The sequence below is a fragment of the Uliginosibacterium sp. TH139 genome (genome assembly GCF_002855595.1).
GTDB classification, from domain to species: Bacteria; Pseudomonadota; Gammaproteobacteria; order Burkholderiales; family Rhodocyclaceae; genus Uliginosibacterium; species Uliginosibacterium aquaticum.
This window is the reverse complement of the sequence record NZ_PKRR01000005.1, coordinates 224,722-282,392: the sequence shown is the minus strand read 5'-3', so window position 1 is coordinate 282,392 and position 57,671 is coordinate 224,722. Positions and strand designations below refer to the sequence as shown.

General features: G+C 59.2%; 50 protein-coding genes and 1 tRNA gene (2 of these 51 only partly in view). 44 read left to right on the top strand and 7 right to left on the bottom strand.

Features of this window, described 5'->3' with window-relative positions; all coding sequences use genetic code 11:
* Positions 1–197, bottom strand: partial view of an SDR family oxidoreductase gene (locus C0V76_RS13875; protein WP_101943154.1) — the 5' end (the start) only. The gene continues 673 nt to the left of window position 1, outside the view; 197 of the gene's 870 nt are visible here — the first part of the coding sequence; its start codon is at positions 195–197; the stop codon falls past the left edge of the window.
* A 92-nt stretch (positions 198–289) separates the two neighbouring features.
* On the opposite strand from C0V76_RS13875, the gene C0V76_RS13870 reads away from it, so the two are divergent.
* Entirely contained in the window at positions 290–715 is a 426-nt protein-coding gene (locus tag C0V76_RS13870; RefSeq protein WP_101943152.1) for a helix-turn-helix domain-containing protein, read from the top strand.
* A gap of 237 nt (positions 716–952) precedes the next feature.
* On the opposite strand, the gene C0V76_RS13865 is transcribed toward C0V76_RS13870, so the two are convergent.
* Positions 953–1,117, bottom strand: coding sequence for a DUF4113 domain-containing protein (locus tag C0V76_RS13865; protein WP_101943151.1), 165 nt, complete (start codon positions 1,115–1,117; stop codon positions 953–955).
* A gap of 101 nt (positions 1,118–1,218) precedes the next feature.
* Here C0V76_RS13865 and C0V76_RS20465 point away from each other — a divergent pair, with 101 nt between their 5' ends.
* Positions 1,219–1,593, top strand: coding sequence for a helix-turn-helix transcriptional regulator (locus C0V76_RS20465; RefSeq protein WP_371460217.1), 375 nt, complete (start codon positions 1,219–1,221; stop codon positions 1,591–1,593).
* Here the strand turns inward: C0V76_RS20465 and C0V76_RS13855 are convergent.
* On the bottom strand, positions 1,590–1,769 hold the full coding sequence (locus tag C0V76_RS13855) for a hypothetical protein (RefSeq protein ID WP_101943148.1): 180 nt from the start codon (positions 1,767–1,769) through the stop codon (positions 1,590–1,592). The genes C0V76_RS20465 and C0V76_RS13855 overlap by 4 nt on opposite strands.
* A 2-nt stretch (positions 1,770–1,771) precedes the next feature.
* Positions 1,772–2,281, bottom strand: a complete 510-nt coding sequence (locus C0V76_RS13850) for a thermonuclease family protein (RefSeq protein WP_101943146.1) — start codon at positions 2,279–2,281, stop codon at positions 1,772–1,774.
* A 309-nt stretch (positions 2,282–2,590) separates the two neighbouring features.
* On the opposite strand from C0V76_RS13850, the gene C0V76_RS13845 reads away from it, so the two are divergent.
* The 6 genes from C0V76_RS13845 to C0V76_RS13820 all read left to right on the top strand — a co-directional run bounded on the left by C0V76_RS13845 (position 2,591) and on the right by C0V76_RS13820 (position 9,994).
* On the top strand, positions 2,591–4,261 hold the full coding sequence (locus C0V76_RS13845) for a DNA internalization-related competence protein ComEC/Rec2 (RefSeq protein ID WP_158239246.1): 1,671 nt from the start codon (positions 2,591–2,593) through the stop codon (positions 4,259–4,261).
* Positions 4,262–4,317: 56 nt separating this feature from the next.
* Positions 4,318–5,169: an alpha/beta fold hydrolase gene (locus tag C0V76_RS13840; protein WP_254048247.1), complete on the top strand. Its 852-nt coding sequence runs from the start codon at positions 4,318–4,320 to the stop codon at positions 5,167–5,169.
* A gap of 87 nt (positions 5,170–5,256) precedes the next feature.
* Entirely contained in the window at positions 5,257–6,096 is an 840-nt protein-coding gene (locus C0V76_RS13835; protein ID WP_101943144.1) for a helix-turn-helix domain-containing protein, read from the top strand.
* A 75-nt stretch (positions 6,097–6,171) separates the two neighbouring features.
* Positions 6,172–8,082, top strand: coding sequence for an ABC transporter substrate-binding protein (locus C0V76_RS13830; RefSeq protein WP_158239245.1), 1,911 nt, complete (start codon positions 6,172–6,174; stop codon positions 8,080–8,082).
* Positions 8,083–8,199: 117 nt separating this feature from the next.
* Entirely contained in the window at positions 8,200–8,913 is a 714-nt protein-coding gene (locus C0V76_RS13825; RefSeq protein ID WP_101943141.1) for a DUF599 domain-containing protein, read from the top strand.
* A gap of 232 nt (positions 8,914–9,145) precedes the next feature.
* Complete coding sequence (locus tag C0V76_RS13820; RefSeq protein ID WP_143707427.1) at positions 9,146–9,994, top strand: 5'-nucleotidase, lipoprotein e(P4) family; 849 nt, start codon at positions 9,146–9,148, stop codon at positions 9,992–9,994.
* A gap of 66 nt (positions 9,995–10,060) precedes the next feature.
* On the opposite strand, the gene msrB is transcribed toward C0V76_RS13820, so the two are convergent.
* Positions 10,061–10,456: a peptide-methionine (R)-S-oxide reductase MsrB gene (gene msrB, locus C0V76_RS13815; RefSeq protein ID WP_101943137.1), complete on the bottom strand. Its 396-nt coding sequence runs from the start codon at positions 10,454–10,456 to the stop codon at positions 10,061–10,063.
* Positions 10,457–10,594: 138 nt separating this feature from the next.
* Between msrB and purL the strand changes: the two genes are divergently transcribed.
* From purL to C0V76_RS13800, 3 genes are all read left to right on the top strand, one after another.
* Entirely contained in the window at positions 10,595–14,521 is a 3,927-nt protein-coding gene (purL, locus tag C0V76_RS13810; RefSeq protein ID WP_101943135.1) for a phosphoribosylformylglycinamidine synthase, read from the top strand.
* The gene (locus C0V76_RS13805) at positions 14,479–15,639 is read left to right on the top strand and encodes a BamA/TamA family outer membrane protein (protein ID WP_216821739.1); all 1,161 of its coding nucleotides are present in this window, start codon (positions 14,479–14,481) and stop codon (positions 15,637–15,639) included. The genes purL and C0V76_RS13805 overlap by 43 nt, the downstream gene beginning before the upstream one ends.
* Before the next feature lie 649 nt (positions 15,640–16,288).
* Positions 16,289–17,395 (top strand): pectate lyase, encoded by a 1,107-nt coding sequence (locus C0V76_RS13800; protein ID WP_101943133.1) that lies wholly within the window; start codon positions 16,289–16,291, stop codon positions 17,393–17,395.
* Positions 17,396–17,540: 145 nt separating this feature from the next.
* On the opposite strand, the gene C0V76_RS13795 is transcribed toward C0V76_RS13800, so the two are convergent.
* A complete protein-coding gene (locus C0V76_RS13795; RefSeq protein ID WP_101943131.1) occupies positions 17,541–19,619 on the bottom strand; it encodes a YCF48-related protein in 2,079 nt (692 codons plus the stop codon).
* 268 nt (positions 19,620–19,887) lie between these two features.
* Between C0V76_RS13795 and C0V76_RS13790 the strand changes: the two genes are divergently transcribed.
* The 7 genes from C0V76_RS13790 (at position 19,888) to C0V76_RS13760 (ending at position 31,749) form a co-directional block, all read left to right on the top strand.
* Positions 19,888–22,002 (top strand): YCF48-related protein, encoded by a 2,115-nt coding sequence (locus C0V76_RS13790; protein WP_101943130.1) that lies wholly within the window; start codon positions 19,888–19,890, stop codon positions 22,000–22,002.
* Positions 22,003–22,287: 285 nt separating this feature from the next.
* The gene (gene astC / locus C0V76_RS13785; protein ID WP_101943128.1) at positions 22,288–23,502 is read left to right on the top strand and encodes an acetylornithine/succinylornithine family transaminase; all 1,215 of its coding nucleotides are present in this window, start codon (positions 22,288–22,290) and stop codon (positions 23,500–23,502) included.
* 99 nt (positions 23,503–23,601) lie between these two features.
* Positions 23,602–26,193 carry a PAS domain-containing hybrid sensor histidine kinase/response regulator gene (locus tag C0V76_RS13780; protein WP_101943127.1) on the top strand — a complete coding sequence of 864 codons (2,592 nt, stop codon included), beginning with the start codon at positions 23,602–23,604 and terminating at the stop codon, positions 26,191–26,193.
* A gap of 194 nt (positions 26,194–26,387) precedes the next feature.
* Positions 26,388–27,533, top strand: a complete 1,146-nt coding sequence (gene carA / locus C0V76_RS13775) for a glutamine-hydrolyzing carbamoyl-phosphate synthase small subunit (RefSeq protein WP_101943125.1) — start codon at positions 26,388–26,390, stop codon at positions 27,531–27,533.
* Between the two features lie 66 nt (positions 27,534–27,599).
* Positions 27,600–30,809 carry a carbamoyl-phosphate synthase large subunit gene (carB, locus tag C0V76_RS13770; RefSeq protein ID WP_101943123.1) on the top strand — a complete coding sequence of 1,070 codons (3,210 nt, stop codon included), beginning with the start codon at positions 27,600–27,602 and terminating at the stop codon, positions 30,807–30,809.
* A 5-nt stretch (positions 30,810–30,814) separates the two neighbouring features.
* Positions 30,815–31,291 (top strand): transcription elongation factor GreA, encoded by a 477-nt coding sequence (gene greA / locus C0V76_RS13765; RefSeq protein WP_101943121.1) that lies wholly within the window; start codon positions 30,815–30,817, stop codon positions 31,289–31,291.
* A 5-nt stretch (positions 31,292–31,296) separates the two neighbouring features.
* Positions 31,297–31,749: a DUF4149 domain-containing protein gene (locus C0V76_RS13760; protein ID WP_101943120.1), complete on the top strand. Its 453-nt coding sequence runs from the start codon at positions 31,297–31,299 to the stop codon at positions 31,747–31,749.
* Between the two features lie 48 nt (positions 31,750–31,797).
* Here the strand turns inward: C0V76_RS13760 and C0V76_RS13755 are convergent, their stop codons facing one another.
* Complete coding sequence (locus tag C0V76_RS13755) at positions 31,798–32,268, bottom strand: YhbY family RNA-binding protein (RefSeq protein ID WP_101943118.1); 471 nt, start codon at positions 32,266–32,268, stop codon at positions 31,798–31,800.
* A gap of 39 nt (positions 32,269–32,307) precedes the next feature.
* Between C0V76_RS13755 and C0V76_RS13750 the strand changes: the two genes are divergently transcribed.
* The 26 genes from C0V76_RS13750 to fusA all read left to right on the top strand — a co-directional run.
* Positions 32,308–32,928, top strand: coding sequence for an RlmE family RNA methyltransferase (locus tag C0V76_RS13750; RefSeq protein WP_170021100.1), 621 nt, complete (start codon positions 32,308–32,310; stop codon positions 32,926–32,928).
* A gap of 100 nt (positions 32,929–33,028) precedes the next feature.
* Complete coding sequence (ftsH, locus tag C0V76_RS13745; protein ID WP_101943117.1) at positions 33,029–34,921, top strand: ATP-dependent zinc metalloprotease FtsH; 1,893 nt, start codon at positions 33,029–33,031, stop codon at positions 34,919–34,921.
* Positions 34,922–34,986: 65 nt separating this feature from the next.
* Positions 34,987–35,841 carry a dihydropteroate synthase gene (gene folP / locus C0V76_RS13740; protein WP_101943115.1) on the top strand — a complete coding sequence of 285 codons (855 nt, stop codon included), beginning with the start codon at positions 34,987–34,989 and terminating at the stop codon, positions 35,839–35,841.
* Between the two features lie 51 nt (positions 35,842–35,892).
* Positions 35,893–37,245 (top strand): phosphoglucosamine mutase, encoded by a 1,353-nt coding sequence (gene glmM / locus C0V76_RS13735; protein WP_101943114.1) that lies wholly within the window; start codon positions 35,893–35,895, stop codon positions 37,243–37,245.
* 85 nt (positions 37,246–37,330) lie between these two features.
* Positions 37,331–38,335 carry a PstS family phosphate ABC transporter substrate-binding protein gene (locus tag C0V76_RS13730; RefSeq protein ID WP_101943112.1) on the top strand — a complete coding sequence of 335 codons (1,005 nt, stop codon included), beginning with the start codon at positions 37,331–37,333 and terminating at the stop codon, positions 38,333–38,335.
* Between the two features lie 89 nt (positions 38,336–38,424).
* Positions 38,425–39,372, top strand: a complete 948-nt coding sequence (pstC, locus tag C0V76_RS13725) for a phosphate ABC transporter permease subunit PstC (protein WP_101943111.1) — start codon at positions 38,425–38,427, stop codon at positions 39,370–39,372.
* Position 39,373: 1 nt separating this feature from the next.
* Positions 39,374–40,297, top strand: coding sequence for a phosphate ABC transporter permease PstA (pstA, locus tag C0V76_RS13720; RefSeq protein WP_101943109.1), 924 nt, complete (start codon positions 39,374–39,376; stop codon positions 40,295–40,297).
* Positions 40,298–40,334: 37 nt separating this feature from the next.
* Positions 40,335–41,123, top strand: coding sequence for a phosphate ABC transporter ATP-binding protein PstB (gene pstB, locus C0V76_RS13715; protein ID WP_170021106.1), 789 nt, complete (start codon positions 40,335–40,337; stop codon positions 41,121–41,123).
* Between the two features lie 82 nt (positions 41,124–41,205).
* Positions 41,206–41,538, top strand: a complete 333-nt coding sequence (gene secG / locus C0V76_RS13710; protein ID WP_101943108.1) for a preprotein translocase subunit SecG — start codon at positions 41,206–41,208, stop codon at positions 41,536–41,538.
* A 71-nt stretch (positions 41,539–41,609) separates the two neighbouring features.
* Positions 41,610–41,694 (top strand) — tRNA-Leu (locus tag C0V76_RS13705).
* 71 nt (positions 41,695–41,765) lie between these two features.
* Complete coding sequence (locus C0V76_RS13700) at positions 41,766–42,140, top strand: NADH-quinone oxidoreductase subunit A (RefSeq protein ID WP_101943106.1); 375 nt, start codon at positions 41,766–41,768, stop codon at positions 42,138–42,140.
* Positions 42,141–42,188: 48 nt separating this feature from the next.
* Positions 42,189–42,680 carry an NADH-quinone oxidoreductase subunit B family protein gene (locus C0V76_RS13695; RefSeq protein ID WP_101943104.1) on the top strand — a complete coding sequence of 164 codons (492 nt, stop codon included), beginning with the start codon at positions 42,189–42,191 and terminating at the stop codon, positions 42,678–42,680.
* Entirely contained in the window at positions 42,680–43,279 is a 600-nt protein-coding gene (locus C0V76_RS13690) for an NADH-quinone oxidoreductase subunit C (RefSeq protein WP_173894002.1), read from the top strand. Before C0V76_RS13695 ends, C0V76_RS13690 begins: the two co-directional genes overlap by 1 nt.
* Complete coding sequence (locus C0V76_RS13685) at positions 43,272–44,525, top strand: NADH-quinone oxidoreductase subunit D (protein ID WP_101943100.1); 1,254 nt, start codon at positions 43,272–43,274, stop codon at positions 44,523–44,525. Before C0V76_RS13690 ends, C0V76_RS13685 begins: the two co-directional genes overlap by 8 nt.
* A 9-nt stretch (positions 44,526–44,534) precedes the next feature.
* Complete coding sequence (nuoE, locus tag C0V76_RS13680; RefSeq protein ID WP_101943216.1) at positions 44,535–45,011, top strand: NADH-quinone oxidoreductase subunit NuoE; 477 nt, start codon at positions 44,535–44,537, stop codon at positions 45,009–45,011.
* Complete coding sequence (nuoF, locus tag C0V76_RS13675) at positions 45,008–46,324, top strand: NADH-quinone oxidoreductase subunit NuoF (protein ID WP_173894001.1); 1,317 nt, start codon at positions 45,008–45,010, stop codon at positions 46,322–46,324. The genes nuoE and nuoF overlap by 4 nt, the downstream gene beginning before the upstream one ends.
* Positions 46,325–46,326: 2 nt before the next feature.
* Positions 46,327–48,660, top strand: a complete 2,334-nt coding sequence (nuoG, locus tag C0V76_RS13670) for an NADH-quinone oxidoreductase subunit NuoG (protein ID WP_101943099.1) — start codon at positions 46,327–46,329, stop codon at positions 48,658–48,660.
* On the top strand, positions 48,660–49,709 hold the full coding sequence (nuoH, locus tag C0V76_RS13665) for an NADH-quinone oxidoreductase subunit NuoH (protein WP_101943097.1): 1,050 nt from the start codon (positions 48,660–48,662) through the stop codon (positions 49,707–49,709). The genes nuoG and nuoH overlap by 1 nt, the downstream gene beginning before the upstream one ends.
* 3 nt (positions 49,710–49,712) lie before the next feature.
* Entirely contained in the window at positions 49,713–50,201 is a 489-nt protein-coding gene (nuoI, locus tag C0V76_RS13660) for an NADH-quinone oxidoreductase subunit NuoI (RefSeq protein WP_101943095.1), read from the top strand.
* A 33-nt stretch (positions 50,202–50,234) separates the two neighbouring features.
* A complete protein-coding gene (locus tag C0V76_RS13655) occupies positions 50,235–50,876 on the top strand; it encodes an NADH-quinone oxidoreductase subunit J (RefSeq protein WP_101943094.1) in 642 nt (213 codons plus the stop codon).
* Positions 50,876–51,181, top strand: a complete 306-nt coding sequence (gene nuoK / locus C0V76_RS13650) for an NADH-quinone oxidoreductase subunit NuoK (RefSeq protein WP_101943213.1) — start codon at positions 50,876–50,878, stop codon at positions 51,179–51,181. The genes C0V76_RS13655 and nuoK overlap by 1 nt, the downstream gene beginning before the upstream one ends.
* A 7-nt stretch (positions 51,182–51,188) precedes the next feature.
* Positions 51,189–53,213: an NADH-quinone oxidoreductase subunit L gene (nuoL, locus tag C0V76_RS13645; RefSeq protein ID WP_101943092.1), complete on the top strand. Its 2,025-nt coding sequence runs from the start codon at positions 51,189–51,191 to the stop codon at positions 53,211–53,213.
* 33 nt (positions 53,214–53,246) lie between these two features.
* Positions 53,247–54,728, top strand: a complete 1,482-nt coding sequence (locus C0V76_RS13640; RefSeq protein ID WP_101943091.1) for an NADH-quinone oxidoreductase subunit M — start codon at positions 53,247–53,249, stop codon at positions 54,726–54,728.
* 35 nt (positions 54,729–54,763) lie between these two features.
* Positions 54,764–56,221, top strand: coding sequence for an NADH-quinone oxidoreductase subunit NuoN (gene nuoN / locus C0V76_RS13635; protein ID WP_101943212.1), 1,458 nt, complete (start codon positions 54,764–54,766; stop codon positions 56,219–56,221).
* A gap of 72 nt (positions 56,222–56,293) precedes the next feature.
* Positions 56,294–56,824 (top strand): NUDIX domain-containing protein, encoded by a 531-nt coding sequence (locus C0V76_RS13630; RefSeq protein WP_101943089.1) that lies wholly within the window; start codon positions 56,294–56,296, stop codon positions 56,822–56,824.
* Between the two features lie 101 nt (positions 56,825–56,925).
* Positions 56,926–57,671, top strand: the beginning of a protein-coding gene (fusA, locus tag C0V76_RS13625; protein ID WP_101943088.1) for an elongation factor G. It continues 1,303 nt past the right edge of the window; the window shows 746 of its 2,049 coding nt (coding positions 1–746); the start codon lies at positions 56,926–56,928; its stop codon lies off the right edge, out of view.

Sequence of the window (57,671 nt, the reverse complement as noted above, 5' to 3'; positions counted from 1 at the left end):
TGAATGAAGACACCCTCGGCGTCCTTGTAGGCAGCGGTGAGCGAGTCCACCGAGGCATTGTCGACCGCAACAGCTGGTAGACCCTTGATGGCGGACGTGTTGCGGACAGCGGCGACAGCCTGCTTACCAGACTGAATCAACCGAGCCAGAACAGGGCCGCCTTGGGCACCGGTGGCGCCGTGAATCACATAAGTCATAAGAGATACCTTTGATAGTGCGTTACATGGAACCTTAATGGTTTAATATTTGCACCAGTTACGTCAAATGCACTAATGGAAGAATTTAAAGAATGCAGCGAAAAAAAGTGCCTTGCTGTGGCGTCGATCGATTCCTGACGCTTCTCGATGGCCCGTGGGCCACCCTGATCGTGCGCGAGCTGTTGCACGGGCCACAAAGGTTCACGCAGCTTAGGGATGCGTTGCCCGGGATCAGCGCGCACACCTTGACCCACCGGCTGAAGGGGTTCGAGCGACATGGACTCGTCACGCGCACGGCGTATGCCGAGACGCCGCCAAGGGTGGTTTACGAACTCACGCCACTAGGTAAGGGGCTACGTGATGTTCTGGAGGCGATGCGGAAGTGGGGAGACTCGGTGCCGGAAGGGGCTCTTGCGGAAGAAGCCCGCCCAGATACTGCGGACATTGCTGTGTCCGGGGCGGACCAACAATGTCCATTCAACCAAATCATGAAGGACGCATCACTAAGCTCAAAATGAGCTCCCGAGTCGACCGGACTGTTGTCCCCGACGACAGCTTCACAACACACAGCAGCCGTTGAGTTCATGCATTACCAATGTCGGCTAAGGCCGAGCAGGAGTAGCTCGCCTCGGGTCATGAATGACCGCTACGCTCAGTTTCCTGCCGCTGACAGCTCACGAGGCCGAACGCCCGGATTGGGTCGGAAGCGGCAGTCGGTTTTCAATACCGTGGCTCGCTGCACTGGTCAAAAAGCTTCATTTCGCTGAGACCAACGGCGGTTCATCCCCACGTGTGGTGTAAGCCGGCGAAAGGCGTTGCCGGCGCATCCTCCAGGCGGGGGTATTTTGCTTGTCGCCTTCCGCCAGCACGCGGAGCGTTCCAGCCCCCCAGCGAGCATTGATGGCATCGAGCGTCTGCATCAACTCACTTGAGAGGTCTTTCTGGCGACCAGCATCTTGCTGACCGCAGCGCTGTTACTACGTTACAACAGGCAAAAATTTGCCGATTAAGTGTATATTCTATGCATAAGCGGCAAAATGTTGCCCATTGTTGTGGGTGGCGTGCGGAAACGGAGGGTGAATTGGGAACGACAAACGATGTTCAAACACCAGCCGAGATGGAGATGGAACTCGGGGAACGACTGAAGACGCTACGTATCCACAAGAATCTCGAACAGGTTGCACTCGCTGAGCGCGCGGGCATCTCCGTGCGCACCTTACGCAATTTGGAGAACGGGAGCGGTTCGTCGCTGCGCACGCTCATCGAGGTTGTGCGTGCCTTGGGTCGAACGTCTTGGTTCGACACAATTGCACCTGTTCCTACGATAAATCCCCTCATGCTGACGCGAACTGCGGCACCTCGATTGCGGGCCAGCAAGCCGAGGGGCAAGAGCTAGCCACGACCGCCGATGTGTTTCTCGACGAACTCGTCCCATCCTGGTAACGCGGTCGCACCCTCCGCATGGTTTTTAAGATACTTGTTCTCCTTCAACGCGAATTCGAAGCGTGAGAACCAGTAAAAGAAGTCGAACGCCAGTGCGGTCAGTTCAGCGGGAACAGTATCTTTTTGCATGACTATGGGGTCGCTCGGCTTGTCTTTCGGAATTCCCACGGAGGCATTGGCATTTCGTCATCCCACAACCCGCGGCGGAGTCGTTTCGCTTCTATCTCGGTGTCGGCATACAACCGTCGCTCTGCCGGCGGTTGCTCGCGTTCGTAGGCTTTGTAGTGCCAGGCGAGGCCGCTTCGGACCTGCTCAAGATTGGCGTCTTGCCCCGCGACTAGAAGCTTTCCCACTTCTCTTCCGTAGCGGTCTGTTTTGCTGGTCTCGACCGTAACCACCTTGGCGAACACCAGATTTGAAAGATTTTCTTTAGAAGCGGTTCCGAATGATTGTCTCTTTTCGGGGGCATCGATTCCGCTCAACCTAACTTTGTGTTGCTTGTTTGTTGAGTCGAGGATTGTGACTGTGTCGCCGTCGCTGACCCCGACCACATTTCCGGTGTATTCGGCGCTCCATACTAAGTTGCTGGCGAGGCATACACAGAGGGCAAGCAGGCGTGAGTGGGGAAATCGATTGGTCATGTGTATTCAGGCTTCGCAGGGTAGGTTGACTCAACTTTCATTACGAATGCTAGGGGTCGCCTCAAGTTTATATCCAAAAAACGTAGCCTTTTGGGGTCTGAGCTCCGTTTCGCATCATTCTGCTTTTCTACCGCTTGATGCCGGTTTGACGACGCGGATTCTGTCCATGCTTTGGTATTAAAACTTGAGGTCTGATATGTGCCTGAAAGTACAGGGGGATTTTTCGATTGGTTGGGGCCGGGTAGGGTGTGCCGCATATGACCGTAAATGGCGTTGCTCAACTCTTATTGCGAACTCAGTTCTTATTTCGTGAGCTCAGATTTCAATTACTCCTTTCCTCCGTCTGCGCAGTGGGAGCTGTTCCGCGCCACCGGCCTGACTCATGCGGTAAGCATATCCGGATTGCACGTTACGCTGATGGGTGCGCTGGCCGGCTGGTTTGCGAGCTGGTTGTGGCGCCGCTCGACGCGGCTGATGCTATGTTTGCCGGCGCAGAAACTGGCCATTCTGGTGGCGGCGCTATCCGCTGGCGCCTACGTGTTGCTGGCCGGTTGTGGTGTGCCGGCTCAGCGTACCTTCTACATGCTGGCAGTAGCGGCATTGGCCCTGTGGAGCGGGCGTGCGGCGGGGGCCAGCCGGGTGATGGCAGCGGCCCTGCTGCTGGTGCTGCTGATTGATCCCTGGGCTGTGCTGTCGGCCGGTTTCTGGCTTTCTTTCGGAGCGGTGGCGGCCTTGTTGCTGGTAGCGCGTCAGCAGAGCGCGGCAGGGCGTGCAAGCTGGCGACGCCTCATCCCGGAGTGGCTGCGCGCGCAGTGGGCGGTGAGCGTGCTGAGCCTGCCGCTGCTGCTGGGCCTGTTCCAGCAGTTCTCGCTGATCTCGCCGCTGGCCAATGCACTCGGCATTCCCCTGATCAGCATGCTGATCACGCCGCTGGCACTGGGTTTTGCCGTGCTGCCCCTGCCATCGCTGGCGGAACTTGCGTACTGGTTGCTGGAGGGCTTGCTGGCTTTTCTGGCCTGGTGTGCGGCGAGCCCGCTGGCCTTGTGGCAACAGGCTGCGCCGCCGCTGTGGCTGGTGGCGGTTTGCGCATTAGCGGCTTTATGGGCCTTGCTGCCGCGCGGAGTGCCGGGGCGTGCGGTTGGTTTGTTGAGCTTTGCACCCTTGCTGCTATGGGCTCCTTTGCGTCCGGCGCTCGGTGAGCTGGATGTGAACGTGCTGGATGTGGGGCAGGGCCTGGCGGTGCATCTGCGCACCGCGCAGCATGACGTGCTTTTCGATGCCGGGCCGCAGTACGGGCCCGAGGTGGATGCCGGCGAGCGCATCGTGCTGCCCTGGCTACGCGCCGTGGGGACGCGAAAGCTGGATCTGCTGGTGGTGTCGCATGACGATGTGGATCACTCGGGGGGTGCCGATAGCGTGCTGGCCGCCGCGTCGCCCGCGGCTTGGCGCAGCAGCCTTTCGCCAGGCCATGCCTTGCTGGGCTTCGCCAGCCCGCATCAAGCCTGCCGGCAGGGCGAGGCCTGGGAGTGGGACGGCGTGCATTTCGAATTCCTGCACCCCGCCGAGGGCTTCAGCGGCAAGGACAATGAGCTCTCCTGCGTGCTGCGTGTGAGGTCCGCTCAGGGGAGTGTTTTACTCACCGGAGATATTCCGGCTGCTGTTGAAACCCGTCTGCTGCAGGAACAGGCAGAGGCACTCGCCAGCGACATCCTGATCGTGCCGCATCACGGTAGCCGCAGCTCCTCCACGCCGGATTTCATCCATGCGACAGCCGCTCGCCACGCCGTTTTCACAGCCGGCTATCGCAATCGCTACGGCCATCCTGCGCCAGACGTGCTGGCCCGTTATGTGCAGGCCGGAGCAAGCATCCATCGTTCAGACGCTGACGGAGCGCTGCTGTTTCGCTTGCGTGCCGGTGGCATCGAAGTCGACTCCTTCCGCCAGACGCATGCCCGTTATTGGCACGATCGAACTTACTGATTGTTCTTGTTATGCTATTTAACTATTTTAAGCGATTGTTTCGCTGCTTGGGTGTGATGCCCGATATGCGCCGCGGCAGCGTGCAGTGCCTCACTTCAGGCCAGTTGCACCGCATGGCCTACACCGAGTGGGGGCGGCCGGACAATCCGCGCGTGCTGATCTGTGTGCACGGCCTGTCTCGCAACGGACGGGATTTCGATGTTCTCGCCGCTGCACTCAGCTGCGACTATCGCGTGCTCTGCCCTGACATTGCCGGTCGTGGTGATAGCGACTGGCTGGTGGACAAGAGTGCCTATGCCGTGCCCAGCTATGTGCCACATCTGCTGAGTCTGATTGCGCGGCTGGATGTGGAGCGGGTCGACTGGCTGGGTACCTCAATGGGCGGCCTGATCGGCATGGCGCTCGCTGCCATGCCCGGCAACCCGATCCGTCGCCTGATTCTCAATGATGTCGGGCCGGTGCTTTCGGCTGTCGCCTTGACCCGCATCGGTGACTACGTCGGACGGGCACCGCACTTTTTGGCGCTGGAAGAGGCTGAGCGCTACCTGCGTGGCGTCTGCCCCGGTTTCGGCCCACTCAGCGACGCACAGTGGCGTCAGCTGACCCTGAACAGCCTGCGCCCGGAGGGCAATGGCTGGCGCATGCACTATGACCCAGCCATCGGTGATGCCATGCGTGCCCAGCCGCTCAAGACCGATATGCTGCTGTGGCCGATGTATGACGCCATCACGGCACCGACCCTGGTGTTGCGCGGGGTGGATTCGGACCTGCTGAGCCATGCCACCGCAGAGGCCATGACTCGGCGTGGGCCGTGCGCCCGACATGTCGAGATCGCCGCGAATGGTCATGCGCCAATGCTGATGGATCCGGCGCAGATCGGGATCGTGCGGGAATTTCTGGTGGACTGAAATGCGCTTTGCGATCAATGGGCAGGAGTGGAGCAGGCGTATGCTCGCGGCTCCGTCCCCCTCGTTCTGTCGGAGCCCGCTCAAGCCATGCGCATGACCGTTGAACTCTTCGCCCTGCAGAGCCGCCGCGTGCGCAGCGTGATCGAGTACGTCGCTACCCATCTCGATGAGGATATTCCACTGACGCATCTGGCCGATCTGGCCTGCCTTTCTCCCTCCCAGCTGGAGCGCCTGTATCGCAGCAAGGTGGGGGAGACGCCGCTGGTTACGCTGCGCCGCTTGCGCTTGTCGCGTGCCCTGGAGCAGATCCGCAGCGGTCAGGGCGCATTGCAGGATATCGGTCTTGCGGCAGGCTATGGTTCTGCGGCGGCCTTCTGCCATGCTTTTGTGCGCCGTTTCGGCTTCGCTCCCTCGCAGGTTGGTGCGTATTCGCCGCGCCGCCGGCCCCTGCCGCCCTTGAGCCTTGAATACCTGCCCGAGCGGCCCGTCTGGCAGATGAACTATCGCGGTCAGGCGCGCGAGCAACACACCGGCGCCGCCCCTCTGGTGGGCAATCTGGCCGTGGCCGGGGTGGCGCACTGGCGCAACTGGCTGGCGCTGGATCGCGATTGTCCGCTTGGCGGCGGGTCGGAGCGGAGGGTTGCAGTGCAGCACTTCGTGCCGGCCCTAGGGTTGAGCCAGCAGGTCGCGCAGGTGGATCGCGTCGTCCATCCCGCCGGGCTGTATGCGGTCTGGCACACCCTGACTTTCCCGCGTGCGGCCAGCTTGCCTGGGGTAGTCGAGGAAGTCCGTGCCAGGTTTGGCTGCATATGGCGGCAGGAGGCGCGCGTGTTGCTGCGCGAGATTACGGTCAGCGGTTACACCGCGCCGCAGGAGCGTCGCTTTGCGCTTTACCTGCCGGTTGTCGCACTCAAACGCCGATCCTGATCAAGGATGCGATGGCCTGCGCGGCATGCTGAGTCCGTCGGCAAACGGCCGGCATTTGCCCTGATGAGGACAAGCATGCAGCGATATCTATTTTTCCTGAGCCGGTTTTGGCGTAGCGGGCTGGCTGTCTGGGCTGCTCTGGCCTGTATGAGCAGTCAGGCTTTCAGCGAGGCACCCGAACTTTCAGCGCGGGTAGCGGCAGGTGAGTTGGCGCCGGTACAGCGTCGCCTGCCAGATTCACCCGAAGTGATTCACGCACTCCCCGGTGCGCGCTACGGGGGCAGCCTGCGCAGCGCCTTGCTGGCCAGTGGTGATGAAAACGGCGTGCTGCGCTTTGTGGCCCAAGGGCTCACGCGTTGGGATACGCGCTTCGAGCGCATCCAGCCCAACATCGCGGAGCGCTGGACGGTGAATCGCGATGCGACCGAGTACGTGTTTAGTTTGCGCCGCGGCCTGCGCTGGTCCGATGGTGTGCCTTTCACGGCTGATGACGTGGTGTTTGCCGTCAATGAAGTGATTGCCGACCGCAGTCTCTCCGGCCCGCCGGCCGATCGCTATCAGGCTGCCGGGGAGACCATGCGGGCGGAGAAAATCGATACCTGGCAGGTGCGCATTCGTTTTGCTGCGGGCAATCGCCTGTTGCCCGAGGAGCTGGCCGGTCCCTATGGCCATCACCCAGTGCTTTATCCCCGACACTACTGCACGCGCTTTCATGCGGCCTACAACCCGCAGGCTGATGCCGAGGCCAAACAGGCTGGTCTGAGTGGCTGGATGGCGCTCTTTAATCGTCAGTGCCCGGCCTTCGTGGGGCGCTGGTCTAACCCGGACAAACCCACCCTTGATCCCTGGGTGATCAGTGCAGGTTTGGGGCGCGGTCTGACGCCGGTCGTCCTGCAGCGCAATCCCTACTTCTGGCAGGTGGACCAGCACGGGCGCCAGCTGCCTTATCTCGATGCGATCCGTTTCGAGCTCTTTCGTGATCCCACGGCCATTCTTGCCGCGGCCATGGAGGGGCGGCTGGACCTGCAGATCCGTCATGTCAGTGGGGTAGCTGCGCGTGAGCGGCTGGCAGCGCTGGCGGCCAGCGGCAGCCATGTGCAGATGAGTTTGCCGGACGTGAATGCGTCGGCAGTCGGGCTTTATCTCAACCACACCACTGTGCGTGACGCGCTGCGCCGCCTGTATGCCGACGTGCGCTTCAAGGCGGCGCTGTCGCAGGCCTTTGATCGCGATGCCATCGCGCGCGGCGTGTTCCGCGGTGAGGTCACCCCCTGGCAGGTTGGGCCACCGCGTGGCCACCGTTTTTACAATGAGAAACTGGCCAGCCAGTTCATCCGCTTCGATATCGCCGCAGCCAATCACAGTCTCGATGCGTTGGGTCTCACGGCACGCGATGCCCAGGGTTTCCGCCTGCTGCCCGATGGCGCTCGCCTGAGCCTGCGCGCCATTGTCAACAGCAACGCTGAGCAGATGATCGCCACGCTCGAGATGGTGCGACAGGACTGGGCGCAGGCCGGTATCGAGCTGGTGATCGAGGCCCTGGATCGTGCGGTGGCAAGCAGCCGGGCGCGCGCCAATGATTACGACATCAGTGTGGATGTCGTCTCCGGTGGTATCGACCCGACCTACAACCCACGCGCCTATCTCGCCCAGCATCCGGCCGATTCGCGCCAGGGCCTGCCCTGGGTGCGCTGGTACGACAGTCACGGCGCCGAAGGCATGGAACCGCCGCCGGCGATGCGCCAGCGCCTGCAATGGTGGGATGAGTGGAAGGCCGCCGGCTCCGCTGCCGAGGCCGACCGGCTGTTCCAGCGGATTCTCGCCATCGCGGCAGAGGAACTGGAAGTGCTCGGCACCGTCAGCTCGCCGGCCCAGACCGGCATTCGCGCCCGCCGTCTGCAGGGCGTGCCCGATCAGATGCCCGGCGCCTGGATCTGGCCCACGCCCAACCCATCACTGCCGCAGCAGTATTTCTTCACTGATTAGCCGCGCCAGAGGCGCGCAGCGGACACTTCCATGCCCGCTGCGCCGACCTGGGGATGCGCTTGCGTGCGGGCAGGGCCTCGGGCATCCTTGCCCGCCTGTCATGCGGAGCTGCGCACCATGGATTTCCTGGCTTTCTTCAAGCAGTTCTTCTGGGCCGACTGGTTGGGGCTGGTCTGGTTCCTGATCTGCTGGTTCGGCTATGAGCGCCTTGTAGAGAAAGGCTGGAAGGGGCATTCGACCCTGCTTGTCGAAGGCCATCGCCTGCGCGTGCAATGGGCGCAGCAGATGCTTACGCGCGAGAACCGCATCGTCGATTGCGCGTTGGTCAGCAATCTTGTCAGTAGCGTGAATTTCTACGCCAACACCTCGATCTACATCATCGCCGGCCTCTTCGCGACCCTCGGGGCTCTGGACCGCTTCATCGATACCGCCGCCGAGCTGCAGTTCTCGCGCAGCATCTCGCGTGAGGCCATGGAGCTCAAGCTGATTCTGCTGATCACCATCTTCGTGGTGGCCTACTTCAAATTCACCTGGGCGTTGCGTCAGTTCAATGTGCTCTCGATCACTACCGGCGCGGTGCCGCCCAGGGAGTCCGCCCCGGAAGTGCTGGAGCGTTTCGCCCAGAAGCACGCCGCCGTGAATACCTGCGCGGGCGACGATTTCAACCGCGGCCTGCGCGCCTATTACTTCGGGCTTGCCGTGCTGGGCTGGATGCTCTCGCCCTGGCTTTTCATCATCGCGACCACTGTGGTGGTTTACGTTCAAGCCCGGCGCGAGTTTGATTCACCGGTGCTCCGGGCACTGCGTGAGGTGGATGAGAGAAACGCGTGATTGAGCGAACCCTTGTTGATCGGCCGATGAACTCCCGGATCAGCTTGAGCTGTATCCGAGGGGGATTTGTTGAAGGCATGTGTCCTGACCGCTAGGGGGCAGAATTCTCTGCATTCGTGTTCAGGCATGAGGGTCTTCCATACCCGCTGATGGGCGCAAACCGTTTGCGCTTCGATAATCGTTGAAAGTCCCGACAGGGGCATTCAACGCATCAATCGAACAGGGGGAAATCTTGAAGCAAATTTATCTGGTGGTCTTACTCATGTTCGGCTTGGCGTCCGGCACCTATGCACAGACGCTTCCTCCTACAGAGAAAGCCATTTCTCAGGTCAACGGTGTGCTGTGGACACAGCAATCGCTGGAGCATCATGCCGCGGCGGCGATGGCTTATCACACCGCGAGCGCAGCGCTGCCGCGTGTCATTCACGGCAAGCTCTGGGCTTCGTTGGAGCAAGGCAAGGCGAAGTTACAGCGGCCGGCGGTGATTCTTGATGTGGATGAGACCGTGCTCGACAACTCGGAATACGATGCTTGGGCAGTGCAGAACAATCAGGCATTTGCGCCGCAGAGTTGGTCCGCCTGGATCAGGCGTGAGGCAGCGCCTGCGGTGCCGGGTGCGGTGCGCTTCACTCAGCTGGCGGCGAAGCTGGGAGTGGATGTGTTTTATGTGAGCAACCGCGAATGCGTGGCGGATGAGGCCGATCCTTGTCCGGCGCTGACACATACTCAGTCAAACATGGCCAGGCTGGGGTTCGCTCGTGCCAATGACCGAGCTGCGTTTATGTTCAAGAAGCAGCGTCCGGAGTGGAGCGTTAGCGACAAAAGCGAGCGACGCGCAAAAATTGCCGAAACACACCGAGTCATCATGCTGATCGGCGATGACATGGGGGACTTTCTACCGGTTGCAAGCGTGGAACGTTTGCGCAGAGGGGAGGCTGACGCTGCCGCCAGCGAAATAATGAGCCACTTCGGTATGAATTTATTCATGATCCCGAACCCCAGTTATGGATCATGGGAAAAAGCGCTGCCGGCCAATCCGGCTGCACGCATCCCTTTGCTGAAAGGGCTGGAAGGGCTGTAGCAGCGCCCCTCGATGAAGGACTCGTCGTAGGCTCTAGCCTCCATGCACGCTGTTATCAACAGTGCTTCAACTCTTCTTCAGCTTGATCGAGGCCGAGTTGATGCAGTAGCGCAGGCCGGTCGGGGCAGGGCCGTCATCGAAAACATGGCCCAGGTGCGCGCCGCACTGCTGGCACAGCACTTCGGTGCGGTACATGCCGTGGGAAAAGTCCTCACGCTGCTCGACGTTTTCCGGGGCAGCAGCGCTGTGGAAGCTGGGCCAGCCGCAGCCGGCATCGAATTTCGTGTCCGACTGGAAGAGCTCGGCACCACAGCAGCGACAGCGGTAGTCGCCGTTTGACCATTCGTTCCAGTATTCCCCGCTAAAGGGACGCTCGGTGCCGGCCTGGCGGGTGACGCGGTATTCCTCGGGGCTCAATACTTCACGCCATTCTGCGTCGGTCTTCTCAATGGGGCGGGGCATGGTGGAGGCTCTCTGTGATTGTGAATTGGCTTGTCTTCAAGACCTTACGGCATTTTTGCCCAGTTTTGGAGGGGCGCTTCCGCTATAATCCGGCCTCCCTCAGACCGGCCCGGCCGGTTTCAATCCAGAGTGCCTCCCATGTCCGACATCCTCAGCCTTCGCGGCGCACCGGCCTTTTCGGCTTCGCGCCTCTCTCGCCTATCCGAATCCCTGAGCAGCGCTGGCGTGAAATTGCACGCTCTGGCTGCTGAATTCTGGTACTTCGTGGAGGTCAAGGAATCCCTGTCGGCGCAGGAGCTGGAGCGTCTGGTTGATCTGCTCGATGCCCGCCCAGCCAACGCTGCAGCGCCGGCCGGCACGAATCTGCTGGTGACGCCGCGTCTGGGCACGATCTCGCCCTGGTCCTCGAAGGCCACGGATATCGCCCACAACTGCGGCTTCGCCAAGATCGTGCGTATCGAGCGCGGCATCCAGTTCTCGCTGGATGGCAAGTTCGCCCGCGAATCCGTGCTGCCGCTCTTGCATGACCGCATGACTGAATCTGTGCTGGACTCGGTAGAAGCCGCTGCTGGCCTCTTCGCCCATTACGCACCGCAGCCGCTGACCAGCGTCGACATCCTCGCAGGTGGCCGCGCCGCACTGGAAGCTGCCAACGTCGAGCTGGGGCTGGCTCTGTCGGACGACGAAATCGACTACCTGGTCGAAAACTTCACGAAAGTTCAGCGCAACCCGACCGATGTCGAGCTGATGATGTTCGCGCAGGCGAACTCGGAGCACTGCCGCCACAAGATCTTCAACGCCGACTGGATCATCGATGGCCGCAAGGAAGAGAAATCCCTCTTCGGCATGATCAAGGACACCCACAAGGCGCACCCGGAAGGCACCATCGTGGCCTACGCGGATAACGCCTCGATCATCGAAGGTTTCGAGGTGGATCGTTTCTATCCGGATGGCGAAGGCGAGTGGAAGTACCGCAAGGAGCTGACCCATATCCTCGCCAAGGTGGAAACCCATAACCACCCGACCGCGATTTCACCCTTTCCGGGCGCTTCGACCGGTGCGGGTGGCGAGATCCGCGATGAAGGCGCGACCGGTCGTGGCTCGCGTCCGAAGGCTGGCTTGGCCGGCTTTACCGTGTCGAACCTGAATATCCCCGGCGCGACCCAGCCCTGGGAAAAGGCCTATGGCAAGCCGGAGCGCATTGCTTCCGCGCTGGACATCATGATCGAAGGCCCGCTCGGTGCTGCGGCCTTCAACAACGAATTCGGTCGCCCGAACCTGACCGGTTATTTCCGCACTTTCGAGCAGGAAGTCGAAGGCGAAGTGCGTGGCTATCACAAGCCGATCATGATCGCTGGCGGCCTGGGCAGCATTCAGGATCAGCAATCCTTCAAGACCAAGTTCGCCCCCGGCACCTTGCTGATTCAGCTCGGCGGCCCCGGCATGCTGATTGGTCTGGGCGGCGGCGCAGCCTCCTCGATGGCCACCGGCAGCAATGCGGCGGATCTGGACTTCGCCTCGGTGCAGCGTGGCAACCCGGAAATGGAGCGTCGCGCCCAAGAGGTGATCGACGCCTGCTGGCAATTGGGCGACAAGAACCCGATCCTCGCCATGCACGACGTGGGCGCGGGCGGCTTGTCCAACGCGATGCCCGAGCTGGCCGATTTCGCTGAACTCGGTGCGCATTTCGAGCTGCGCAACATCCAGATCGAAGAGCCGGGCATGAGCCCGCGCGAGATCTGGTCGAACGAATCGCAAGAGCGCTACGTGCTGGCGATCGCGCCCGAATCGCTTGGCCTGTTTGAATCCTTCTGTGCCCGCGAACGCTGCCCGTTTGCAGTGGTTGGCACGGCAACGGGCGACGGCCGCCTGCAAGTAACTGACAGCCACTTCGGCAATCACGCCGTCGACATGGACATGCAGGTGCTGCTCGGCAAACCGCCGAAGATGACCCGCGACGTGGCCACGCGCCCGATTTACCTGCCGCCTTTCGACGTGAGCGAAATCGATGTGAGCGAGGCAGCGCTGCGTGTGCTGCGCATGCCGGCGGTGGCGAACAAATCTTTCCTGATCACCATCGGCGACCGCTCGGTGGGCGGCCTCACCGCGCGCGATCAGATGGTCGGCCCCTGGCAGACACCGGTGGCCGATGTGGCCGTCACTGCGATGAGCTTCCACGGCTACACCGGCGACGCCTTTGCGATGGGCGAGCGTACGCCGCTGGCCTGTGTAAATCCGGCAGCCTCGGGTCGCATGGCCGTGGGCGAATCCATCACCAATCTGCTCGCGGCCGATGTGGTGAAGATCGGTGATATCAAGCTCTCCGCCAACTGGATGGCCGCCTGCGGCCAGCGCGGCGAGGATGCGCGCCTGTTCGATACGGTGAAGGCCGTGTCCGAATTCTGTATCGGTGCCGATCTGTCGATTCCGGTCGGCAAGGATTCGCTGTCGATGCGCACCACCTGGAAAGAGGGCGAAGAGGCCAAGTCGGTGACCTCACCGCTGTCGATGATCTCCACCGCCTTCGCACCGGTGCAGGACATCCGCAAGACCCTCACGCCGCAGTTGAAGATCGAAGAAGGCGTTGAAACCGAACTGGTGTTGATCGATCTGGGCAAGGGCAAGCACCGCTTGGGCGGCTCGATCCTCGCACAGGCTTACAACTCGGTCGGCGAGCACGCGCCGGATATCGATGCCGTCACCATGAAGGCCTTCTTCACCGGCATCACCGCGCTCAAGCAGGCTGATCTGCTGCTCGCCTATCACGACCGCTCCGATGGCGGCCTGTTCGCAACGCTGGCCGAAATGGCTTTTGCCGCGCGCACCGGCATCTCGATCGAGCTGGATTCGGTGTGCTACGACGACATGGTCAATGACATCGACGGTGCCGAAAAGCGCCCGGATATGCTCAAGGGCCGCTTCAATGATCGCGTATTCGGCGCGCTGTTTGCCGAAGAGCTCGGCGCGGTGGTGCAGATCCGCCGCAGCGACCGCGAGCGCGTGCAAGCCATGCTGCGCGAAGCAGGGCTGGGCGCTGAAACTCACTTCATCGGCTTCCCGAATGATCGCGGCGCCCTGCGGATTCGTCGCAATGCCAAGACCGTGTTCGAAGCCGATGTCCACGAGTTGCTGCAGGTGTGGTCTGAGGTCAGCCACGAGATCGCGCGCATCCGCGACGACGCGACGAGTGCCGATCAGGAGTTCGCCGCGCTGGCCGACAAGGCCGATCCGGGCCTGTCCGTCGCGTTGAGTTTCGATGCAGCCGAGGATGTGGCCGCGCCTTACATCGCCAAGGCCAGCGCACGTCCCAAGGTGGTGATCCTGCGCGAGCAGGGCGTGAATTCACAGAACGAGATGGCTTCGGCTTTCGAGGCCGCTGGCTTTGCGGCTTATGACGTGCATATGTCCGACCTGATGGCCGGCCGCGTCAATCTGGCAGACTTCCACGGCCTCGCAGTTTGTGGCGGTTTCTCGTATGGCGACGTACTGGGCGCGGGGCAGGGCTGGGCCAAGTCCATTCTGTTCAACGACAAGTTGCGCGAGCAGTTCTCGGCCTTCTTTGGCCGCAGCGACACCTTCGCACTGGGCGTGTGCAACGGTTGCCAGATGATGAGCAACCTCGCCGAAATCATTCCGGGTGCCGATGCCTGGCCGCGTTTCCAGCGCAACCGCAGCGAGCAGTTTGAAGCCCGTACGGCGATGGTCGAAGTACTGGAATCGCCGAGCATCCTGCTCGCCGGCATGGCTGGCAGCCGCATGCCCATCGTGGTCAGCCACGGCGAAGGCCGTGCCGACTTCAGCCAGCACGGCGCGCAAGACAAGGCATTGGTGTCGCTGCGCTTCATCGCCAACAACGGCGAGTTGGCGAGTGCTTACCCGGCCAACCCGAATGGCTCGCCCGCTGGCATTACCGGCTTGACCACGCCGGACGGACGCTTCACCATCATGATGCCGCACCCGGAACGCTGCCGTCGCAGCGTACAGATGAGCTGGGCACCGGACTCGCTGGGAGATGATTCGCCGTGGATGCGCATGTTCCGCAACGCAAGGGTCTGGCTGGGCTGATCAAGCCCGTTCTGCTGGCCGCCGGCTTGATGCTGGCGGCATTCGCGGTGCTGGCGGATGAAGGCGGGCGGTTCACCGATCCGGAAGACGGCCGCTTCGATGCCAGTGAACACCTGCTGAAATATCAGGGGGTGTTGCCGGTCCCGATCATCATTACCGAGCCGGCGGTGGGCTATGGCGCCGGGGTGGCCGCCGTGTATTTCGACGAATCGATTGCCGATGCGTCACAGCACAGCATGGCGGAAACTGGCCGGCGGGCGCCGCCGAACATCTCGGCCTTCGGCGGTTTCAAGACCGAGAACGGCACCTACGGCGGTTTTGCAGGGCATATGCACAGCTGGGATGGCGACCGCATCCGCTACCTTGGCGGTGTCGCCAAGCTTGCCATCAATCTTGATTACTACGGCCGGCAGGGTAACGCCCAGCGTTATACCGTGGATGGTCTTGGGCTGGTCCAGCAGGTGCTGATGCGCGCCGGCGATACGCCCTGGCTGTTCGGGCTGCGCTATGCCTATTTCGATTCCGAAATGCATTTCGATCGTGAACGTCCGCTGGACCTGCTGGATCAAACCTTCAAGCAGCGTCTGGGCGCAGTCGGAGCCTTGATCGATTACGACACGCGCGACAACTTTTTGTCGCCGAATGCCGGCAGCTATGTCGAAGGCGAGGGCAACTTCATGCGCCCGGAATTCGGCAGCACCAACAGCTTCGATCTGCTGGGTGCGCGCGCCTACCACTGGCAGCCGCTCAGCAAAAGCCTGGTGCTGGGCCTGCGGGGCGACTGGCAACTGGCCCAGGGCCAGGTGCCGTTCTGGGCACAGCCCTACGTCAAACTGCGCGGCATTCCTGCGGCGCGCTATCAGGATCGGCAGGCGGCGGCGGGCGAGCTGGAGCTGCGCTTCGCGCTGGATGAGCGCTGGTCGGTGATTGGCTTTGGTGGCATGGGCAAGGCCTACGGCGGGCGCAACGACTTTGCTGAGGCTGAACGCGTGACATCCTGGGGCGGTGGTTTTCGCTACCTGATCGCACGCAAGCTGGGTCTGCTTGCTGGGCTGGACATCGCACGTGGGCCAGATGACACGGCTTTCTATATCCAGGTCGGCAGCGCCTGGCGCTGAACTCACCAGGCGATTGCGCGTCGCACAGGCTTCGCCATCTATTGCCTCGATCCGCGAGTGCTGGCCTGAACTGTTTTGCAAGGTTTGTCTATAAGCCTATTGAAATTTTCTATTTATTCACGCAAAAAATTTTCCGTCCGGCGGGCCCCCGCGCTTTGGTGCACTGCCGGAGTTTGTCGCATGCCGCAGCGCTCTCAGACATGGCCTGGGGTGATCCGGACGGGTATTGCGCGCCACACCCAGACCGTGCTTTGTAGGCTCTCTGGTTTATGAAATTCACTGATAGGCATTGGTTTTCTGCTTCTCAGGGGACGTCAGCCTGAACCGATGGGTCAGCTTGCGAATTACTTTGCGGATCCGTCGGGCAACAGTGAGACGCAGCCTTGTCTTCGGCATGCACCGATGTTGCGCCGCAGCGTCATGAGTGCTGACGGAGGCACATGTATTTGTAGGTTGGTTTGATACAAGGGTAAACGCCTATTTTTGTCCATTGGTCGCGCTTATGCTGCGCTTGTCTCCATGGCTTGACCTGCGAATGGTCCTGCAAGATAGTGCGCACCACTGAACTTATTACTTCAGTCGTAGTAGCCCGGCATCGGCGGCCAAACCCTTGCAGGGCCTTACAAAAACATTGGCAGGAGACAAGACTATGCGTAGCAAGATCCTGATGGGCCTCGCGGCCCTCGCTTTCGCCGGCACTGCTTTTGCCGCGACTGATTATCCCGACGGTTACACCAAGTGCGTCCAGAACACTGGCGCCACCTGTAGCATGAGCGGTACCCGCAACGTTGCGCTGGGCAAATCCGGCAGCTTCGTTTATGCCGTCAAGACTGGCAGCTTCGCCTGTATCGGTTCGGCTTTCCCGACCAATTCCTACACCACTTCGGCTTGGTGTTCCTATGGCGCAACGACGAGCGCCAGCAGTTCCTCCGCAGCTACTTCGAGTGCAGCGGCTTCCAGCGTCGCTTCGTCCGCAGCAGCTTCGAGCAAGGCCGCTTCCTCGGCGGCTGCTTCGTCAGCAGCCGCCAGCAGCACCGCCGCCGGCAGCATCAACATGACGATCCCGGCCGCTACGGCGACTGTGACCAATCCTGGTACGACCACCATCCCGGCTGGCAGCACCAAGAGCTACGGCAACCAGCGTATCGGCGTGAAGAACTCCGTGGGCAACTGCACCAGTGAAGGTCAGATCCCGGTCTTCATCCTTGAAGAAGGCGCAACCCTGAAGGATGTGATCATTGCCGGTGGCGTGAATGGCTCCGACGGTGTGCATTGCAAGGGCTCCTGCACGATCCAGAATGTGTATTGGGAAGACACCTGCGAAGACGCAGCCTCCAACCTTGGCGCGGGTTCGACCATGACCGTCAAGAACGTCATCATCGCCGGTGCGACCGACAAGGCCCTTCAGCACAACAGCAAGAACAGCCTGACCGTGCTGCAGGATTCCTATATTGCTGATACCGGCAAGGTGTGGCGCTCTTGCGGTAACTGCACCAACAATGGCGGCCCGCGCAAACTCACCCTAGACAATGTGAAGGTCGGCAAGGCTGGCTCCATCGCGGGAGCCAACGGCAACTACGGTGACGTGGTGAAGATCCGCAAACTGCAGATCAAGGGTTACAAGTCCGGCAGCCCGAGCGTTTGCGTCGAATACAAGGGTATTGAGAAGAACGGTAGCGCTGAATCGCCGAAGATTGGCGAGAAGTGGAACACCTCTGTTTGCGACGTCAGCACCTCTGACGTGACTGCCTACTGATCGGCGATTGCTAAGTTCTGCAAGACGAAACGGGCGCTGCGGCGCCCGTTTTGTTTTTCAGGGTAGCCGGCTTGGCAGCAAGTGCTGAGCTCAAGTGGATGCCCAGGCGCCAGCCCTGCGAAGGGGCCGGACAGAGGGATTCGTTTTACTGCCCCAGACGCAGGATTCGATCGCCCCAGAAGAACAGGCTGCCACTGGCCGGATTGAGCAGGCTGCCGGCGTAGCGTGTGGGCTCGGGCGGGCTGGCTTCGCGCCAGCTCAGGCCCAGATCGGTGGATTGCAGGATGGCACCGCCACGGCCCGCCACCAGCAGGCGCTGACCAGCGGGGTCGTGGGCGATTAGCCGCAGCAGATCGGAGCTGCCGGAGGGGATGTTCTGCCAGCTCTGACCCAGGTCGGTTGAGCGCAGGATGTAGCCCTTGCTGCCTGCGGCCAGGATGCCGCCGCGCAGGCCCGGGATTGGTGCAAAGTCCGACAGGCTGGTGAATTCCGGCAGCATGATTTTCTCGAAGCTGCGCCCGAGGTCGGCCGAGCGCAGGATGCTGCCCTCGTTGCCGGCGGCGAGAAAGACTCCGCCGATCTGGCGCAGGCGCGAGATTCCTTTGGCCAGCCCTGCTGGCAGGTTCTCCCAGTGCGCTCCGCCATCATCGCTGCGGGCAAGGCGATCTTCCCGGCCGGCGGCCACCAGCACGCCGCTGTGAGGCTCCTGATCCATGCTCAGCCAGATCGTGTCGCGGTCGGCGTCGCTGGCTTGCCAGCTCTGGCCCCCATCGTCAGACCACAGGATGCCCCTGGCGTTGCTCAGGGCGAGGATGCGCCCAGATGCCAGCAGGCGCAGTTGCGAGAGGGTGGCGTCGCCCGCGATCTGGTGTGTTTGCCAGCTCTGGCCGCCATCGCTGCTGCGCATCAGGGTTCCGTTGGAGCCGGCTGCCAGCAGGCTGTGGCTGGATGGGTGATACAAGGCCGTGAAGAAATAGACGTTATCGGGCGCGGTGACGCGCTGCCAGCTTTGGCCGTCGTCGCGCGACAAGGCCAGGCTACCATTGACGCCGGCCGCCAGTAGCAGACCCTCTGGGGGCGCACTGGCGATGGCATGAGTGTATGGGCTCAGGCCATGCCGCACGATCTGCCAATTGCGGCCATCGTCCTCGCTGCGCGCGATGAGGCCACCGCCTCCGGCAGCCAGCAGCGCGCCCTCAGGCAGTCGGCCGAGGGTTTCAAATTCCTCCATGCCAGCTTGCAGCACTGACTGCCAGAGTCTGCCGCCCTCGCTGCTGCGGAAGATGCTGCCTTGTGCGCCGGCGGCGATGAACTCGCCATCCTGGGTGGCGAGTACGGAGGAGAGAAAGTGGCGGGTGCCGGTCTGGGCAAGCGACCAGCTCAGGCCGTCGTCTAGCGAATGGAGTACACGCCCGTCCTGAGTCACGGCGGCGATCTGTCCTGTGCGGGCCTGGGCGATGGCATTGATAAGGGCGCCCGTAGCACCGCTTGGCAGGCGGGTGTTCTGCCAGCGCCGGCCGGCGTCGGTCGAGCGCAGGATTTCGCCTGTGCTGAAGGCCGCCAGCAGGCTCCCACTGGCGAGTTCGGCGAGGCGGCTGACGTCTCCGTTGGGCTGAACCGCGATGCGTTGCCAGCGTTTGCCTGTGTCGGTGGAGCGCATCAGCAGACCTTTTTCGCCGCCCGCCAGAAGGATTGAGCTAGATGTGTGGCGTAGCAGGTGGGCGATATAGGCACGTGTTGGCATGCTCACGGCTTGCCAGTGCTTACCGCCGTCGGCGGAGCGCAGTAGGCTGCCGCCTTCACCGGCAGCAAGCAGCAGGCCGGTCTTCTCGTCGGCGAGCAAAAGGCTGCGCAGCGCGAGCGGGGGAATACCTTCAAGCCGCTCCCATTGTTGGCCGCATTGGCTACTGCGCAGGATCGTGCCTTCGCTGCCGGCAGCAATGAACTGGCGACGCCCGGCATCGAAGAGCAGGGCTGAGAAGGTGGCACGCGCCGGGCTGGGGAGACTTTGCCAGTGGCGCCCGCCATCCTGGCTGCGCAGCAAGGCGGCATCGCTGCCGCTCAACAGGGTGGCCGGGCAGGCCGGGTCGCTGGCGGCGACAAAGAGATTGGCGTTACTGGTGCTGAAATAACGGCCATTCGAAGGCATCGCACCCTGCGCAAAGGCGGCGTGCAGGCACAACGCCAGGGCGGTGGGCATGGCCAGGTGGAATGTCTGCTTCATCTGTCTCGTCCTGTGGTCCGAGCCGCTCTGTGGGGCTCTGCGAGCACGGATTCTGCCATGCGGCCTTGTGCAGCAGTTCAGTGTCCCGGAGCAAGATCGCCGTCCTGTTGTTGTTCTCCTGCGTCAGAAGCAGCAGGGTCCCGCGGGCCGACCGCAGGATTTCCCGCATTTCCATGCCCTGCGCTAGGATCGCCCTTCCGCAGTTAGCGGAATACAAGCCAAACAAGGTGGCCCACCACCTGGCAATCCAAAGGAGACTGGATTCGTGATGAGCAAGCAGAAACTGTGTTGCGCCCTTGCCGCGCTGGGCTGTGCCCTGGTGTTGAGTGCCTGTCAGCGTGAGGCCGCTGGGGTGGGGGGGGCGACCCTGAGCAAGACTCCGCCGACCTATCGGGGCGTGGTGATCAATCCTGCGCTGTATGTCGTGGAGTCGACCGGCAGTGGCTTTCTTGCTGCAGGCTCCGATGGAGCCGTCTGGCGCAGTGAGGATGGTGGTCAGAGCTGGCTGCCGGGCGTGCCGGGGCGGATCGCATCGCTTGCACGTCTGGCCGAAGTGCCGGGCAGCACGCGGCTGCTGGCGCTGGGTGCCAATGGGGCGCTGCAGCGCAGTGAGGATGGCGGACGTAGCTGGCTGCCGATAGCCTCTGGGGTGAGTTCGGCGCTACAGGCCTTGTTTGTCGAGGCTGACGGACGTCTCGCGCTGGCTGCCGGTCTGGAGGGGGCCATGCTTCGCTCCGAAGATGGTGGCTTGAGCTGGGAACAGATAGCCCTGCCGGGGCCGGCAGCGATCGGCCGGATCGTGCAGGAGCCCAGGAAGGGGTATTTGCTTGCGGTGGGTGGGGCAGGGGCGATCCTGCGCTCATCTGATCGCGGACGTTCCTGGGCGGGCATCGATGCGGGCGTGCGCGAAGGGCTGACCGAGGCGCTGGTCGAACAGCGTAGTGGCGATGTGTTGATCGGGGCTGGCAACGGTCATGTACTGCGTTCAAGCGATGCGGGTACGCGCTGGAGCAGGCAGGCTACGGGCCTGAGTTACATCACCCAGATCCTCCAAGAGCCGGATAGTGGCGTGCTGATTGCACTCGGGGCCGACAGCCATATTGCCCGCTCGGAGGATGGCGGCAAGCGCTGGCAGGTGGTGGCGGTGCCGATGCAGGGCGCCTTGCTGCGCGGGGTGTTGGCCGGAAAACGCATCGTGGCAGTGGGCGATCATGGCAGCACATTGGCCTCCGACGATCTGGGCAAGAGCTGGACGGCCCAGGCGGCGGGCGAGGATCGTCCGCTCAATTCGGTCGCCTTCGATGCCAGGAATGGCAGCCTGGTGGCGGTGGGGGCCGGGGGATGGATCATCCGCTCGAGCGATGGCGGTCGGAGTTGGCAGACCCGTTCGCTGAGCATCGCCGAATATGTGCATGCAATTGCCCAGTGGCCGGAAAGCGGCGAACTGCTCGCCGCGGGCATCAATCGCACGGTGTCGCGCTCGAAGGATGGCGGGCGTACCTGGAGCAGCCAGATCATGGGGCAGCTGGTCGAGCCGGCCTATCTCTTCAAGGTGGCGTATGAGCCGGTCAGCAAAAGCATGCTGTTTGCCGGTGGCAAGCGCTCCTGGTTGCGCACGCCGGATGCGGGCGCCAACTGGCAGCACGAAAGCACGGAGGGGCCGGTATATCAGGGTTTCGTGAGTCATCCGAAGACCGGGACGGTAGTTTTCTTTGGCGACTCAGGCGTGCTGGCGCGCCTGCCGGCGGGGGCCGTCAAGAGCGAGCCGCTGCCGCAACTGGTGGATGCCGCCTGGTTTCGGGGAGAAGTGGATGCCCAGACCGGCAGCCTGTGGGTGTATGGCGCCCAGGGCGCGCTCGCGCGCTCGGACGACGATGGCCGCAGCTGGAGCCTGATCGCAACCGGCACGGATGCCACGCTATATGGCGGCATATTCGATAGCGCCCGTGGCCTCTTTCTGCTCTCTGGCAGCAAGGGCCTGATCTTGCGCTCCGAGGATGGTGGGCACAGCTGGCTGCCGGTGGAGAGTGGCTCAGTGGCCATGTTGGGGGCGATGCTGCGCGATCCGAAAAGCGCAGCCTTGTTGGTAGCCGGGGCTCAGGGCACTGTCCTGCGTTCGACCGATGACGGCAAGCACTGGCAGTCTGCGCGCACAGGTACGGAAGCGCTGGTCCGCGCTTTTGCCATCGAGCCCGGCAGCGAGGCTTTGCTGCTAGCCGGGCGTGATGGCGTGATTCTGCGCTCAACCGACGGCGGCGAGACCTGGCAAGGCATTGCGTCCAATACCGAGTCCCGCATCAAGGCCCTGTTGCCTGATCCGAAGAGCGGCAATCTGATCGCCTATGGTGATCGCATCGTATTGCTGGAGCGGGTGGGTCAGTGAGGCTGGCTGTCCGGATTGCGTGGCATTCTTAGAAGCTGCTTACGATCTGACTGCGAGGCCGCTCATTGATCACTGAGAGGGCTCATGCGCAGCTTGGAATCCTCATTTATCAACATGAACTCCGGTTCCTGAGCGGTTCCTCATCCTGCTGACGTCCTCTCGCTACAGATCGTCAACAGCTTCTTAGGCAGGAGCAGCAGCGCGGCGAGCTTTGCCCTTAAAATGATTCTCCTTGCCTGGCGTCCTGCCGGGTGAGTGTGCTTCTCTCGCAAAAAGGATATTTCAGTGACTGCCGCCGTCTCCCGCGCCGATTTCGATCGCTACATGGTTCCCGTGTTTTCCCCGCTCGACATGATCTTCGTGCGAGGTGAGGGTTCGCGCCTGTGGGACCAGCAGGGTCGCGATTACATCGATTTCGGGGCCGGCGTGGCCGTGACTTCACTTGGCCACGCCCATCCGGCCCAGCTCAAGGCGCTCACCGAGCAGGCTGCCAAGCTCTGGCATGTGTCGAACTACTACACCAATGAGCCGGCCCTGCGTCTCGCGAAGAAGCTTTGCGACCATACCTTTGCCGAGCGTGTGTTCTTCTGCAATTCTGGCGCCGAAGCCAATGAAGCTGCGCTGAAGCTCGCCAGAAAACGCGCCGTGGACAAATACGGTCCGGAAAAGATCGACATCATCGCCTTCAACGGCAGCTTCCATGGCCGCACTTTTTTCACCGTGTCGGTCGGCGGTCAGGCCAAATACTCCTCTGGCATGGGCCCGAATCCGGCCGGCATCGTGCATGTCGATCTGCATGATGTGGAGGCTTTGCGCCGCGTGGTGGGCAAGAACACCTGCGCCATCATCGTCGAGCCTGTCGTGGGCGAGAGTGGCGTGGTGCCGGTACAGCCTGAGTTCCTGAAGCTGCTGCGCGAGCTGGCGAGTGAGTTCGATGCCAGCCTGATTTTTGATGAAGTGCAGTCTGGCAACGGTCGCACCGGTGCGCTTTACGCCTATATGAATAGCGGCGTCGTGCCGGACATCCTGACCACGGCCAAGGGTATCGGCGGCGGCTTCCCGATCGGCATGATGCTCACTACGGCTGCGGTGGCGGACAAGCACTTCACGCCCGGTGTACATGGCAGCACCTTCGGCGGCAACCCGCTGGCCTGTGCGGTCGCCGAGGCGGTGTTCGACGTCATCAACACGCCGGAAGTACTGGCGGGGGTGAAGCGCAAAGCCGCACATGCTGCCGGGCGTTTGCGCGCAATGGGCGAGAAGTACGCCTGTTTTTCGGAGGTGCGCGAATCCGGCCTGTGGCTGGGCTGCGAGCTGACGCCGAAGTTCGCCGGTCAGGCCGGCGCCTTCATGGCGGCGGCGGCCAGCAATGGCGTGCTGCATATTGTGGCCGGGCCGAACGTGGTGCGTCTGGCTAGCTCGCTGATCATCTCGGACGCTGAGCTGGATGAGGGGCTGGATCGCCTCGATCTGACCTGCGCCCAGATGGCCGGGCGCTGACGCTTTGCCGGTGAGTTGATGCAGAGTGTGGCGGAATGCAAGTTCCGCCCGCTTTTTGCCGTTCACCCTTTGCACCTCTCCTGAACTTTTTCTGGATCCATGCCTTCTTCGCGCGATATCGCCAACAGTGTCAGCCCAGATCTGAGCAGCTTGCGTGATGCTTTGCGGGCATTGGCTGCGCGCGCCGGCGTCAGCGATGGCTTCGAGGATCCGGCTAATGATCCGGTGCGCCTGATCTGGCGCCTGGTGCGCCTGATGGATCAGCAACTGCGCGAGAAGGATCGCCTTTCGCTGGCCCTTGATAACCGTCACGATGGCCTGTGGGACTGGGACTTGCGCAGTGGCCAGTGTTTCCTGAGCGAACTCTGGAAGCATGGTCTGGGTTATGTTGAAGGTGAATTTGGTAATCGCCGTGAGGATTGGGAGGCGCTGATCCATCCCGAGGATGTGCCACAGGTGCGTGAGCGTATCGATCTGCATCTGGTGGGCGGCAGCGAAGATTTCGAGGCCGAATATCGCTTGCGAGCCCGCGACGGTGACTGGCGCTGGATTTCCACCCACGGTAGGGTCGTGTCGCGCAGTGCGGATGGTCAGGCGGTACGTGTGGTGGGTATTCACCGCAACGTGACCGAGCGCAAGGGCTGGGAACTCGAGATGCTGCGCGCCAAGGAGGCCGCCGAGTCCGCCAGCCGCGCCAAGGGCGACTTTCTTGCCAACATGAGCCACGAAATCCGCACCCCGATGAACGGCATCATCGGCATGACGGATCTGGCGCTCGATACCCAGCTCGACGCGGAGCAACGTGGCTATCTGCAGACGGTGAAAAACTCCGCCGATTCGCTGTTGGCCATCATCAACGACATCCTGGACTTCTCCAAGATCGAAGCCGGCAAACTGGAGCTTGAGGACATCGAGTTCTCACTGCCGGCCGTGATCTCGGATACCTTCAAGGCGCTGGCCCTGCGCGGTCATCAGAAAGGTCTTGAACTGGTGTTTGGTATCCAGCCGGACACCCCGCATGTGCTGCGTGGCGATCCGAACCGCCTGCGCCAGATCCTGATGAATCTGCTTGGCAATGCGATCAAATTTACTGAGCAGGGCGAAGTCGAGGTTTCGGTGCGCTGCGTGCTGCGCGAGGGAGCGCATGTGCGCCTGCAGTTCGATGTGCGTGATACCGGCATCGGCATTGCCCAGGCCAAGCAAGGCGAGGTGTTCGGAGCCTTCTCGCAGGCTGATACCTCCACCACGCGCCGCTACGGTGGCACCGGCCTGGGTCTGGCGATCTGCAAGCGCCTGGTCGAATTGATGCGTGGTCGTATCTGGTTGCAGAGTGAGCCAGCGCGGGGCAGTACCTTCTCCTTTACCATCGAGGTGGGGGCGGTGCGAGAAGCCGTGCAGGCTGAGCGGGTGGATCCGCGTTATGCACGCATGAACGCGCTGGTGGTGGAAGACAATCCGTCGGCCGCCCGCGAGATGACGGCCAACCTGCAGCGCTGGGGCTTCAGCGTGGATCTTGCCAGGAGTGGTGAGGAAGCCGAGGCCTTGCTCCAGCAAGCGGCCAAGAGTGGCTTCCCCTTCGATGTGATGTTGGTCGACGCCAATATGCCGGATCCGGCCGGCTTTGCTTTGCCTGCTTATTTTCACGGTGAGGGGGCGAGCTGCGAGCGTATCGTCATGCTGCTCACCTCCGATAGCCAGCGCAATGATTCGGCGCGCTGCCGCCAGTTCGGCATCAAGGCTAATATCGTCAAGCCTGTGTCCTCCTTCGATCTGTTGGACGCCCTGCGCCTCGTGCTGACCCAGGAGCAGCCTGAGTCCGCTCTGGAGCTGGCTGAGTTCCAGATTGACGACAGCCTCCTCAAGGCCAGCCCGCAGGCACCCAGGAGCAAAGCAGTGCTGCTGGTGGAAGATAACCCTGTCAATCAGACGGTTGCCACCAAAATTCTGCAGCGCGCCGGCTACGAAGTCGTGCCGGCGGGCGACGGGCAGGAGGCGCTGGACTGGTTCGAAAAGCGTCGCTTTGATCTGATCCTGATGGATGTGCAGATGCCGGTGCTGGGGGGGATCGAGGCGACCAAGGCAATCCGGGCGCGCGAGGCGCGGCGCAGCTGGGCGATGTCCGGGCGTTGGGAAGTAACGCCGATCATCGCCATGACGGCACACGTGATGCAAGGCGATCGTGAGCGCTGTCTCGAAGCCGGCATGGACGATTATGTGTCCAAGCCTATTCAGCCCTCCGAGCTGTTTGCTGCCATCGAGCGGGTGACCCGGCGTTTCGAGTCCACCGATTTTGAAGGCAATCTGAATGCGCTCGATGAACCCGGCAGCCCTATCGATCCGGAGGGCGGCGTTGCTGATCTGGGTCAGACCCGGGCACTGCTCGATGGCGACGAGGCTTCGGTGCACAGCCTAATCGAGATTTTTCTGGGCGATTACTCGCGCAACTGCAGCAAGCTAGAGGAAGCGGCAGCACGCAGCGATGCCAAAACGCTGTATACCGTGGCGCATTCTTTGAAGTCCTCGGTCGGCGTTTTTGGTGCAGTGATCGCGGCAGACGCGGCGCAAAGGGTGGAGCAGGCGGGGCGTCGCGGTGACCTGGAAAAAGCGCTGCAGGCCTTGCCGGAACTCTTGACGGAGCTCTCTCGTGTGGCGGCCTATCTGCGTAGCCAACTGCCGGATCCGGGCGCCTGAAAACGCCGCCGCAGCTACTTTTGCGTTGCGGAAAGGCCTGATTTCAGGCTACAATTGCCAAAATTTGCAAGCGGGACTCGTCTGGAAAGACGGGTCCCGTTTTTCACGTCGGACCCATCGACCAGGCCCCTCACCCCGCGGTGAACAGGCGGCCGGACCGAGGGTCCGATTTCACAGGAACCCAGGAGTAATCGATGACGGAAACCCTTTACGCCCTTCTTGCCCTTGCCGACGGCACCGTGTTCCAGGGGCAGGGCATTGGCGCCGTGGGCAAAAGCGTCGGCGAGGTGGTGTTCAACACCGCCATCACCGGCTATCAGGAAATCCTCACCGACCCCTCCTACACCCGCCAGATTGTCACGCTGACCCATCCTCACATCGGCAACGTGGGTGTAAACAAGGAAGACTGTGAAGCAGGCAAGGTGTACGCCGCGGGTCTGGTGATCCGCGATCTGCCTTTGCTGGTATCGAACTTCCGTTCCGAGCAGACCCTGGATGCCTACATGAAGGCTGAAAATGTGGTCGGCATTGCCGGGATCGATACCCGCAAGCTGACGCGCATCCTGCGTGAGAAGGGCGCCCAGGCGGGTTGCCTGATTACCGCGGCGAGCCAGAAAGAACTCAACGCCGAAGCGGCCATTGCTGCTGCGCGTGCCTTCCCCGGGTTGGCTGGCATGGACCTGGCCAAGGTCGTGACGACCGAGCAGTCTTATTCCTGGACTTCCGGTGAGTGGAAGCTGGGTCAGGGTTTCGTTGAGCAAAGTGAAGCGAAGTACCATGTGGTGGCCTACGATTTCGGCGTCAAGCGCAACATCCTGCACATGCTGGCTGAGCGCGGCTGTAAGCTCACCGTGGTGCCGGCGCAGACCTCTGCGGCCGAAGTGCTCAAGCTGAATCCGGACGGCGTCTTCTTCTCGAATGGCCCGGGCGATCCTGAACCCTGTGACTATGCTATTGCTGCTGCCCGCGAGTTCCTTGAGCGCAAGCTGCCGACCTTCGGCATCTGTCTGGGTCACCAGATCATGGGCCTTGCTGCCGGTGCGAAGACCCTGAAGATGAAGTTCGGCCACCATGGCGCCAACCATCCGGTCAAGGATCTCGACTCCGGCCGCGTCCTGATCACCAGTCAGAACCATGGCTTTGCTGTCGATGAGAAGACCCTGCCGGCCAATGTGCGCGTCTCTCATGTGTCGCTGTTCGACGGCAGCCTGCAGGGCATGGCCTGGACCGACCGCCCGGCACTGTGCTTCCAGGGGCACCCGGAAGCCAGCCCCGGCCCGCACGATGTGGCCTATCTCTTTGATCGCTTTACCGATCTGATGGCGGCTGCCGGCAAGTAAAACGGAATCCATGTCGGGTGCAGCCAGCAGGCCGCACTCCAAACGTAACGAAATTCAGGTGTTGATATGCCCAAGCGGACAGACATTCAATCCATCCTCATCATCGGTGCCGGCCCGATCATTATCGGTCAGGCCTGCGAGTTCGATTATTCCGGCGCCCAGGCCTGCAAGGCCCTGCGTGACGAAGGTTACAAGGTCATCCTGGTTAACTCGAATCCGGCCACGATCATGACCGATCCGAACATGGCCGACGTGACCTACATCGAGCCGATCACCTGGCAGGTGCTTGAGCGCATCATCGAGAAGGAGCGTCCGGATGCCGTGCTGCCGACCATGGGTGGCCAGACTGCGCTGAACGCGGCGCTGGATCTGTGGCGCAATGGCGTGCTCGACAAATACAAGGTCGAGCTGATCGGCGCTACGCCGGAAGCCATCGACAAGGCTGAAGACCGCCAGAAGTTCAAGCTGGCCATGGAAAAGATCGGTCTTGAGTCCGCTCGCTCCGGCATTGCCCACAGCATGGAGGAGGCTCTGGCCGTGCAGGCGCAAGTTGGCTTCCCGGCCATCATCCGTCCCTCCTTCACGATGGGTGGCACGGGCGGTGGCATTGCCTACAACATCGAAGAGTTCAACGAAATCTGCACCCGTGGTCTGGATCTCTCGCCGACCCGCGAACTGCTGATTGAAGAGTCGCTGCTGGGCTGGAAGGAATTCGAGATGGAGGTCGTGCGCGACAAGCACGACAACTGCATCATCGTCTGTTCGATCGAGAACCTTGATCCGATGGGTGTGCATACAGGTGATTCGATCACCATCGCCCCTGCCCAGACCCTGACCGACCGTGAATACCAGATCATGCGTAACGCCTCGGTGGCGGTGCTGCGTGAGATCGGTGTGGATACCGGCGGCTCGAACGTACAGTTCTCTGTTAATCCGGCGGATGGTCGCCTGATCGTGATCGAGATGAACCCGCGCGTGTCGCGCTCCTCGGCACTTGCTTCAAAGGCCACCGGCTTCCCGATCGCCAAGGTGGCGGCCAAGCTGGCTGTGGGCTTCACGCTGGACGAGCTCAAGAACGATATTACTGGCGGTGCGACACCGGCCTCGTTCGAGCCGTCGATCGACTACATCGTTACCAAGATTCCGCGTTTTGCTTTCGAGAAGTTCCCGCAGGCGCCGGATCGCCTGACGACCCAGATGAAGTCGGTGGGTGAAGTGATGGCTATGGGCCGTACCTTCCAGGAGTCCTTCCAGAAGGCGCTGCGTGGTCTGGAAGTTGGCGCCTATGGCCTAGATGAAGTCGAATGTGATCGCGAAGAGCTGGAGCACGAGCTCGCCAGTCCTGGTGCCGAGCGCATCTGGTACGTGGGTCAGGGCTTCCGCGAAGGCATGAGCCGCGAAGAGCTGCACAGTCTGACCAAGATCGATCCGTGGTTCCTGGCTCAGATCGAAGACATCGTGCTGACCGAGAAGAGCCTTGCCGGCCGCTCGCTGAAGAGCCTCGATGCAGCAGCTCTCCGCGCATTGAAGCGCAAGGGCTTCTCGGATCGTCGTCTGGCCAAACTGCTGGGGAGCGACGAAACGGCCGTGCGCCTGTATCGCCACGCGCAAGGTGTGCGCCCGGTCTACAAGCGCGTGGACACCTGCGCGGCCGAGTTCGCGTCGAGCACTGCCTACATGTATTCCTGCTACGACGAAGAGTGCGAATCGCAGCCTTCCGACAAGAAGAAGATCATGGTGCTGGGCGGTGGCCCGAACCGTATCGGTCAGGGCATCGAGTTTGACTACTGCTGCGTACATGCCGCGCTGGCCATGCGCGAAGACGGCTACGAGACCATCATGGTCAACTGCAACCCGGAAACCGTGTCGACCGACTACGACACTTCCGATCGCCTGTACTTTGAGCCGCTGACCCTGGAAGACGTGCTGGAAGTCGTGGCGCTGGAGAAGCCGGTCGGAGTGATCGTGCAGTTCGGCGGCCAGACCCCGCTGAAATTGGCGCGTGAGCTGGAAGCCAATGGCGTGCCGATCATTGGTACCTCGCCGGACATGATTGATGCGGCCGAAGACCGTGAGCGCTTCCAGAAGCTGCTGCACGATCTGGGTCTGCGTCAGCCGCCCAACCGCACGGCACGCAATGAAGCCGATGCGATCCGTCTCGCGGCCGAGATCGGCTACCCGCTGGTGGTGCGCCCGAGCTATGTGCTGGGTGGTCGCGCCATGGAAATCGTCCATGAGCAGAAGGATCTCGAGCGCTATATGCGTGATGCGATCAAGGTCTCGAACGACTCTCCGGTGTTGCTGGACCGCTTCTTGAACGATGCGACCGAGATCGATGTGGATGCGCTTTCCGATGGCACTCAGGTCATCATCGGCGGCATCATGCAACACATCGAACAGGCCGGCGTGCACTCGGGCGACTCGGCGTGCTCCCTGCCGCCCTACACGCTCTCGAAAGAACTGCAGGACGAGTTGCGTCGTCAGACCGAACTGATGGCGCGTGGCCTCAGTGTATGTGGCCTGATGAACGTTCAGTTCGCGATTCAGGGCGAGACCGTCTATGTACTCGAAGTGAATCCGCGTGCCTCGCGCACCGTACCCTTCGTGTCCAAAGCCTGCTCGTTGCCGCTGGCCAAGATTGCCGCGCGTTGTATGGCCGGCCAGAGCCTTGCTTCACAAGGTGTGACGCGCGAAATCGTGCCGCCGTACTACTCGGTGAAGGAAGCTGTCTTCCCGTTCAACAAGTTCCCGGGCGTGGACACCATTCTCGGGCCGGAAATGAAGTCGACCGGCGAAGTCATGGGGGTTGGTAAGACCTTTGCTGAAGCCTTCGTGAAGAGCCAACTGGCGGCGGGTACTCGTTTGCCGTCCTCGGGCACGGCTTTCATCAGCGTCAAGCAGACTGACCGTGCCAAAGCTGTCGAGGTGGCGCGCGAACTGGTTGATCTGGGCTTCAAGGTGGTGGCGACCAAGGGTACGGCTGGCTACCTGCATGACGCCGGTGTCAGTGCTGTCACTGCCGTGAACAAGGTTGGCGAAGGCCGCCCGCACATCGTGGACATGATCAAGAACAACGAGATTGCGCTGATCATCAATACGGTGGAAGAAAAGCGCCAGGCCATCGCCGACTCCCGCTCGATCCGTACTTCGGCGCTGGCTGCCAAGGTGACGGTATTTACCACGATTGAAGGTGCGCGCGCCGCTTGTATCGGTATCCGCCACATCAATGACCTCGAACCCTATTCGCTGCAAGAACTGCATGCGCAGCTGGGCTGATTGCGATGATCAAGACTCCTCTGACTCTGAATGGCGCGGAATTGCTGCGCACCGAACTCCATCGCCTGAAAACGGTGGAGCGCCCGAGCGTGATCGCTGCGATTGCCGAAGCGCGTTCGCATGGCGATCTGTCTGAAAACGCTGAATACGATGCTGCCAAGGAACGCCAAGGTTTCGTTGAAGGCCGTATTGCTGAAGTCGAAAGCAAGCTGTCTACCGCGCAGATTATTGATCCGAAGCTGCTGGATGCTGACGGCCGCTGCGTGTTTGGTGCCACCATCGATCTGGAAGATCTCGATACGAACAAGCGCGTGATCTACCAGATCGTGGGAGAAGACGAAGCCGATCTGAAAGCGGGCAAGATTTCGATCAACTCGCCGATAGCACGTGCGCTGGTCGGCAAGTTCGCCGGTGACGTGGCCGAAGTTCAGGCCCCAGGCGGTGTGCGCGAATACGAAATCATCGAAGTCCGTTACATCTGAGCCTCATGTCGCGTCTGGCTGAATCTCTGTTTGCGCTTGCGATCACCCTGTGGGTGGGCGCACTGTGGGCAATCGGTTACATCTCGGCTCCGGTGTTGTTCGCTTCCGTTGCAGACACAGGCTTTGCCGGGTCGCTTGCTGGCAAGCAGTTTGCCATCGTAGCCTGGCTGGGGATTGGTTGTGGCCTCTACTTGATTGCTTATCTGCTGTTCCGTGAGGGGCTGAAGGCGTTCAAGGGGGCGCTGCTGTGGCTAATCCTGCTGATGTTGTTGCTGACGCTTGCGGGGCACTTCGGCGTGACGCCGGTGGTCGAGAAGCTGCGTCTGGATCCGGCGCGGGAAGTGGTGGAGAGTGTGGTGCGCAGCCGGTTTGCGACCTGGCATGGGATCGCCAGTCTGCTCTGGATGATCCAGAGTGTGCTGGGCGTGGCATTGGTGACTCAGGTCGTGCGCAAATGAAAAAGGCCGGCATTGCCGGCCTTTGTGCGTGTGTTACGAAGGGCTGACTTAACGCGCGCTTTTGCGGGTGCGGCTGCTGCCGGCAGAAGGCTTGCGGTAACGCGTTTCCGGTGCGCCAGCCATCGATTTGCGCGGTGCATTGCTTGTGGTCGGGCGGCCGGGGCGCTTGTCGAAAGCCACTTCCTGGCTAGCCTTCTTGCTGCGCGAAGGGCGCTTGGGCAGGGCTACAGGCTTCACGACATGGAGTTCCGGGTTCAGGCGGAAAACAACCAGCAGCTTACCGATGTTCTGCACGGCAGCGCAGTCGAGCTTGCTGCAGATCTCCAGCAGATAGGCGGCGCGGGCTTCACGGTCGTCGCCATAGACGCGGATCTTGATCAGTTCGTGGGCCTTGAGGGCCACGTCAATTTCTTTCAGGACGTTGGCTGTCAGGCCGTTGCCGGCAATGCTGACGACGGGGTCCAGGTGGTGGGCACGGGCACGCAGATCGCGGCGCACGGCAGGGCTAAGTTCTTGCATGCTATTGAATAATCCTCACTAAAGTTGAATTGTAGTGCCATGAAGCCTAGCAAGACCAGCAAGTCCTGGATGCAGGAACACGTGAATGACCCTTGGGTGCAGAAGGCCAAGGCCGCCGGTTATCGTGCGCGTGCAGCTTTCAAGTTGCTTGAGGTCGACAAGAAGGACCGTCTGCTCAAGCCAGGCATGGTGGTCGTTGACCTCGGTTCGGCCCCCGGATCGTGGTCCCAGATCGCGGGCCCCAAGGTGAAGCCGGGAGGCGAACTCTTCGCGCTCGATATCTTGCCGATGGAGGCGCTACCGGACGTTACCTTCCTGCAAGGCGACTTCCGCGAGGAGTCGGTGCTGGCAGAGTTTGAAAAACTGCTGGCCGGGCGGGCTGTGGACCTTGTTTTGTCCGATATGGCCCCCAATATGTCCGGTAATGCGGTCAGTGACGATGGGCGCATGATGTATCTCGCCGAACTGGCGCTTGAATTCTCTCGTGATCATCTGCGCCCTGGGGGCAACATGCTGATCAAGGTGTTTCAGGGCGCTGGTTTTACGGAATATCGCGCCGAGATGCAGAAAACTTTCCGTAGCGTGGTTTCTCGCAAGCCCGAAGCATCGCGTGATCGTAGTGCTGAGGTCTATCTGCTGGGGCTGGATAAAAAGCCCTGATCTATGGGCGCCATTGTTTGCCGGAGGGAACGTTCGGCCATAGAATGGGTCCAGAGTAACGTATGCCCTGCCTTCCCCACAGGGCTTTTCAGGAGTTGCCTTGAATAACAGCGTCTTCAAGAATCTCGCGATCTGGCTGGTGGTCGGCGTCGTGCTGCTCACCGTTTTTAACCAGTTCAGCGGTCGCCAGGCTCAGCAGAATTCCATGGAATATTCGGTATTCATGGAGGAGGCCAAAGCAGGTCGGGTCACCAAGGCCCAGGTTGATGGCCGTACGGTCAAGGCCGTGACTCAGGAAGGTCGTCAGGTCACGATTTCTACTCCGGGCATCCAGGATCCCTGGATGGTTTCCGATCTCATGAAGTACGGCGTGCAGGTATCGGCCAAGCAGGAAGAAGAACAGTCCTGGTTGTTGAGTATGCTTTTCAACATGTTGCCGGTGCTGCTGATGGTGGGCGTGTGGATTTTCTTCATGCGTCAGATGCAGGGCGGTGGCAAGGGCGGCGCGTTCTCGTTTGGCAAGAGCAAGGCCCGCATGCTGGATGAGTCAGCCAATTCGATCACTTTTGCCGATGTGGCGGGCTGCGATGAGGCCAAGGAAGAGGTGGCAGAACTCGTTGAGTTCCTGCGTGACCCTTCCAAATTCCAGAAATTGGGCGGGCGGATTCCGAAGGGCGTGCTGATGGTGGGCTCGCCGGGGACTGGTAAGACGCTTCTGGCCAAGGCTATTGCAGGCGAGGCCAAGGTGCCTTTCTTCAGTATTTCGGGTTCGGACTTCGTCGAAATGTTCGTCGGCGTCGGTGCGGCTCGCGTGCGCGACATGTTTGAAAATGCCAAGAAAGCGGCTCCCTGCATCATCTTCATTGATGAAATCGATGCCGTGGGTCGTCAGCGTGGCGCAGGCCTTGGCGGTGGCAATGATGAGCGCGAGCAGACCCTGAACCAGATGCTGGTCGAGATGGATGGTTTTGAAGGCAATTCCGGCGTGATCGTGATTGCCGCCACCAACCGTCCTGACGTACTGGATCCTGCGCTGTTGCGCCCGGGCCGTTTTGATCGTCAGGTTACCGTGCCGCTGCCGGATATCCGTGGCCGTGAGCAGATCCTCAAGGTGCACATGCGCAAGGTACCGGTGGCGCCGGACGTTGATCCGCTGGTGCTGGCCCGTGGCACACCTGGTATGGCCGGTGCTGACCTGGCTAACCTAGTCAACGAGGCTGCCCTGTTTGCCGCGCGCAGCAATAAGCGTCTGGTGGATATGGACGACTTTGAGCGCGCCAAAGACAAGATCTTCATGGGCGCCGAGCGCAAATCCATGGTGATCTCGCCGGAAGAAAAGAAGGCCACGGCTTATCACGAGTCGGGGCACGCGATCATCGGATCTTTGCTGCCGGGATGTGATCCGGTGCACAAGGTAACGGTGATTCCGCGCGGCCGCGCACTGGGCGTGACCTGGTCGCTGCCGGAGAAAGATCGCACCAGCCTGTATCAGGACCAGATGCTGGCCCAGATCAGCATGCTGTTTGGCGGCCGTGTTGCCGAGGATCTGTTCGTGGGCAAGGTTTCTACCGGTGCTTCGAACGATTTTGAACGTGCCACGGCCATTGCGCGTGACATGGTGACCCGTTACGGCATGTCCGATGAGCTGGGGCCAATGGTGTATGCCGAGAACGATGGCGAGGTCTTTCTTGGCCGTTCGGTGACGACACACAAGAACGTGTCTGAAGCCACTTTGCAGAAGGTGGATTCTGAAATCCGTCGCATCATCGACGAGCAATACGCGCTGGCCGAGCGCTTGTTGCGCGAGCACAGCGACAAGGTGGAAGCCATGACGGCTGCGCTACTGGAATGGGAGACCATTGATGCGGAACAGATTAAGGACATCATGGCGGGGCGTCCGCCGCGTGCGCCCAAGCCGCCTGCGGGTTTGCAGCCTCCCCGGCAGGATGAAGGCCCGGGTGCGGAGCCCAATGCTGCGGCCCCTGCAGCTTGAGCCTGGCCCACGTTCTACCAAGCCCCGCTGCGGCGGGGCTTTTTCTTTCTGAAGGAAGCCAACAGATGGACGCTGTCTCTCGCACCTGGCTGTGCGGAAAGTTCCGCCTCAATCTTGATCTGCCGATGATCATGGCGATCATCAACATGACGCCAGACTCTTTTTCCGGTGACGGTTTGTCGGGTTCCGTCGGCGCAGCCTTGCGCCAGGCTGAGAAAGCCCTGCGGGATGGCGCTGGTATTCTGGATGTGGGTGGTGAATCCACCCGGCCCGGGGCCGAGGCAGTTGGTGAGCAGGAGGAACTGGATAGGGTGATTCCCGTCCTTGAGGCACTGGTCGCCCTGGATGTGCCGGTTTCAGTTGATACGCTCAAGCCTGCGGTGATGCGCGCGGCGATAGCCGCCGGGGTGGCTATCGTGAATGACATCAATGCGCTACGCGCACCAGGTGCTGTGGAGGCCGTGGCAGCCAGTTCGGCTGGTGTGTGCCTGATGCATATGCAAGGCGAGCCGCGCAGCATGCAGGAGGCGCCTGCCTATACCGAGGTTGTGGATGAGGTAGAGGCTTTTCTTTTGCAGCGCCTTGCAGTGCTTGAGGCTTCAGGAGTTGTTGCCGCGCGTATCGCGCTGGACCCTGGCTTCGGTTTTGGCAAGACGCTTGCCCATAATCTGGAGCTGTTTCGCAGCCTGCCGCGCCTGGCCGCTCATGGTTTGCCGCTGCTGGTAGGTGTGTCACGCAAGCGCATGCTGGGCGATATTACAGGTCGGGCCGTTGATCAGCGGATGCCTGCCGCAATTACGGCGGCTGCGCTGGCGGCGCAGCGTGGTGCGGCCATTCTGCGGGTGCATGATGTAGCGGCTACGCGCGATGCTCTCGCCATGTGGGCCGCAATTGACGCAGATCGCCTTTCGGCCTATTGAGCAGCAATGGCCGGGCAGGCACAATCCCGGCCCACGGACAAGGAGACAGGCATGGCACGCAAATATTTCGGCACCGACGGGGTGCGTGGTCAAGTAGGGTGCAGCCCCATCACCCCGGATTTCGTCATGCGTTTGGGTTACGCCGCTGGAAAAACCCTGGCCGCGCGTGGCAAATTGCCGCCAGGGGAGCAGCCAGCCGTGCTGATCGGTAAAGACACCCGGATTTCCGGTTACATGCTGGAGGCTGCGTTGGAGGCCGGTTTTGCGGCCGCGGGGGTGCACGTGATTCTGGCTGGACCGATACCGACACCGGCCGTGGCCTATCTGACGCGCGCATTGCGTCTCCAGGCCGGGGTGGTGATTTCCGCTTCCCATAATCCTTACTACGATAACGGCATCAAATTCTTCTCTGCCTCCGGTACCAAGTTGCCCGATGCGCTCGAGGAAGAAATCGAGGCTCATCTTGATGAGCCGATGGGATGCGCCGAATCGGCCGAATTGGGGCGTGCTCGCCGCATCGATGATGCGGCTGGCCGTTACATCGAGTTCTGCAAGAGCACCTTTCCGAATGATCTGGACTTGCGTGGTCTGAAAATCGCGCTGGATTGTGCCAATGGCGCTGCCTATCACATCGCGCCGAAGGTTTTTCACGAGTTGGGCGCAGATGTGTTCAGCGTCGGCGTCAGCCCGAACGGCCTGAATATCAACGAAAGTGTCGGGGCTACGGCGCCAGCCAGTTTGCGCGAGGCCGTACTGAAGAGTGGCGCAGATCTTGGTGTTGCACTGGATGGTGATGGTGATCGCGTACTGATGTGTGATCACTCTGGTGAATTCTACGATGGCGACAAGTTGTTGTATGTGATTGCTCGTGCACAGAAGCGTGAAGGCCGACTGGAAGGCGTCGTCGGTACGCTCATGAGCAATCTTGGCTTCGAACATGCTGTTGCTCGCCTGGGTGCTGGTTTCGTGCGTGCCAAGGTGGGGGATCGCTATGTCCTGGAACAGCTGCTCGAGCATGGTTACAAGCTGGGCGGCGAGAACTCTGGTCATGTCATCTGCCTTGATCGCCATACGACGGGTGATGGCATCGTTTCTGCGCTGCAGGTGCTGGCGGCCTTGCGTCTGGCCGATGAAACCCTGCCACAGGCCTGCTCGGATCTGGTTTTCTATCCTCAGCGACTGATCAATGTACGCATGAAAGCTGGCTTTGATTGGAAGGTCGATCAAGGCATTGCAGCTGCGCAGAAGGCAGCGGAGGCGGAGCTGGGAAGTGAGGGCAGGGTGTTGTTGCGCCCCTCAGGTACAGAGCCACTGCTGCGTGTGCTGGTCGAAGGAGCTGATGGCGAGAAGGTCGAACGCCTGGCCAGACTGATTGCTGATGCGGTGCGTGAGGCCGTTGAATAAGCTTTTGTTGCCTGTAGCACAGTTGTAACAAACCATTCATATACTGCGCGGGTTGGTTCTGGTCCAACTCAATCAGGAGATTGCGATGAATGGTTTCAAACTGGCCGCGATGGCCGTGGTCTTGGCTGCAGGCTTCAATTCGCTGGGTGCTTACGCTCAGAACGTGATCAAGATCGACGGCTCTTCGACCGTTTTCCCGATTTCCGAGGCCGCTGCTGAGGACTTCCAGAAGCTCAAGAAGGGCTCTGTGAAGGTGACCGTGGGGATGTCCGGCACTGGTGGTGGTTTCAAGAAATTCTGTGCAGGCGAAGCCTCACTGCGTACCGATGTTTCCAATGCCTCGCGTCCGATCACGGCCGCCGAGATGGCAGCCTGCAAGGCTTCTGGTGTCAAGTACATCGAACTGCCGATCGCTTTCGATGCGCTGACCGTGGTGGTGGCCAAGAACAGCCCGATTTCCAGTATTACTGTTGAAGAGCTGAAGAAAATCTGGGAGCCGGCCGCTCAAGGGAAAGTGACCAACTGGAAGCAGGTGAATGCGTCCTTCCCCGACCGAGCCCTCAAGCTCTACGGTCCGGGCACCGACTCCGGTACCTTCGAATATTTCACCGAAGCCACTGTTGGCAAGGCCAAGTCCTCGCGTGGTGACTACACCGCTTCGGAAGACGATAACGTGCTGGTGCAGGGCGTGTCCCGTGACCAAGGTGGGTTGGGGTACTTTGGTTACGCCTATTACGCTGAGAACACTGACAAGCTCAAGGCTGTTGCTGTGTCTGCCGGTGGCAAGCCGGGTGTGCTGCCTTCCGAGAAGTCCGTGATTGACGGTAGCTACGTGCCTCTGTCCCGTCCGATCTTCGTCTATGTGAATGCCGAAGCCGCCAAGCGTCCGGATGTGAAGGAGTTCGTTGAGTTCTATCTGAAGAATGCGGGCAAGTTCTCTCGCGAGGTTAAGTACGTGCCGCTGTCGGATGCCGACTATAAACACGCGCTGGATAACTTTGGTAAGGGCCGCACAGGTACTGCTTTCGGCGGGCATAACGAGATCGGCGTGAAGATTTCCGATCTGCTCAAGCGCGATCCGAAGGAATAAACGCTCTGTGATCAAGCCCCGGTGGATCTGCTTGCGCGGGTCTTCCGGGGCTTTTTGATGAATTGATGGTTCTGGCTTGGTACACTCGAATGATTCAGACGGCCGTAGCAGAGAGTGAGAACAGCATGGGTGGGGTGAGTGATCGACTCAAGCGCAGCAGGGTGCGCAATCTCAAGGAAACCGGGGTCGAAGCGCTCCTGTTTCTGGCTGCCTTTATCTCCGTATTCGTCACCCTCGGGATTGTCTATATCCTCGTCAGCGAATCGCTGGCGTTCTTCCGGCATGTTTCCCTGCTGGATTTCCTGACTGACCGCCAGTGGACGCCTCTCTTCGATGATGCTCACTACGGCATCATGGTGCTGATCTCAGGCACCTTGACCAGTTCGGTCGTGGCGTTGGCGGTAGCCCTGCCGATCGGAACGGTGATTGCGATCTATCTTTCCGAATTTGCTACCTTCCGCGTGCGCGAGATGGCCAAGCCGGTGCTGGAGTTGCTGGGGGGGGTGCCAACGATTGTGTTTGGTTACTTCGCCTTGATTACGGTGACGCCACTGTTGCAGAAGATCTATCCCGATTTGCCCGGTTTCAACATCCTTTCTGCTGGTTTGGTCATGGGCGTGATGATTATTCCTTACGTCAGTTCGCTGTCTGAGGATGCCATGCGCGCCGTGCCAATGAGTTTGCGCGAGGGCGCCTATGCCATGGGCTCGACGCGATTGCAGACAGCGTTGCGTGTGGTTTTTCCGGCCGCCTTCTCCGGTGTGGCCTCTGCTTACGTGCTGGCCATTTCGCGCGCTGTCGGCGAGACCATGATCGTGACCGTGGCTTCCGGCAGCCAGCCGAATCTGACCTTCAACCCGGCAGAGTCGGCAATGACGTTGGCCTCCTATATTGCAGGCGTGTCGCAAGGAGATCTGCCGCACGATTCCATTGGTTACCAAACGATTTTTGCTGCCGGCCTGACCCTGTTCGTCCTCACCCTGCTGTTGAATATTGTGGGTCACTGGATGCGCAAGAAATATCGCGAGGTGTATTGAGATGCAAGATAACGATCTGCAGGCTATCCGCAGCCTGATTGCGCGCCACAAGAGACTGGATTGGTTGTTTGCAGTCTTTGGTATCGCCTGTCTCATGCTGGGTGTTCTGACCTTGACATCCCTGTTTGTTGATATGTGGATGACCGGGGCTGAGCGACTCCATCCGGATTTTTTGACCAATTTCCCCTCTCGTCGGGCAGGGCAGGCTGGCATCCTAGCGGCTTGGGTGGGGTCTCTGCTGGTGATGCTGGTGACGGCAGCTGTGGCCATCCCCCTCGGCGTTGCGGCCGGGGTTTACCTCGAAGAATATGCCCCCAAGAACTGGCTAACCGACATCATCGAGATCAATGTTTCCAACTTGGCAGGGGTTCCGTCCATTGTCTATGGCCTCCTGGGGCTTGGGATGTTCGTCTACACCTTCGGTCTCGGACGCAGCATCCTGACCGCAGGCCTGACGCTGGCTCTACTGATCCTGCCTGTGGTGATCGTGGCAACCCGTGAAGCGATCCGTGCGATTCCTCAGATGATTCGCGAAGGAGCGTATGCCTGTGGCGCTACGACTTGGCAGACTGTGCGTGATCACATCGTGCCGTATTCCAGTCCCGGCATTCTGACTGGTGTGATCATCGGTATGGCACGCGCCATTGGTGAGACTGCGCCACTGATCGTCGTGGGCGCTGTGACTTTCATTGCCTATCTTCCGCCCGCACCGTTGTCCGGAGATCCAGCCGCCGGTTTGTTCGACTGGGCTCAGGCCGCTTTTACCGTGTTGCCGATCCAGATGTTCAACTGGACCTCCCGCCCCGATGTGGCGTTTCATGCCAATGCAGCTGCAGCAGGCTTGGTATTGGTCGGTATGACCCTCGCGATGAATGCTGTCGCAATCTGGTTGCGCTATCGCCTGCGCAAGAACATCAAGTGGTAAGTCCTTCCGGATATCCAGCCCGAACTCCCTCGAGAGAATGATCATGACGCTGAACACCTCCCCTGAACGCATCAAGGCTGAAGTCAAAGGCTTCAATTTCCATTACGGAGCCTTTCACGCACTCAAGAACATCAACATGCCGATTCACGAGCGCAAGGTCACCGCGCTGATCGGCCCCTCCGGTTGCGGCAAGTCCACCCTGTTGCGGTCATTTAATCGCATGCACGATCTGTATCCGGGTAATCGCTACCAAGGCGAGATTCGTTTGCATCCGGACAATACCAATCTGCTTGATCAGGCGGTTGATCCGATCGAGGTGCGCATGCGCATCTCTATGGTGTTCCAGAAGCCTAACCCCTTCCCGAAATCGATTTATGAAAACGTCGCCTACGGCCTGCGCGTACGTGGCGAACGCAGTCGCGCGGTGATTGATGAGAAGGTCGAGCAGGCGTTGCGTGGGGCTGCGCTGTGGGATGAGGTCAAGGATAGGCTCAACAGCTTGGGGGCAAACCTCTCCGGCGGTCAGCAGCAACGCTTGTGCATTGCACGTGCATTGGCAACCGATCCCGAGATTATTCTGTTTGATGAGCCTACCTCCGCTCTTGATCCTATTGCCACGGCCAGCATCGAAGAGCTTGTTACCGAACTCAAGAACAAGGTCACGATTCTGATCGTGACGCATAACATGCAGCAGGCTGCACGAGTGTCCGATTACACCGCCTACATGTATCTGGGTGAGATGGTTGAGTTCGGGGTGACGGACCAGATGTTCATTAAGCCGCAAAAAAAACAGACTGAAGATTACATTACTGGGCGCTTTGGCTAAGGTTTACGCCTTTCTCCGTTGACCGGCTATCTTTGGCTGGCTATAATTCTGTCTTTCCTCAAACAGCGTATCGCTTCCTCTTATGGGCAGCTTCTGGTTCAGTCTCCTGCTGGTGCTTCACATTCTTGTTGGGTGTGCTGTAATTGGCTTTGTGCTTCTGCAGCACGGCAAGGGCGCTGATATGGGTGCTGCTTTTGGTAGTGGTGCTTCTGGTAGTCTCTTTGGGTCATCCGGGTCTGCGAACTTCCTCAGTCGCACGACTGCGATCCTGGCGACAGTGTTTTTCATTACCAGTCTCGCTTTGAGTTATTTTGCCTCGGCTACTCGCCAGCCTGCGTCTCAGAGTTTGATGCAGGGGGTGGTGGTTCCGGCTGCGTCAGCGCCGGCGGCTTCAGGGCAGGATGTGCCAAAGTAAGTCTGTAAAAAAATAGAATAAGGTGGTTAGGGTGGTGTATATCCACCTATAATTCACAGCAGTTTAGTAGTGCCGACGTGGTGAAATTGGTAGACACGCCATCTTGAGGGGGTGGTGGCGCAAGCCGTATGAGTTCGAGTCTCATCGTCGGCACCAGAGAGAATGAAACGCCCGCTTTGATGCGGGCGTTTTGCAATGAGCAGTCTTCCCACCCCAGAGGAAGCATGATGCTGAATAATTATTTTCCGGTTCTGCTCTTTATCGCAGTCGGTCTTGCTGTTGGTGTTGCACCAATGGTATTGGGCCGTCTGCTTGGCCCCCATAGACCTGATCCGCAAAAGCTCACGCCCTATGAGTGCGGATTCGAGCCCTTCGAAGAAGCGCGTATGCGCTTCGACGTACGCTACTATCTGATCGCAATTCTCTTCATTCTGTTTGACCTTGAGGTGGCTTTTTTGCTGCCCTGGGCTTCCATCGTGAAAGAGCTAGCTGGCAACGAGGCTGTTCGTTTGTTCGGTTTTTACGAAATGTTCGTGTTTTTGGGCATTCTCGTGATCGGTTACGTGTACGTCTGGAAGAAAGGCGCGCTCGACTGGGAATAATCCCGCTCGACACGCATTCCGGACGCCTTACTCCTTGAGGGGCGCTCTGTGAGCATCGAAGGTGTTTTTCGCGAAGGCTTCGTCACGACGTCGCTGGATGCCGTCATTAACTGGACGCGCACCGGCTCCTTGTGGCCGATGACTTTTGGTCTTGCTTGCTGTGCTGTGGAAATGATCCATGCCGGCTGTTCCCGTTACGACCTGGATAGATTCGGCGTTGTATTTCGTCCGAGTCCGCGTCAGTCTGATCTGATGATTGTTGCCGGCACGCTGTGCAACAAGATGGCGCCTGCCTTGCGCCGCGTTTACGATCAGATGGCTGAACCGCGCTGGGTGATTTCCATGGGCTCCTGTGCCAACGGCGGTGGCTATTACCACTATTCCTATTCCGTGGTGCGTGGTTGCGATCGCATCGTGCCGGTCGACGTCTATGTGCCGGGCTGTCCGCCTACTGCAGAAGCACTGATTTACGGCATTCTGCAATTGCAGAACAAGATTCGTCGCACCAATACCATTGCGCGTGAAGGAGTGGCTGCCTGATGAGCAAGCTTGAACGTCTGTCACAGGCGCTGCATCAGATTCTGGCTGGGCGTGTGCTTGCCATTGAGAGCGATCTTGGCGAGCTGACCCTTGATGTGAGGGCCGAGGACTACTTTGAGGTTGCGCGCATGCTGCGCGATCATTCCGAGCTTGGTTTTGAACAACTGATCGATCTGGCCGGCATCGACTATTCGGGTTATTGCGGCAAGCTGAAGCATCCTCAGCGCTTTGCAGCTGTTTCTCATCTGTTATCGGTTGCTAATAACTGGCGTTTACGTCTGCGTGTGTACGCGGACCATGATGAGTTCCCTGTTGTTCACTCTCTGTGCGAAATTTGGCCGGCCGTAAGTTGGTTTGAGCGTGAAGCTTTCGATATGTTCGGTATCCTGTTTGAGGGGCATCCGGATTTGCGCCGTATCCTTACCGACTATGGATTTGTTGGTCACCCATTCCGCAAGGATTTTCCTGTTTCGGGTTTCATGGAAATGAATTACGACAAGGAGCAGGGGCGCGTGGTTTACCAACCCGTGAGCATTGAGCCGCGCGAAAATACTCCGCGTATCGTGCGTGACGAGGCTTACGGAGGTGGTCGTGGCTGAAATCAAAAACTACACGATCAACTTCGGTCCGCAGCATCCAGCCGCGCACGGCGTATTACGGTTGATTCTAGAGCTCTCGGGCGAGGTCGTAGAGCGTGCCGATCCGCACATTGGCTTGCTACACCGGGGGACTGAGAAGCTAGCCGAGACTCGTACCTGGATTCAATCTGTACCGTACATGGACCGTCTTGATTACGTGTCCATGATGTGCAATGAGCATGCTTATTGCATGGCAATCGAGAGGTTGTTGGGCGTCGACGTGCCGCTGCGTGCTCAGTACATCCGGGTGATGTTTGATGAGATCACACGTGTTCTGAATCACCTATTGAACATTGGTACGCATGCGCTGGATATTGGCGCGATGACCATGGTGCTGTATACCTTCCGTGAGCGTGAAGACCTCATGGATGCGTATGAAGCGGTATCCGGTGCGCGCATGCATGCGGCCTACTATCGTCCGGGTGGCGTCTATCGTGACCTGCCGGATCAGATGCCGAAGTATCAGGTCAATAAATTCAAAGATGCGGCAACGGTCAAAAAGCTCAATACGGCACGCGAAGGCTCCTTGCTGGACTTTCTTGAGGACTTCACCAATCGTTTCCCGACTTACATCGATGAGTATGAAACCCTGCTGACAGATAACCGCATCTGGAAGCAGCGGACTGTTGGCATCGGTGTGGTTTCGCCTGAGCGAGCACTCGCGCTGGGCTTTACCGGTCCGATGCTTCGTGGCTCCGGCATCGTGTGGGATCTGCGCAAGAAGCAGCCTTACGAAGTCTATGACCGCTTGGATTTTGATATCCCGGTTGGTACTAACGGCGATTGCTATGACCGTTATCTCGTGCGTATGGAAGAGATGCGTCAGAGCAACCGCATCATTAAGCAGTGTATTGACTGGCTGCGCAAGAATCCGGGGCCTGTCATCACGAATAACCACAAGGTTGCGCCGCCGTCTCGCGAAAAGATGAAGAGCAACATGGAGGAGTTGATCCACCATTTCAAGCTCTTCACCGAAGGCATGCATGTGCCGGAAGGTCAAGTTTACGCTGGAGTCGAGCATCCCAAGGGTGAGTTCGGCGTATACGCCGTTTCTGATGGGGCAAACAAGCCTTGGCGCCTGAAACTGCGTGCTCCGGGCTTCTCGCACCTAGCTGCGATGGATGAAATGGCCAAGGGCCACATGATTGCCGACGTTGTCGCCATCATCGGCACGATGGATATCGTGTTCGGTGAGATTGATCGATAAGAGATGAGCATGCTGAGCGCAGAATCCCTGCTGTTGATAGACCGAGAAGTAGCCAAGTATCCGGCCGACCAGAAACAGTCGGCTGTGATGGGGGCCTTGCGGATTGCCCAGACCGAGAAGCACTGGCTGGCTCCGGAAACCATCGAGTTCGTCGCCAGCTATTTGGGCATGCCGGCCATGGCGGCCTATGAGGTGGCGAGTTTCTACAACATGTACGACCTCAAGCCGGTCGGCGCGCATAAGATTACGGTGTGTACCAATCTGCCCTGTGCGCTCTCCGGGGGCGTTGAGGCTGCGGAATATCTGAAGGAAAAGCTGGGTGTGGGTTTCAACGAAACCACGGCCGATGGCAAGTTTACCCTGAAGGAAGGCGAATGCATGGGCGCTTGCGGTGATGCGCCGGTCATGCTGCACAACAATCACAAGATGTGCTGCCGTATGACGTGCGAACAGATCGACAGCATGATCGAGGAGCTCTCCAAATGAGCGAGACCCGGTTGATTCTTGCCGATCTGGATGGTGACCGTACCTGGCGTCTGGCTGATTACATCCAGCGCGGCGGCTACGAAGCGCTGAAAAAGATCATGGCTGAGAAGACTGCGCCGGATGACATCATCGGCGTCCTGAAGGCTTCCAACCTGCGTGGCCGCGGCGGCGCGGGTTTTCCGACCGGATTGAAGTGGAGCTTCATGCCCAAGGCCTATGTGGGCCCGAAGTATGTAGTCTGCAATTCCGATGAAGGCGAGCCTGGCACCTTCAAGGATCGCGATATCCTGCGCTACAACCCGCACGCCGTGATCGAAGGCATGATCATCGCCGGCTACACCATGGGTTGCGTGGCGGGCTACAACTACATTCACGGCGAGATTTTCGAAGTCTATGAGCGCTTCGAAGAGGCTCTGGCAGAAGCGCGTGCAGCTGGTCTCCTGGGCAAGAACATTCTGGGTTCGGATTTCAATTTCGATCTGTTTGCTCACCATGGTTACGGCGCCTATGTCTGCGGCGAGGAAACCGGTCTGCTGGAGTCGTTGGAGGGCAAGAAAGGCCAGCCGCGTTTCAAGCCGCCTTTCCCGGCTAGTTTCGGTCTGTACGGCAAGCCCACCACGATCAACAACACCGAGACCTTCGCCTCCGTGCCCTTCATTTTGCGCATGGGGGGTGAAGCGTTCCTGAATCTGGGCAAGCCGAATAACGGCGGCACCAAGATCTTTTCAGTGTCCGGTCATGTGAATCGCCCGGGCAACTACGAGGTGCGTCTTGGTACGCCGTTCGCAGAACTGCTTGAAATGGCGGGTGGCATGCGCGGTGGTCGCAAGATCAAGGCTGTAATTCCCGGTGGTTCGTCTGCTCCGGTGGTGCCGGGTGAGATCATGATGGATCTCACCATGGATTACGATGCCATCTCCAAGGCAGGCTCCATGCTCGGCTCCGGGGCGGTGATCGTCATGGATGAGACGACCTGCATGGTCAAGGCGCTGGAGCGCCTCTCGTATTTCTATTTCGAGGAATCCTGCGGTCAATGTACGCCTTGCCGTGAAGGTACGGGCTGGATGTACAAGATGATGCATCGCATCGAGCACGGCGAGGGCAGGGCAGAGGATCTTGCCTTGCTGGATAACGTGGCAGAGAACATCATGGGCCGTACGATCTGTGCGCTGGGAGATGCTGCTGCCATGCCAGTGCGCGGCTTCCTCAAGCACTATCGCGACGAATTCGCCTATCACATCGAACACAAGCGTTGCCTGGTTTCCGTTGAATTGCAGCGGGAAGGCAGCCGGATTTACGTGCGCCAGGATTGAGCATGCTAGAGATCGAAATCGACGGCCAGAAGGTGGAGGCGGCGCCGGGTAGCACCGTGATGGAAGCTGCGCGCAAGATCGGCAAGCACATCCCGCACTTCTGCTACCACAAGAAGCTTTCCATTGCCGCAAATTGCCGGATGTGTCTGGTGGAAGTGGAGAAGATGCCCAAGGCGGTGCCTGCCTGTGCCACGCCGGTGACGGCCGACATGAAGGTCAGCACCACTTCCGAGAAGGCGGTGAAGGCGCAGAAGTCCGTCATGGAATTCCTGCTGATCAACCACCCTCTGGATTGCCCGATCTGCGATCAGGGTGGCGAGTGTCAGTTGCAGGATCTGGCGGTGGGTTACGGTGCCTCGGGCTCGCGTTATCAGGAAGAGAAGCGGGTCGTCTTCAACAAGAATCTCGGCCCGCTGGTGAATACCGACATGACGCGTTGCATTCACTGCTCGCGTTGTGTTCGCTTCGGTCAGGAGATTTCAGGCGTCATGGAATTGGGTATCGCCAACCGCGGCGAGCACTCCGAAGTGATGACCTTTGTAGATCGTTCGCTGGATTCCGAACTTTCCGGCAATGCCATCGATCTATGCCCGGTCGGCGCGCTGACTTCCAAGCCTTTCCGCTTTGGCGCACGCACCTGGGAAATGGCGCGACGCAAGTCGGTGAGCCCCCATGATTCTCTGGGTGCGAACCTGCAAGTGCAGATCAAGCACGACAAAGTCATGCGCGTGCTGCCGCTCGAAAACGAGGATGTTAACGAGTGCTGGATCTCTGATCGCGACCGCTTCTCTTACGAGGGTCTGGATGCCGAAGATCGTCTGACCGTGCCGCAGATTAAGCATGGCGGCGAGTGGCACAAGGTTGATTGGCAGACGGCGCTGGATTATGTCGTGCGCACTCTGAACGACATCAAGGGTACGCATGGCGCCGAACAGATTGCGGCCCTGATTTCGCCGCAGAGCACGGTGGAGGAGATGTATCTCGCGCAGAAGCTGTTGCGTGGGCTGGGTTCGGACAACATCGATACTCGTCTGCGCCAGAGCGATTTCTCGCTCGATGGCAAGCGTGCCGGTGCGCCATGGCTTGGCATGCCGGTGGCTGGCCTGTCCACGCTCGATTCCGCACTGGTGATCGGCAGCTTCCTGCGCAAGGATCATCCGCTGATGGCCCAGCGTCTGCGTCAAGCGCAGCGCCGCGGCGGCAAGATCGCGCGCGTCAATGCCTGTGGCGATGACTGGCTGATTCCGTTGGCGGCGGAAGCGATCGTGGCGCCGGATCGGCTGACGGCTTCGTTGGCGGCGGTGCTGGCGGCAGTGTCAAGCAAGGCCGGCATTCAGGTTGCCGCCGAGTATGCTGATTTGGCCGGCAAGGCCAGCGTTGACGCTTCTGCGCAAGCAGTAGCGGATGCCCTGCTGACGGGCGAGAAGCGCGCAGTGTTGCTGGGCAATCTGGCGGTACAGCACCCCAATGCGGCTTCCCTGCAGATTCTTGCAGCCGAGATCGCCCGTATCGCCGGTGCGAGCTTTGGCTTCTTGGGCGAATCTGCGGGTTCGGTCGGCGCTTACCTGGTCAAGGCTGTGCCGCAATCCGGCCTGAATGCTGCGGCGATGCTGGCTTCGCCACGCAAGGCCTATTTGCTGCTGGGTGTGGAGCCCGAGCTGGATTGCGACGACGGCGTGGCTGCTCGCGCAGCGCTCGATCAGGCCGCCAGCGTGATCTACATGGGTAGTTTTGCCGGCAAGGCTGCGGAGTATGCAGACGTGATGTTGCCGGTGGCGCCTTTCACGGAAACCTCCGGCAGCTTTGTGAATGCCGAAGGGCGTGTGCAGTCCTTCAATGCCGTGGTTAAACCCTTGGGTGAGACCCGTCCTGCTTGGAAGCTGCTGCGCGTGCTGGGCAATTTGTTTGGCTTGTCCGGTTTTGAGCAGGACTCTTCCGAAGCGGTGCGTGATGAAGCATTGGCTGGAGATATCAGCGTGCTTTTGAACAATGCGGTGTCATCCTTCGTTCCGAAGCTGGATGCTCCTGCGGCGGGTTTGCAGCGCATTGCGGACGTGCCTATCTATTCCACTGATGCGCTGGTGCGCCGCGCCGCGCCGCTGCAGAAAACGCGGGATGCGGCCAAAGCTAAGGCCCGCATTCATCCGGCGGCTTTGCAGTCTCTTGGTCTTGAGTCTGGTGCTGAGGTGCTGGTGACTTCTTCCTGCGGGAAAGTGGCATTGCGTGTGTTGAGTGATGCTGCTGTACCGCAAGGCTGCGTCAGGGTTTCTGCCGCCCAAGCTTCGACCATTGCGCTGGGTGCCATGTCCGGCGATCTGAAGGTGGAGCGCGCATGATGGATCAACTCCTGCAACCTTTTGCGTCCTTTTTCGGCCCGCTGTGGGTCGTGGTGTGGACGATGGTGAAGATCGTGCTGATCGTTGCTCCGCTGATGGGCGCGGTGGCCTACATGACACTGGCCGAGCGCAAGGTGATCGGCTGGATTCAGGTGCGTATCGGCCCGAATCGGGTCGGGCCGCTGGGCTTGCTGCAGCCGGTGGCGGATGGTCTCAAGCTGCTGTTCAAGGAAATCATTTCGCCGGCCAAGGCCAGTACGGGATTGTTTTTCCTCGGCCCGATCATGGCGATTGCTCCCGCCTTTGCGGCTTGGGCCGTGGTGCCTTTCGCCGATGGGCTGGTGCTGGCGGATGTGAATGCCGGCCTGTTGTTCCTGATGGCAATCACCTCGCTGGGGGTGTATGGCGTAATCATCGCGGGCTGGGCGTCGAACTCCAAGTACGCTCTGTTGGGCGCCATGCGCTCGGCCGCGCAGATGGTGTCTTATGAACTGGCGATGGGCTTCTCGCTGGTATGCGTGCTGATGATCTCGGGCTCGCTGAATATTTCCGAAATTGTGGCAGGGCAGGGCGTCGGGCGATTTGCCGATATGGGTGTGGGGTTCCTCAGCTGGAATTGGTTGCCCCTGTTGCCGATGTTCTTTGTGTATTTCGTCTCGGGTGTGGCGGAAACCAACCGCGCTCCGTTTGACGTGGTGGAAGGCGAATCGGAGATCGTAGCCGGCCACATGATCGAGTATTCCGGCATGGCGTTTTCGCTGTTTTTCCTTGCCGAGTACGCCAACATGATTCTGGTGGCGGTGCTGACTGCTGTGTTTTTCCTTGGCGGGTGGCTCTCGCCGGTGGGCTTCTTGCCCGATGGCATCTGGTGGCTGCTGGCCAAGGCGTCGCTGCTGTTGTTCGTTTTCCTTTGGATCCGTGCCACGTTCCCGCGCTTCCGTTACGACCAGATCATGCGTCTGGGCTGGAAGGTATTCATCCCCCTGTGTCTGCTCTGGGTGCTTGTTCTTGGCATCTGGATCATGTCGCCGCTGTCGATCTGGAAGTAAGCCATGGGTGCAGTCAAAGAATTTTTCGGCAGCGTTGTCCTGCTTGAGCTCTTCAAGGGTATGGCCCTGACTGGGCGACATATTTTTGCGCGCAAGATCACGGTGCAATATCCGGAAGAGAAAACTCCGCAGAGTCCGCGTTTTCGTGGTTTGCATGCTTTGCGCCGCTATCCTAACGGCGAAGAGCGTTGTATCGCCTGCAAGCTTTGTGAAGCCGTGTGTCCCGCCTTGGCGATCACCATCGAGTCCGCACAGCGTGACGACGGATCGCGTCGCACGACTCGTTACGACATCGATCTGACCAAGTGTATTTTCTGTGGTTTCTGTGAAGAAGCCTGTCCGGTCGATGCGATCGTTGAAACGCGTGTTCTTGAGTATCACGGCGAGAAGCGTGGCGACTTGTATTACACCAAGCAGATGCTGCTGGCTGTCGGTGATCGCTTTGAGAAGCAGATCGCCGAAGATCGTGCTGCCGATGCCAAATATCGCTAAGGCGAAAGTGCCACAGGCTTAATCGAGGAATTCATGGATCTTTCCTTCCCGACAATCTGTTTTTACCTTTTCTCGGCGATTCTGGTCTTCGCCGGGCTACGGGTCATCACAGCGCGCAATCCGGTTCATGCCGTATTGCATCTGGTGCTCGCTTTTTTCACCTCTGGCATGATCTGGATGCTGATGCAGGCCGAGTTCCTAGCGATCGCCATTGTGCTGATCTACGTGGGCGCGGTGATGGTGCTCTTCCTGTTTGTCGTGATGATGCTGGACATCAACATCGACAAGATGCGCGAAGGTTTCTGGCGCTATCTTCCGGTAGGGCTGGTAGTAGCGGGCATCATGGTCGCCGAAATGGCTATGGTGCTGAATGGCCGCTACTTCAGCGCCGAGGCAATTCCTGCGCCTGCGGAGCTTGACGCATCAGCCAGCAATACTCAGGCGCTTGCCCGTCTGATCTTTACTGATTATGCCTATCCCTTCGAGCTAGCTTCGCTGGTGCTGCTGGTCGCCATGATTGCTGCGGTGATGCTGACCTATCGCCGTCGTGAAAGCACACGCCATATAGATCCGGCCAAGCAAATTGCCGTGAAGGCCCGCGATCGGCTGGTGATCCATGCGATCGCCGCCGAGAAGGAAGAAGTAACCACTGGCACAGGAGATTCCGACAAATGATGGCGCCGCTTTCTCACGTCCTCATCCTCGGGGCAATCCTGTTTGCGATTAGCGTGGTGGGGATCTTCCTCAATCGCAAGAATCTCATCGTGCTGCTGATGGCCATCGAGTTGATGCTGCTGGCCGTGAATATGAATTTCGTGGCTTTTTCCAGCTATTACGGCGACGCTGCCGGGCAGATCTTCGTTTTCTTCATCCTGACCGTGGCAGCCGCTGAATCGGCTATCGGGCTGGCGATCCTGGTTGTGTTGTTCCGCAACCTGCGCTCGATCCATGTGGATGACCTCGACAGTCTGAAGGGTTGAGCACCAGATGAGCTCCATGCAGAAACTCTATCTCCTCGTCCCCATGGCCCCGTTGGCCGGGGCGATCCTTGCGGGTCTGTTCGGTCGTGTCATCGGTCGTGCGGCTTCGCATGTAGTGACCATCCTGGGCGTTGCAACGGCTTTGGTTGCATCGTTGTTCATCTTTCAGGATGTTCAGGCTGGCAATACTTTCAACGGCGCGCTCTATACATGGGCGGTCAGCGGCGGCATCAAGTTCGAAGTCGGTTTCCTGATCGACAGCCTGACCGTGATGATGATGCTGGTGGTGACTTTCGTTTCGCTGATGGTGCATATCTACACCATCGGTTACATGAGCGAAGATCCCGGTTACCAGCGTTTCTTCAGCTACATCTCGCTGTTTACCTTCGCCATGTTGATGCTGGTGATGAGCAACAACTTTCTGCAACTGTTTTTCGGCTGGGAAGCCGTGGGGCTCGTGTCCTATCTGTTGATCGGTTTCTGGTACACCCGACCGACGGCGATCTACGCCAACCTCAAGGCATTTCTGGTGAACCGTGTGGGGGACTTCGGTTTCCTGCTGGGAATCGGTCTGATCGCAGCCTTTGCCGGCACCCTGAATTACGCCGAAGTGTTCGCCAAGGCTCAGGATCTGCTTCAACTGACGGTGCCGAATACTGGCTGGCCGATGCTTACGGCAATTTGTATCTGCCTCTTCATTGGCGCCATGGGCAAGTCTGCGCAGGTGCCGCTGCATGTGTGGCTGCCTGATTCCATGGAAGGCCCTACGCCTATTTCCGCCCTGATTCATGCGGCAACAATGGTGACCGCTGGCATCTTCATGGTGGCCCGCATGTCTCCGCTGTTTGAACTGTCTGAGACAGCACTGTCATTTGTGATGGTGATTGGCGCGACTACCGCTTTGTTCATGGGTTTCCTTGGCATCGTGCAGAATGACATAAAGCGCGTAGTGGCCTATTCGACGCTTTCGCAATTGGGTTACATGACTGTTGCATTGGGCGCGTCGGCGTATTCGGCCGCCGTGTTTCATCTGATGACCCATGCCTTTTTCAAAGCGCTGCTGTTCTTGGGTGCCGGCTCTGTGATCATCGGTATGCACCATGACCAGGACATGCGAAACATGGGTGGTCTGCGCAAGTACATGCCGATTACCTGGCTGACCTCGTTACTGGGCTCTTTGGCGCTGATCGGGATGCCGCTGTTCTCCGGTTTTTACTCGAAGGATGCGATCATCGATGCGGTCCATCACTCCGGTATTCCGGGGGCTGGCTACGCTACTTTCTGCGTGCTGGCGGGCGTTTTCGTGACGGCCTTCTATTCTTTCCGGATGTATTTCCTGGTCTTTCATGGCGAAGAGCGTTTTGGTCATGTCCATAATCATCACGGCGATCACGCAGACGAAGAGTTGGAAGACGATCATCACCATGGGCTGGCCCCGGGTCAAAAACCACATGAGTCACCCTTGGTGGTTACGCTGCCGCTGATTCTGCTGGCCATTCCTTCTGTCCTGATTGGTTTTGGGACCATTGAACCAATGCTTTTTGGCGACTGGTTCAAGGGCGTGATCCACATTGCTCCGGCGCATGACACGCTTGCTGAGTTGCGCGAGTCCTTCCATGGCGGTTTTGGCATGGCCATGCACGGGCTGAAGACTGCGCCGTTCTGGTTGGCTACGGGAGGGGTGTTTACTGCTTGGCTTTTGTATCTGAAATTTCCGCACATGCCAGCCCTGATTCAGAGTCGACTATCCTTTGTGCATCGTGTGCTGGAGAACAAGTATTACTTTGATCGCTTCAACGAGATCGTCTTTGCAGGTGGTGCGCGCTTGTTAGGGCGCAGTCTCTGGAAGGGGGGCGACCAGATGTTGATTGATGGCGTACTGGTCAATGGTTCTGCGGCTTGTGTCGGCTGGGTTTCGCGTCTCTCGCGCGTGGTTCAGAGCGGTCTGGTTTATCAGTATGCTTTCTGGGTAATCATTGGCGTAGTGACCCTGCTGGTCCTGTGGTGGCCCATCTTGCGCCCCGAGTCGTGAAAGCCTGACGCTTAAAAGAATCCACGGATATATCTGATGACCATTCCTTATCTCAGCCTCTCGATCTGGATTCCGATCTTTGGCGGACTGTTGACCCTGTTTGCCGGAGCGGATCGCAATGCTCCGGTGGCACGTGCCATGGGCTTGATCTTTGCGTTGGCCGGTTTCTTCGTAACCTTGCCGTTATATGCGGGGTTTGATGCGTCCAGTAGCGCGATGCAGTTCGTTGAGTTTCGCAATTGGATTGTTTATTTCAATGCACACTATTCGTTGGGTGTGGACGGCATCTCAATGCCCTTCATCATGCTCAACAGCTTCATTACTGTGATCGTGGTGATTGCCTGTTGGGAGGTGATCCAGGTCAAGGTGGCGCAGTACATCGCTGCTTTCCTGATCATGTCCGGCCTTATGAATGGCATCTTTGCTGCTCAGGATGGCTTGTTGTTTTACGTCTTCTTTGAAGCGTCGCTGATTCCTTTGTATCTGGCGATTGGCATCTGGGGTGGTCCCAATCGCGTATATGCAGCCATCAAGTTCTTTCTTTACACGCTGCTTGGCTCCTTGTTGATGCTGCTGGCCTTCATTTATCTATTCATGGAGTCTCGTGGTAGTTTTGAACTGGCAGACTGGCACGCCCTTAAGCTTGGCATGCAGGCTCAATCCTGGATTTTCTGGGCTTTCCTCGCTTCTTTTGCAGTGAAAGTGCCAATGTGGCCTGTACATACCTGGTTACCTGATGCACACGTAGAGGCGCCTACCGGTGGTTCCGTCGTGTTGGCTGCCATTGCGCTGAAGCTTGGTGCTTATGGTTTCCTGCGTTTTTCCTTGCCGATCGTGCCAGATGCATCGCAGATGATGGCCCCGCTAATCATTGCCCTGTCGCTGGTAGCTGTGATTTATATTGGCTTTGTAGCAATCGTGCAGGCGGATATGAAGAAACTGGTTGCCTACTCCTCGATCTCTCATATGGGTTTCGTGACACTAGGCTTCTTCATGTTCAATCCGCTTGGCATGGAAGGCGCATTGGTACAGATGATTTCGCACGGGTTTGTTTCGGCAGCCATGTTCCTTTGCATCGGTGTTCTGTATGACCGCATGCACAGTCGTGAGATCGCTGATTATGGCGGCGTCGTGAACTCCATGCCCAAATTTGCTGCGCTCTTCATGCTGTTCTCCATGGCGAATGCGGGCTTGCCTGCAACCAGCGGTTTTGTGGGCGAGTTCATGGTGATTCTTGGTGCTGTGAAATTCAATTTCTGGGTGGGTTTCGCGGCAGCTAGCACGCTGATTCTTGGTGCGGCCTATACCCTCTGGATGTATAAGCGTGTCGTATTCGGTGCAGTGGGCAACCCCCATGTGGCCGAACTTACAGACATTAACAAGCGCGAGGGCCTAATGCTCGCCGTGCTGGCGATCTGCGTACTGGTGATGGGCCTTTATCCCTTCCCGGTCACGGAGATCATGCATGTTTCCGTGGTAGACCTGCTAAAGCACGTTGCCGCTGGAAAACTGTGAGCAAACTGGATTAGGCGAATTCGCACAGGCGCATGATGGACTTTCAAATTCCGAATTTCGTACCACTCATTCCTGAACTCATCTTGGCCGGAATGGGTTTGGTCATCCTGCTGGCAGTTGCTTTTTCTCGCTGCTATGCGAACACGATTGCCTACTATCTGACCCAGGCTTCCTTGATCTCTGCCATGGCTGGTGTCGTGATGGTGAGTTCTGAACTGGATGTCACTTTTGGCCAGATGTATCTCTACTCGCCTCTGGGGGATTTGCTTAAGGTGGCTACCTGTGTTGCCGTGGGACTTGGTCTGCTTTACGGCCGTCGCTACATGCAAGATCGCAAGATCGAATCTGGCGAATATTATCTGCTGGTTCTATTTGCCACACTTGGCGTGATGGTTTTGATCTCTGCGGGCAGCCTGCTGACTGTGTATGTTGGTCTTGAAATGCTCTCTTTGAGTTCGTATGCGTTGGTGGCCGTGAATCGGGACTCGGTACGTTCCACCGAGGCTGCGATGAAGTACTTTGTTCTTGGTGCTTTGGCTTCCGGTTTGCTCCTGTATGGGATGTCCATGGTGTACGGCGCCACTCAGTCGCTGGGTTTGATTGAAATTGGTCGAGCACTGTTCGAGCAGCAAGCTGCAAATCGCACGATTTTGCTGTTTGGCTTAGTGTTTCTAGTTGCAGGTGTCTCCTTCAAACTCGGTGTGGTCCCTTTCCATATGTGGATGCCTGACGTTTATGAGGGGGCGCCCACGCCGGTTACCCAGTTCATCGCAACCGCATCAAAACTTGCGGCCTTTGCAATGGCATGTCGTTTGTTCGCTTTTGGTTTATGGGACCTGATGGACCATTGGAAACAGATGCTTTTGATTGTAGGCATTGCTTCGATCGTGTTGGGTAACATCGCCGCGATTGCACAGAACAACATCAAGCGCATGCTGGCTTATTCAGGCATTTCTCATATGGGCTTCATGTTGCTGGGTTTCGTCTCTTCGACTACTGCCAACCCTCATCATGCTTACGCTTCTTCACTGTTCTATATTTTGACCTATGCGCTGACTACGCTTGCGGCTTTCGGCATCATCAATCTGATGTCTCGGGCAGGTTTTGAATCTGAAAATCTCGAAGATCTGCGAGGCCTCAATAAGCGAAGTAGTTGGTGGGCGGCCATGATGGCTGTCGTGATGTTCTCGATGGCAGGCATTCCTTTTTTTGTGGGTTTCTTTGCTAAATTCTTCGTGCTTCAGGCTTTCTGGCAGGCCGGCTACGCCGTTCTGGCAGTCGTGGCTGTGCTGATGTCTTTGATAGGCGCTTACTACTATTTGCGCGTGGTGAAGATAATGTTCTTTGACGAGCCTACGATTACGGACGCTTTGCCGGCAACTCGTTTTACCCGCATCGTACTGTCCGGTAATGTATTGATGCTTGCTGCCTTGGGGCTCTTCCCCAGTTTACTGATGCAAATTTGCGTAGTGGTGATGCAGGCCTCGCTCTGATCACTGAGGCTCAAGTCAAAAAGCCAGCTTTTCGCTGGCTTTTTCTTTTTCAGATCGTTTGGAGCACAGAGAATGGATTTGACAGAACGATTGATTGAGGGTGGCCGGGTCTTTGAGGGGAAGTTCCTTGAGGTGCGTAGGGATCGGGTCGCATTACCTGATGGGGGGGAGGCTCTGCGTGAATATGTGCAGCATCCTGGTGCTTGCGTGGTCATAGCGGAAGTTCGGCCGGGAATTTTGATTTTTGAGCGGCAGTTTCGTTATCCCCTGGGGCAGGTTTTTATTGAAATGCCCGCAGGCAAGATTGATCAGACAGACTCTTTGCTAGGGTGCGCGCAACGCGAATTACTGGAGGAGACGGGTTATAGCGCTAGTAGTTGGCAGCACGTCGGGCGAATGCATAACTGCATTGGCTACTCGAATGAAAAAATAGAGATTTTTCTGGCTCGTGAGTTGTTACCGGGCAAGCCGGAGCTTGATGAAGGTGAGTTTGTTGAGGTATTTGAAATGTCTCTGGATGAAGCCGAACAGGCCGTCCTAGACGGCCGTATCACGGACGCAAAAACAATTACCTGCCTCTTCTGGGCCCGACGCCTTCTTTAGCCATGACGGACAAACAGGCAGTGTGCGGATTCAGCTGATTGAATCACTCTTTCGCAGGGTGTAGGGTGACTTGTCATCACTCCAGTGCGAGGGGCACGGACATGTCAGATACACAGAACATTCGCACTTTGGCTCTCTTAGGGCATGCCGGATCCGGCAAAACTACCCTTATCGAGCAACTCTTGGCGCTGGCTGGGGCCATCCCTCAAGCGGGATGCGTTGAAAAGGGGACAACCGTCTGCGATTACGACCCGCTAGAAAAAGAGCATCAACACACAGCCAAACTTGCTCTTGCGCATCTCGATCAAGGCGGGGTGAGGGTTCAGTTGCTCGATACTCCGGGTTTTCCTGATTTTGCTGGTCAGGCGATAGCAGCACTGGATGCCACAGAAACAGTCGTGACCGTCATTAATCCTCAGAACGGCATCGAGATCAGCGCCTCGCGCGCCATGCTATGGGCCCAGACTCGCAAATTGTGTCGGGTTGTCGTAGTCAATCGTATTGATACTGAACGTCTTGATTTGCCCGGTTTGATAGAAGACCTGCAGTCAGCATTTGGCCGTGAGTGTTTGCCGATAAATTTACCAGCTGATAGTGGTAGCAGGGTTGTTGATTGTTTTTTCAGTCTCGCGGGAGACGCAACCGATTTCTCAAGTGTCAGCGAAGCGCATCAAGCGATCATCGAGCAGATAGTGGAGGTTGATGAAGGCTTGACTGAGCGTTACCTAAATGGCGAAGAAATAGCTCCTGAAATCCTGCATGATGCATTCGAACATGCATTGAGAGATGCACATTTGATTCCTGTCCTGTTCACCTCTGCGCGTAGCGGAGCAGGGTTAAAAGCATT

Bases quoted from the DNA above. Each gene is read 5' to 3' on its own strand.
- C0V76_RS13700 (WP_101943106.1), top strand. From the start codon at position 41,766: ATGCTGAATAATTATTTTCCGGTTCTGCTCTTTATCGCAGTCGGTCTT.
- C0V76_RS13855 (WP_101943148.1), bottom strand. From the start codon at position 1,769: ATGCAAAAAGATACTGTTCCCGCTGAACTGACCGCACTGGCGTTCGAC.
- nuoI (WP_101943095.1), top strand. From the start codon at position 49,713: ATGGGTGCAGTCAAAGAATTTTTCGGCAGCGTTGTCCTGCTTGAGCTC.
- nuoN (WP_101943212.1), top strand. From the start codon at position 54,764: ATGGACTTTCAAATTCCGAATTTCGTACCACTCATTCCTGAACTCATC.
- nuoF (WP_173894001.1), top strand. From the start codon at position 45,008: ATGAGCGAGACCCGGTTGATTCTTGCCGATCTGGATGGTGACCGTACC.
- nuoE (WP_101943216.1), top strand. From the start codon at position 44,535: ATGCTGAGCGCAGAATCCCTGCTGTTGATAGACCGAGAAGTAGCCAAG.
- greA (WP_101943121.1), top strand. From the start codon at position 30,815: ATGATCAAGACTCCTCTGACTCTGAATGGCGCGGAATTGCTGCGCACC.
- C0V76_RS13865 (WP_101943151.1), bottom strand. From the start codon at position 1,117: ATGCAGACGCTCGATGCCATCAATGCTCGCTGGGGGGCTGGAACGCTC.
- msrB (WP_101943137.1), bottom strand. From the start codon at position 10,456: ATGCCCCGCCCCATTGAGAAGACCGACGCAGAATGGCGTGAAGTATTG.
- C0V76_RS13750 (WP_170021100.1), top strand. From the start codon at position 32,308: ATGAAGCCTAGCAAGACCAGCAAGTCCTGGATGCAGGAACACGTGAAT.
- nuoH (WP_101943097.1), top strand. From the start codon at position 48,660: ATGGATCAACTCCTGCAACCTTTTGCGTCCTTTTTCGGCCCGCTGTGG.
- C0V76_RS13795 (WP_101943131.1), bottom strand. From the start codon at position 19,619: ATGAAGCAGACATTCCACCTGGCCATGCCCACCGCCCTGGCGTTGTGC.
- nuoL (WP_101943092.1), top strand. From the start codon at position 51,189: ATGAGCTCCATGCAGAAACTCTATCTCCTCGTCCCCATGGCCCCGTTG.
- C0V76_RS13870 (WP_101943152.1), top strand. From the start codon at position 290: ATGCAGCGAAAAAAAGTGCCTTGCTGTGGCGTCGATCGATTCCTGACG.
- C0V76_RS13825 (WP_101943141.1), top strand. From the start codon at position 8,200: ATGGATTTCCTGGCTTTCTTCAAGCAGTTCTTCTGGGCCGACTGGTTG.
- C0V76_RS13690 (WP_173894002.1), top strand. From the start codon at position 42,680: ATGAGCAAGCTTGAACGTCTGTCACAGGCGCTGCATCAGATTCTGGCT.
- C0V76_RS13730 (WP_101943112.1), top strand. From the start codon at position 37,331: ATGAATGGTTTCAAACTGGCCGCGATGGCCGTGGTCTTGGCTGCAGGC.
- C0V76_RS13780 (WP_101943127.1), top strand. From the start codon at position 23,602: ATGCCTTCTTCGCGCGATATCGCCAACAGTGTCAGCCCAGATCTGAGC.
- purL (WP_101943135.1), top strand. From the start codon at position 10,595: ATGTCCGACATCCTCAGCCTTCGCGGCGCACCGGCCTTTTCGGCTTCG.
- pstA (WP_101943109.1), top strand. From the start codon at position 39,374: ATGCAAGATAACGATCTGCAGGCTATCCGCAGCCTGATTGCGCGCCAC.
- glmM (WP_101943114.1), top strand. From the start codon at position 35,893: ATGGCACGCAAATATTTCGGCACCGACGGGGTGCGTGGTCAAGTAGGG.
- pstC (WP_101943111.1), top strand. From the start codon at position 38,425: ATGATTCAGACGGCCGTAGCAGAGAGTGAGAACAGCATGGGTGGGGTG.
- C0V76_RS13835 (WP_101943144.1), top strand. From the start codon at position 5,257: ATGCGCATGACCGTTGAACTCTTCGCCCTGCAGAGCCGCCGCGTGCGC.
- nuoK (WP_101943213.1), top strand. From the start codon at position 50,876: ATGGCGCCGCTTTCTCACGTCCTCATCCTCGGGGCAATCCTGTTTGCG.
- C0V76_RS13655 (WP_101943094.1), top strand. From the start codon at position 50,235: ATGGATCTTTCCTTCCCGACAATCTGTTTTTACCTTTTCTCGGCGATT.
- C0V76_RS13790 (WP_101943130.1), top strand. From the start codon at position 19,888: ATGAGCAAGCAGAAACTGTGTTGCGCCCTTGCCGCGCTGGGCTGTGCC.
- carB (WP_101943123.1), top strand. From the start codon at position 27,600: ATGCCCAAGCGGACAGACATTCAATCCATCCTCATCATCGGTGCCGGC.
- C0V76_RS13800 (WP_101943133.1), top strand. From the start codon at position 16,289: ATGCGTAGCAAGATCCTGATGGGCCTCGCGGCCCTCGCTTTCGCCGGC.
- folP (WP_101943115.1), top strand. From the start codon at position 34,987: ATGGACGCTGTCTCTCGCACCTGGCTGTGCGGAAAGTTCCGCCTCAAT.
- nuoG (WP_101943099.1), top strand. From the start codon at position 46,327: ATGCTAGAGATCGAAATCGACGGCCAGAAGGTGGAGGCGGCGCCGGGT.
- pstB (WP_170021106.1), top strand. From the start codon at position 40,335: ATGATCATGACGCTGAACACCTCCCCTGAACGCATCAAGGCTGAAGTC.
- C0V76_RS13630 (WP_101943089.1), top strand. From the start codon at position 56,294: ATGGATTTGACAGAACGATTGATTGAGGGTGGCCGGGTCTTTGAGGGG.
- C0V76_RS13755 (WP_101943118.1), bottom strand. From the start codon at position 32,268: ATGCAAGAACTTAGCCCTGCCGTGCGCCGCGATCTGCGTGCCCGTGCC.
- C0V76_RS13850 (WP_101943146.1), bottom strand. From the start codon at position 2,281: ATGACCAATCGATTTCCCCACTCACGCCTGCTTGCCCTCTGTGTATGC.
- C0V76_RS20465 (WP_371460217.1), top strand. From the start codon at position 1,219: ATGCATAAGCGGCAAAATGTTGCCCATTGTTGTGGGTGGCGTGCGGAA.
- carA (WP_101943125.1), top strand. From the start codon at position 26,388: ATGACGGAAACCCTTTACGCCCTTCTTGCCCTTGCCGACGGCACCGTG.
- C0V76_RS13830 (WP_158239245.1), top strand. From the start codon at position 6,172: ATGCAGCGATATCTATTTTTCCTGAGCCGGTTTTGGCGTAGCGGGCTG.
- C0V76_RS13760 (WP_101943120.1), top strand. From the start codon at position 31,297: ATGTCGCGTCTGGCTGAATCTCTGTTTGCGCTTGCGATCACCCTGTGG.
- C0V76_RS13840 (WP_254048247.1), top strand. From the start codon at position 4,318: ATGCCCGATATGCGCCGCGGCAGCGTGCAGTGCCTCACTTCAGGCCAG.
- secG (WP_101943108.1), top strand. From the start codon at position 41,206: ATGGGCAGCTTCTGGTTCAGTCTCCTGCTGGTGCTTCACATTCTTGTT.